At 65.8% G+C, this 55069-nt stretch carries 62 protein-coding genes, 1 tRNA gene and 1 pseudogene (2 of these 64 running past the window's edge); 31 read left to right on the top strand and 33 right to left on the bottom strand.

The annotated features are described in order from the left end of the window. Positions 1–435, bottom strand: partial view of a MutS-related protein gene (locus B1756_RS05360; protein ID WP_086887614.1) — the 5' portion only. Its footprint begins 1626 nt before the window's first position; only the first 435 of its 2061 coding nucleotides appear in the window; it begins with the start codon at positions 433–435; its stop codon lies beyond the left edge, outside the window. Positions 436–625: 190 nt separating this feature from the next. Between B1756_RS05360 and B1756_RS05365 the strand changes: the two genes are divergently transcribed. The 3 genes from B1756_RS05365 to B1756_RS05375 all read left to right on the top strand — a co-directional run bounded on the left by B1756_RS05365 (position 626) and on the right by B1756_RS05375 (position 2203). Beyond that, positions 626–850: a hypothetical protein gene (locus B1756_RS05365; RefSeq protein WP_086887615.1), complete on the top strand. Its 225-nt coding sequence runs from the start codon at positions 626–628 to the stop codon at positions 848–850. A gap of 313 nt (positions 851–1163) precedes the next feature. Then, positions 1164–1358 (top strand): cold-shock protein, encoded by a 195-nt coding sequence (locus B1756_RS05370; protein ID WP_086887616.1) that lies wholly within the window; start codon positions 1164–1166, stop codon positions 1356–1358. 170 nt (positions 1359–1528) lie between these two features. Further along, positions 1529–2203, top strand: coding sequence for a type 1 glutamine amidotransferase (locus B1756_RS05375; RefSeq protein WP_086887617.1), 675 nt, complete (start codon positions 1529–1531; stop codon positions 2201–2203). Positions 2204–2289: 86 nt separating this feature from the next. Here B1756_RS05375 and B1756_RS05380 read toward each other — a convergent pair whose 3' ends face one another. Beyond that, positions 2290–3078, bottom strand: coding sequence for an MOSC domain-containing protein (locus B1756_RS05380; protein ID WP_086887618.1), 789 nt, complete (start codon positions 3076–3078; stop codon positions 2290–2292). A 76-nt stretch (positions 3079–3154) separates the two neighbouring features. Then, positions 3155–3562, bottom strand: a complete 408-nt coding sequence (locus tag B1756_RS05385; RefSeq protein ID WP_086887619.1) for a disulfide bond formation protein B — start codon at positions 3560–3562, stop codon at positions 3155–3157. 133 nt (positions 3563–3695) lie between these two features. On the opposite strand from B1756_RS05385, the gene B1756_RS05390 reads away from it, so the two are divergent. Continuing rightward, positions 3696–4016: a cupin domain-containing protein gene (locus B1756_RS05390; protein ID WP_086887620.1), complete on the top strand. Its 321-nt coding sequence runs from the start codon at positions 3696–3698 to the stop codon at positions 4014–4016. Between the two features lie 21 nt (positions 4017–4037). Here the strand turns inward: B1756_RS05390 and B1756_RS05395 are convergent, their stop codons facing one another. After that, entirely contained in the window at positions 4038–4988 is a 951-nt protein-coding gene (locus tag B1756_RS05395; RefSeq protein ID WP_086890055.1) for a glycosyltransferase, read from the bottom strand. A 321-nt stretch (positions 4989–5309) separates the two neighbouring features. Between B1756_RS05395 and B1756_RS05400 the strand changes: the two genes are divergently transcribed. Then, positions 5310–6395, top strand: a complete 1086-nt coding sequence (locus tag B1756_RS05400; protein ID WP_086887621.1) for a polysaccharide biosynthesis protein — start codon at positions 5310–5312, stop codon at positions 6393–6395. Beyond that, on the top strand, positions 6346–7434 hold the full coding sequence (locus B1756_RS05405; RefSeq protein ID WP_228434482.1) for an NAD-dependent epimerase/dehydratase family protein: 1089 nt from the start codon (positions 6346–6348) through the stop codon (positions 7432–7434). Before B1756_RS05400 ends, B1756_RS05405 begins: the two co-directional genes overlap by 50 nt. Before the next feature lie 269 nt (positions 7435–7703). Here B1756_RS05405 and B1756_RS05410 read toward each other — a convergent pair. Next, positions 7704–7776: transfer RNA gene (locus B1756_RS05410), tRNA-Asn, on the bottom strand. A 138-nt stretch (positions 7777–7914) separates the two neighbouring features. On the opposite strand from B1756_RS05410, the gene cca reads away from it, so the two are divergent. The 3 genes from cca to B1756_RS05425 all read left to right on the top strand — a co-directional run bounded on the left by cca (position 7915) and on the right by B1756_RS05425 (position 10821). Then, on the top strand, positions 7915–9294 hold the full coding sequence (cca, locus tag B1756_RS05415; RefSeq protein WP_086887622.1) for a CCA tRNA nucleotidyltransferase: 1380 nt from the start codon (positions 7915–7917) through the stop codon (positions 9292–9294). 75 nt (positions 9295–9369) lie between these two features. After that, entirely contained in the window at positions 9370–10239 is an 870-nt protein-coding gene (rio1, locus tag B1756_RS05420) for a serine/threonine-protein kinase Rio1 (protein WP_086887623.1), read from the top strand. A 69-nt stretch (positions 10240–10308) separates the two neighbouring features. Further along, a complete protein-coding gene (locus B1756_RS05425) occupies positions 10309–10821 on the top strand; it encodes a metallophosphoesterase family protein (protein ID WP_086887624.1) in 513 nt (170 codons plus the stop codon). Here the strand turns inward: B1756_RS05425 and B1756_RS05430 are convergent, their stop codons facing one another. Together B1756_RS05430 and B1756_RS05435 are read right to left on the bottom strand one after the other, a co-directional pair. Then, entirely contained in the window at positions 10822–11208 is a 387-nt protein-coding gene (locus B1756_RS05430; protein ID WP_086887625.1) for a DUF7971 family protein, read from the bottom strand. 93 nt (positions 11209–11301) lie between these two features. Then, complete coding sequence (locus tag B1756_RS05435; protein WP_086887626.1) at positions 11302–12327, bottom strand: zinc-binding dehydrogenase; 1026 nt, start codon at positions 12325–12327, stop codon at positions 11302–11304. A 139-nt stretch (positions 12328–12466) separates the two neighbouring features. On the opposite strand from B1756_RS05435, the gene B1756_RS05440 reads away from it, so the two are divergent. Then, entirely contained in the window at positions 12467–13213 is a 747-nt protein-coding gene (locus tag B1756_RS05440; protein ID WP_086887627.1) for a 5-formyltetrahydrofolate cyclo-ligase, read from the top strand. Between the two features lie 676 nt (positions 13214–13889). Here B1756_RS05440 and B1756_RS05445 read toward each other — a convergent pair. From B1756_RS05445 to B1756_RS05485, 9 genes are all read right to left on the bottom strand, one after another. Then, positions 13890–14210 carry a DUF7126 family protein gene (locus B1756_RS05445; RefSeq protein WP_086887628.1) on the bottom strand — a complete coding sequence of 107 codons (321 nt, stop codon included), beginning with the start codon at positions 14208–14210 and terminating at the stop codon, positions 13890–13892. Then, a complete protein-coding gene (gene guaA, locus B1756_RS05450) occupies positions 14210–15127 on the bottom strand; it encodes a glutamine-hydrolyzing GMP synthase (protein WP_086887629.1) in 918 nt (305 codons plus the stop codon). Before guaA ends, B1756_RS05445 begins: the two co-directional genes overlap by 1 nt. After that, a complete protein-coding gene (gene pyrG / locus B1756_RS05455) occupies positions 15127–16812 on the bottom strand; it encodes a glutamine hydrolyzing CTP synthase (protein ID WP_086887630.1) in 1686 nt (561 codons plus the stop codon). Before pyrG ends, guaA begins: the two co-directional genes overlap by 1 nt. 146 nt (positions 16813–16958) lie before the next feature. Beyond that, positions 16959–17534 carry a hypothetical protein gene (locus B1756_RS05460; protein ID WP_086887631.1) on the bottom strand — a complete coding sequence of 192 codons (576 nt, stop codon included), beginning with the start codon at positions 17532–17534 and terminating at the stop codon, positions 16959–16961. Then, a complete protein-coding gene (locus B1756_RS05465) occupies positions 17531–17893 on the bottom strand; it encodes a hypothetical protein (protein WP_086887632.1) in 363 nt (120 codons plus the stop codon). The genes B1756_RS05460 and B1756_RS05465 overlap by 4 nt, the downstream gene beginning before the upstream one ends. Positions 17894–17971: 78 nt before the next feature. Continuing rightward, positions 17972–18214, bottom strand: a complete 243-nt coding sequence (locus tag B1756_RS05470; protein ID WP_086887633.1) for a hypothetical protein — start codon at positions 18212–18214, stop codon at positions 17972–17974. A 491-nt stretch (positions 18215–18705) separates the two neighbouring features. After that, a complete protein-coding gene (locus B1756_RS05475; protein WP_086887634.1) occupies positions 18706–18954 on the bottom strand; it encodes a hypothetical protein in 249 nt (82 codons plus the stop codon). Positions 18955–19070: 116 nt separating this feature from the next. Further along, positions 19071–19289, bottom strand: a complete 219-nt coding sequence (locus B1756_RS05480; protein WP_086887635.1) for a hypothetical protein — start codon at positions 19287–19289, stop codon at positions 19071–19073. Positions 19290–19400: 111 nt separating this feature from the next. Next, entirely contained in the window at positions 19401–20102 is a 702-nt protein-coding gene (locus tag B1756_RS05485; protein WP_086887636.1) for a carbonic anhydrase, read from the bottom strand. Between the two features lie 175 nt (positions 20103–20277). Between B1756_RS05485 and B1756_RS05490 the strand changes: the two genes are divergently transcribed. Further along, positions 20278–21294: an NADP-dependent oxidoreductase gene (locus B1756_RS05490; RefSeq protein ID WP_086887637.1), complete on the top strand. Its 1017-nt coding sequence runs from the start codon at positions 20278–20280 to the stop codon at positions 21292–21294. A gap of 32 nt (positions 21295–21326) precedes the next feature. Here B1756_RS05490 and B1756_RS05495 read toward each other — a convergent pair whose 3' ends face one another. The 4 genes from B1756_RS05495 to B1756_RS05510 all read right to left on the bottom strand — a co-directional run bounded on the left by B1756_RS05495 (position 21327) and on the right by B1756_RS05510 (position 25814). Then, positions 21327–22505 carry a sensor histidine kinase gene (locus tag B1756_RS05495; RefSeq protein WP_086890057.1) on the bottom strand — a complete coding sequence of 393 codons (1179 nt, stop codon included), beginning with the start codon at positions 22503–22505 and terminating at the stop codon, positions 21327–21329. Positions 22506–22670: 165 nt separating this feature from the next. Then, on the bottom strand, positions 22671–23480 hold the full coding sequence (locus tag B1756_RS05500) for an ABC transporter permease (RefSeq protein ID WP_086887638.1): 810 nt from the start codon (positions 23478–23480) through the stop codon (positions 22671–22673). Beyond that, entirely contained in the window at positions 23480–24520 is a 1041-nt protein-coding gene (locus B1756_RS05505) for an ABC transporter ATP-binding protein (RefSeq protein WP_086887639.1), read from the bottom strand. Before B1756_RS05505 ends, B1756_RS05500 begins: the two co-directional genes overlap by 1 nt. Before the next feature lie 103 nt (positions 24521–24623). Continuing rightward, a complete protein-coding gene (locus B1756_RS05510; RefSeq protein WP_086887640.1) occupies positions 24624–25814 on the bottom strand; it encodes a M50 family metallopeptidase in 1191 nt (396 codons plus the stop codon). A 236-nt stretch (positions 25815–26050) separates the two neighbouring features. Between B1756_RS05510 and B1756_RS05515 the strand changes: the two genes are divergently transcribed. The 3 genes from B1756_RS05515 (at position 26051) to B1756_RS05525 (ending at position 28163) form a co-directional block, all read left to right on the top strand. Then, positions 26051–26278 (top strand): MarR family transcriptional regulator, encoded by a 228-nt coding sequence (locus B1756_RS05515; protein WP_086887641.1) that lies wholly within the window; start codon positions 26051–26053, stop codon positions 26276–26278. A 162-nt stretch (positions 26279–26440) separates the two neighbouring features. Then, positions 26441–26971, top strand: coding sequence for a 50S ribosomal protein L16 (locus B1756_RS05520; protein ID WP_086887642.1), 531 nt, complete (start codon positions 26441–26443; stop codon positions 26969–26971). Positions 26972–27269: 298 nt separating this feature from the next. Further along, complete coding sequence (locus tag B1756_RS05525; RefSeq protein WP_086887643.1) at positions 27270–28163, top strand: ATP-grasp domain-containing protein; 894 nt, start codon at positions 27270–27272, stop codon at positions 28161–28163. A gap of 84 nt (positions 28164–28247) precedes the next feature. On the opposite strand, the gene B1756_RS05530 is transcribed toward B1756_RS05525, so the two are convergent. Next, positions 28248–28649 (bottom strand): Hsp20/alpha crystallin family protein, encoded by a 402-nt coding sequence (locus B1756_RS05530; protein ID WP_086887644.1) that lies wholly within the window; start codon positions 28647–28649, stop codon positions 28248–28250. 266 nt (positions 28650–28915) lie between these two features. Beyond that, positions 28916–29185 carry a thioredoxin family protein gene (locus B1756_RS05535; protein ID WP_323368204.1) on the bottom strand — a complete coding sequence of 90 codons (270 nt, stop codon included), beginning with the start codon at positions 29183–29185 and terminating at the stop codon, positions 28916–28918. A gap of 180 nt (positions 29186–29365) precedes the next feature. On the opposite strand from B1756_RS05535, the gene B1756_RS05540 reads away from it, so the two are divergent. The 10 genes from B1756_RS05540 to B1756_RS05585 all read left to right on the top strand — a co-directional run bounded on the left by B1756_RS05540 (position 29366) and on the right by B1756_RS05585 (position 40199). Further along, positions 29366–29797, top strand: coding sequence for a universal stress protein (locus B1756_RS05540; protein ID WP_086887646.1), 432 nt, complete (start codon positions 29366–29368; stop codon positions 29795–29797). A gap of 75 nt (positions 29798–29872) precedes the next feature. Then, a complete protein-coding gene (locus B1756_RS05545) occupies positions 29873–30034 on the top strand; it encodes a preprotein translocase subunit Sec61beta (protein WP_086887647.1) in 162 nt (53 codons plus the stop codon). A 158-nt stretch (positions 30035–30192) separates the two neighbouring features. Further along, entirely contained in the window at positions 30193–30816 is a 624-nt protein-coding gene (pdxT, locus tag B1756_RS05550) for a pyridoxal 5'-phosphate synthase glutaminase subunit PdxT (protein ID WP_086887648.1), read from the top strand. A gap of 63 nt (positions 30817–30879) precedes the next feature. After that, on the top strand, positions 30880–31347 hold the full coding sequence (locus B1756_RS05555) for a bifunctional nuclease family protein (protein ID WP_086887649.1): 468 nt from the start codon (positions 30880–30882) through the stop codon (positions 31345–31347). Beyond that, the gene (hisE, locus tag B1756_RS05560) at positions 31348–31632 is read left to right on the top strand and encodes a phosphoribosyl-ATP diphosphatase (protein WP_086887650.1); all 285 of its coding nucleotides are present in this window, start codon (positions 31348–31350) and stop codon (positions 31630–31632) included. It begins immediately after the preceding gene. 539 nt (positions 31633–32171) lie between these two features. After that, positions 32172–34469 carry a DUF4129 domain-containing protein gene (locus B1756_RS05565; protein ID WP_086887651.1) on the top strand — a complete coding sequence of 766 codons (2298 nt, stop codon included), beginning with the start codon at positions 32172–32174 and terminating at the stop codon, positions 34467–34469. Beyond that, a complete protein-coding gene (locus tag B1756_RS05570; protein ID WP_228434484.1) occupies positions 34466–36928 on the top strand; it encodes a DUF58 domain-containing protein in 2463 nt (820 codons plus the stop codon). Before B1756_RS05565 ends, B1756_RS05570 begins: the two co-directional genes overlap by 4 nt. Further along, complete coding sequence (locus B1756_RS05575) at positions 36929–38401, top strand: DUF7519 family protein (protein WP_086887652.1); 1473 nt, start codon at positions 36929–36931, stop codon at positions 38399–38401. A 68-nt stretch (positions 38402–38469) separates the two neighbouring features. After that, entirely contained in the window at positions 38470–39147 is a 678-nt protein-coding gene (gene rnhB / locus B1756_RS05580) for a ribonuclease HII (RefSeq protein WP_086887653.1), read from the top strand. Between the two features lie 41 nt (positions 39148–39188). Then, on the top strand, positions 39189–40199 hold the full coding sequence (locus B1756_RS05585) for a sodium:calcium antiporter (protein ID WP_086890058.1): 1011 nt from the start codon (positions 39189–39191) through the stop codon (positions 40197–40199). 42 nt (positions 40200–40241) lie between these two features. Here the strand turns inward: B1756_RS05585 and B1756_RS05590 are convergent, their stop codons facing one another. The 4 genes from B1756_RS05590 to B1756_RS05605 all read right to left on the bottom strand — a co-directional run bounded on the left by B1756_RS05590 (position 40242) and on the right by B1756_RS05605 (position 43921). Beyond that, on the bottom strand, positions 40242–41876 hold the full coding sequence (locus B1756_RS05590; RefSeq protein ID WP_086887654.1) for a preprotein translocase subunit SecD: 1635 nt from the start codon (positions 41874–41876) through the stop codon (positions 40242–40244). Continuing rightward, a complete protein-coding gene (gene secF / locus B1756_RS05595) occupies positions 41876–42754 on the bottom strand; it encodes a protein translocase subunit SecF (RefSeq protein ID WP_086887655.1) in 879 nt (292 codons plus the stop codon). The genes B1756_RS05590 and secF overlap by 1 nt, the downstream gene beginning before the upstream one ends. Positions 42755–42923: 169 nt before the next feature. After that, the gene (locus B1756_RS05600; RefSeq protein ID WP_086887656.1) at positions 42924–43397 is read right to left on the bottom strand and encodes a DUF5812 family protein; all 474 of its coding nucleotides are present in this window, start codon (positions 43395–43397) and stop codon (positions 42924–42926) included. A gap of 71 nt (positions 43398–43468) precedes the next feature. After that, entirely contained in the window at positions 43469–43921 is a 453-nt protein-coding gene (locus B1756_RS05605) for a response regulator (protein ID WP_086887657.1), read from the bottom strand. 228 nt (positions 43922–44149) lie between these two features. Here B1756_RS05605 and B1756_RS05610 point away from each other — a divergent pair, with 228 nt between their 5' ends. Together B1756_RS05610 and B1756_RS05615 are read left to right on the top strand one after the other, a co-directional pair. Further along, positions 44150–45448 carry a glucose-6-phosphate isomerase gene (locus B1756_RS05610; protein WP_086887658.1) on the top strand — a complete coding sequence of 433 codons (1299 nt, stop codon included), beginning with the start codon at positions 44150–44152 and terminating at the stop codon, positions 45446–45448. A gap of 133 nt (positions 45449–45581) precedes the next feature. After that, positions 45582–46745, top strand: coding sequence for a CPBP family intramembrane glutamic endopeptidase (locus B1756_RS05615; RefSeq protein WP_086887659.1), 1164 nt, complete (start codon positions 45582–45584; stop codon positions 46743–46745). 61 nt (positions 46746–46806) lie between these two features. Here B1756_RS05615 and B1756_RS05620 read toward each other — a convergent pair whose 3' ends face one another. Both B1756_RS05620 and B1756_RS05625 read right to left on the bottom strand, forming a co-directional pair. After that, the gene (locus tag B1756_RS05620; protein ID WP_086887660.1) at positions 46807–47265 is read right to left on the bottom strand and encodes an NOB1 family endonuclease; all 459 of its coding nucleotides are present in this window, start codon (positions 47263–47265) and stop codon (positions 46807–46809) included. Between the two features lie 4 nt (positions 47266–47269). Beyond that, positions 47270–47515, bottom strand: a complete 246-nt coding sequence (locus B1756_RS05625; protein ID WP_086887661.1) for a PRC-barrel domain-containing protein — start codon at positions 47513–47515, stop codon at positions 47270–47272. A 180-nt stretch (positions 47516–47695) separates the two neighbouring features. Here B1756_RS05625 and infB point away from each other — a divergent pair, with 180 nt between their 5' ends. Continuing rightward, positions 47696–49501, top strand: a complete 1806-nt coding sequence (gene infB / locus B1756_RS05630) for a translation initiation factor IF-2 (protein WP_086887662.1) — start codon at positions 47696–47698, stop codon at positions 49499–49501. On the opposite strand, the gene B1756_RS05635 is transcribed toward infB, so the two are convergent. Together B1756_RS05635 and B1756_RS05640 are read right to left on the bottom strand one after the other, a co-directional pair. Beyond that, positions 49502–49708 carry an antitoxin VapB family protein gene (locus tag B1756_RS05635; RefSeq protein ID WP_086887663.1) on the bottom strand — a complete coding sequence of 69 codons (207 nt, stop codon included), beginning with the start codon at positions 49706–49708 and terminating at the stop codon, positions 49502–49504. It abuts the gene before it with no gap. Between the two features lie 47 nt (positions 49709–49755). Next, entirely contained in the window at positions 49756–50136 is a 381-nt protein-coding gene (locus B1756_RS05640; RefSeq protein ID WP_086890059.1) for a cyclophilin-like family protein, read from the bottom strand. Between the two features lie 169 nt (positions 50137–50305). Between B1756_RS05640 and B1756_RS05645 the strand changes: the two genes are divergently transcribed. From B1756_RS05645 to B1756_RS05660, 4 genes are all read left to right on the top strand, one after another. Next, positions 50306–50500 (top strand): cold-shock protein, encoded by a 195-nt coding sequence (locus tag B1756_RS05645; RefSeq protein ID WP_015319510.1) that lies wholly within the window; start codon positions 50306–50308, stop codon positions 50498–50500. Positions 50501–50671: 171 nt separating this feature from the next. Beyond that, positions 50672–51844, top strand: a complete 1173-nt coding sequence (locus B1756_RS05650; protein ID WP_086887664.1) for a PQQ-binding-like beta-propeller repeat protein — start codon at positions 50672–50674, stop codon at positions 51842–51844. Positions 51845–51934: 90 nt separating this feature from the next. Then, a complete protein-coding gene (locus B1756_RS05655) occupies positions 51935–52177 on the top strand; it encodes a DUF8151 family protein (protein WP_086887665.1) in 243 nt (80 codons plus the stop codon). Between the two features lie 199 nt (positions 52178–52376). Continuing rightward, complete coding sequence (locus B1756_RS05660) at positions 52377–52562, top strand: hypothetical protein (RefSeq protein WP_086887666.1); 186 nt, start codon at positions 52377–52379, stop codon at positions 52560–52562. 217 nt (positions 52563–52779) lie between these two features. Here B1756_RS05660 and B1756_RS05665 read toward each other — a convergent pair whose 3' ends face one another. From B1756_RS05665 to B1756_RS05675, 3 genes and pseudogenes are all read right to left on the bottom strand, one after another. After that, a complete protein-coding gene (locus B1756_RS05665; protein ID WP_086890060.1) occupies positions 52780–53262 on the bottom strand; it encodes a GNAT family N-acetyltransferase in 483 nt (160 codons plus the stop codon). A gap of 141 nt (positions 53263–53403) precedes the next feature. After that, positions 53404–53523, bottom strand: a pseudogene (locus B1756_RS20200) (site-specific integrase); the annotation flags it as partial. Positions 53524–54158: 635 nt separating this feature from the next. Further along, positions 54159–55069 carry the 3' portion of a class I SAM-dependent methyltransferase gene (locus B1756_RS05675; RefSeq protein WP_086887668.1) on the bottom strand. 46 nt of this gene lie beyond the right edge of the window, so 911 of the gene's 957 nt are visible here — the last part of the coding sequence; its start codon lies off the right edge, out of view; it ends in the stop codon at positions 54159–54161.

The following is a 55069-nucleotide window of genomic DNA, read 5'->3' on the forward strand; positions in this document are numbered from 1 at the left end:
CTCGCGAACCCGGACGTCGCCGGGCTCGACGAGCGGTTCGACCCCCTCGAGCGCCGCGAGAACGTCTGGGTTCGGGTCGCGCTCGAGTGCGTCGCGGGCGACGGCCCGTGCTTGCTCGATGCGCGAGCGCCGAGAGCTCGGATAGAACGTCTCGAGGCGCTGGGCGGCGTCGCGAGTGACCGTCCGCTCCTGAAGCAGGGTGAGCACGTCACGGTAGATCTCCCGGGCGCGGTCGGTCGCGAGGAAGCCGCCGGGATCGTCGTGTTCGAGCCTGATTGCCCCGCGCGCGATCCGTGCGGCCCGGCCCTGCGAGATGCCGGGCGCGCGAGCGATCGTGGCAACGTCACCCGTCCGAAGTGCGCGTTCCGGGTCGTCGAGTTCCGCAAGCGCCCGGGCAGTCTTCGCACCGACCCCCGGGATCTCCTCGAGGTCCATTCTCGAGCGCCACGACAGACTGAAGCGAGAAAAAGCTCCCGCCCAGAGGCTCTCGATTGTCTGGCGTTGACAAGTAACACGGCCTGCACTCGAGCGCATGACTGGTCGTTCACCCACAGACGAGAGAACAGGGATTTCCTCTTGCGCGATCCGGCGCTGCCGTTATCCGGATGGCCTGCCAAGAAAGGACATGGTGCTGAAACGACTCCTCGGCTCGAGTGCGACCCGCTCATTGACTGTCCTGTCGGTCCTGACCGAGGCGAAACGAGCGTACGGGCACGGAAACCGGCTGCGTGCACTGCTGTTTCTGGGCGTCGCCGCCCTCGCCTGGAAGTGGGCCCTGATCGGACTGGTCGCACACGGGGTCGTCAAGCTGCTTCGTGGCGACCGATCGACCGACTCGAGTCCGACGTAGTGGCTCGAGCGTGCTCGAGGACCGCGATCGACTCCTCACAGTCCGTTCTCGTCGACCACTCATACGGTCTATTGTAGTTCGTTACCGGCGATCGCCGGTAAAACGCTACGATGATCCGTATCAGGGGAGAACTGCCGGGACCACAGAAGCAACGTGCTCGGGTGCTGATTCGGACACAATTCACCAGATCGTTGTCGAACTCGAGGTGTTTTTCACCATATTCCCTGTTTTGCAAACCGATCGTTTAGCAAAATACCGTTCTGACGAACGAATGAAAAGCCTTATCCGTATCGTGGCACTTCGTTTAGTTGCAATGGCAAACGGTAAGGTTGATTTCTTCAACGACACAGGCGGCTACGGTTTCATCGCGACTGACGACTCCGACGACGACGTGTTCTTCCACATGGAAGACGTTGGCGGCGAGGACCTCACGGAAGGAACCGAGATCGAATTCGACATTGACCAGGCTCCCAAGGGCCCCCGCGCGACCAACGTCGTTCGGCAGTAACTCCGCGTTCACAGGGTCGTCGGAAGGCGACGTCTGAAACGCTGATTTTCCAGACAGTTGCTCGTCGAGCACGGCGTATCGACAATAGTCGATACGCCAACTCGGCTGCAACTGGACAATTTCACACCAACCAGCAGCGCTTTTCTCGGTCCGAACGAACGACAGACTCGATGGCTCCGCCGCGACTCGTCGTCGTCCACAACGAGGTCGACTCCGACGCCACGTTCCACTGTGAGGCCCTCGAAGGGGCACTTCCTGCTACCAGTACCATCGCCGTCGACTACCCGGCCGGCGAACGGCCGGCTCTCGGATCGGCCGACGGCGTCGTCCTCTCGGGATCGACGGCGGGCGTCTACGAGGTCGGCGAGAATCCCTGGATCGACGAGCAGCAAGCGCTCGTGCGGGAGCTGATCGAGCGACGGATTCCTACCCTCGGCGTCTGTTTTGGCCACCAGCTGGTCAACGCGGCACTCGGCGGTACCGTCGAAGCCGACGAGCTTCGCTGTCGTCCCGTCGCGGTCGAGTTCGCCGACGACTCCCTCTTCCGCAACGTCTCGTCGGTCGTCCCGGCCGTTCACGGCGACGTCGTCACCCACCCCGGCGACGACCTCGAGGTGATCGCCAGCGCCGAGCACGCCCGCGTCTTCGCGACGCGCCACCGCGAGGCCCCGCTGTGGACCGTCCAGTTCCACCCCGAACTGACCGCCGCCCATCGCGACCGACTCGAGGCCGCGTTCCCGTGGCGCGAAGGCGAGCACGGGCTCGAGGAGGTGACCGCGAGTCGCGTACTCGAGAATTTCGTGAACTTCGTGACCGAGCGCGCTGGTCGGGCCAACGCCGAGTGACCGGCCTGTAGGGTGGCCACATCGACGGTAATCAGTCCCTACAGCTCGATTTCGCAGCGCAACGGCCAGTATCAGAAGACGCAGTCTCACTCGAGCGCCTGAACCTCGTCACCAACCCGGAGCGTCGTCCCGCGGTCGGCCTCGTGGACGCGCGTGATGATCGTCACCGTGTAGTAGTGGTCGAACGCGTCGGGATCGGCCCACTCTGGGAACGCCGTCTCGCGTCGTTCGACGAACCGCGATCGAAAGTCCGGCTCTCGCTCACCCGACTCCGGATCTCGCTCGGGGACCACACACCGGCCGCAGGGGGTCACCCCCTCGAGGGTCACGTCGCCGATCGAGAGCGCGGGGGCGTCCGCGCCGACGAATCGGTCCTCCCAGAACGCCGGCACCCCCGAAACCTCGAGGTTCGTCCGGAGCCGCCGCCGAACGCCCTCGACGGTGAGCTCGTCGAACCAGGAGGCGACCGACTCGAGCGTGGCCGTGCTCACCACCGAGGGGCCCATGTCGCGCCGATCGACGAACCCGAGCGAGCGGTCGCGCTCGAGGGTCGCCTCGACGGCGAAGACGTCGCCGAGCCAGTCTTCCGCCCGCTCGCGATCGGTCGGGTCGGCGAGGTCGAACTGCCGGCGCTCCTGCTCGCCGCTCTCGGGTGCGTCGATCGAGAGTCGGCGTCCCGCGTCGAGATCGACGTCGGTCTCGAGGTCGTGCACCCGGGCGGTCCGCTTGCCGTTGACGACCTCGCCATCGGCGTCGTAGATCGCGAACTCGCGGTCGCCCGCGAGTGTGCCGCCTTCGAGGATCACCGCCTGCTCGCGGTCGACCCCGTCCAGGGCCTTGACGGGGTAGACGCGGATGCGCTCGAGTCGTGCCATGATCGTCCCTGCGGAGTGCAGCGACGTAGGTGGTTCGCTCGCGGCGAACGTGACTCGAGCTACTGCCCGTGGGAGGTCAGTTCAGGTGACGGTCCTGGGAGGCGAGCGCGAGGAGACCGACGGAGATGATGGCGAACGCGACGAACGCCAGTCGGGGGATGGTGAAGAGCCAGCTCTGCCAGAGGATGGCGTCACAGCCGCCACCGAACCCACAGCCGATGGCCGAGGAGTCGGTGACCTGCACCACGGAGTGGTAGGCCGCGAGCAGGGTTCCCAGCCCCGACAGCGGGAGGGCCGTCTTCCAGACGCTCGAGTGGCCGTCGATGGCCGCGACCCCGAGGACGACCACGAGCGGGTACATGAGGATGCGCTGGTACCAGCACAGCTCACAGGGGAGGTAGTTCGCAACCTCGCTGAAGTAGAGGCTTCCGACCGTCGCGGCGGCCGCGACGAGCGTGAGGGCGGCGAGGAGTCGGCGCTGCATGCTCGCCCATCGGTTCGGAAACAGGTTCAATCGTTCGGTGTTCCCGGCGGCACCACGTCACTCGAGCGCTCGCTCACCCTCACTCGACTGCCAGCACCAACGCTTTTCACGCCACCCGTGGCCATCGTACCGTATGGCCGAGTACACGACAGCCAACTACCAGAACGTCGACGACACCAGCGGCCTGCACTTCCTGCGAGACGAACTGAACTGCGAGAACGTGGGCGTCACGGTTCTCGAGTGTGAGCCCGGCTGGGAGGGAATGGAACACGACCACGATGACGACGGGCAAGAGGAGGTCTACCTCCTGCTCGAGGGCGAGGCGACGGTGACCGTCGAGGACGAGGCCGTCGAGATGAGCCCGGGCGATGCGATTCGGATCCCGCCGACGGAGACCCATCAGATCCAGAACGGTGACGTCGAGAGCCGGTTCGTGCTGGTCGGTGCGCCGTAGTCCCGTTTTCGACCGGATCGATCACCGGTCGACCGCCCGCTGATAACACTCGAGCAGTCGGTCGACGATCACGTCCTGACTGACCTCGCGGACGGCCTCGCGGCCGTTCGATCGCTCCTCGCGCTCGAGGACCTCGAGCAGACCGGCGACGAGCTGGTCGTCGTCCGCGGCGACGGTCGACGGCGAGACCCCCGCGAGGCGCTGGCTGACGTCACCGACGTCCGTGGCGACGACGGGGAGGTTGCAGGCGAGGGCTTCCTTGACCGCGGTCGGCGAGCCCTCGTGATCCGACGTCAGGAGGAGGGCGTCGGCGGCGTTCATGTACGTCGGGACCTCGTGGTGGTCCGCGTCGTGGACGACCTGCAACTGCACCGGGTCGTCGAACAGGTTGTCGACGACCGAGACGAGTCGCGTCGCCCGCGGGTAGTTCTTCACGGTGCGTTCGGGCGGGTACGGGAAGAGGACGTGACGCACGTCGGGGTCCCAGCCGACGCGCTCGCGGGCGTCGTCCCGGTCCATCGGCCGGAACACGTCGAGGTCGATCCCGAACGGGAGGACGGTGCAGTCGGTTCCCAGCGAGCGGGCCATCTCGTCGGTCATCACCACGACTTCTTCGCAGAACGGCGCACAGGCTCGCGACACCGGACCACCAGGACCCTCGAGGTCGGTCCCCCAGAGCGAGCAGACGACCGGAAGCTGGCGCTGGGCGAGCGCCATCGGCGCGGTCAGTCCGTAGTGGGCGTGGACCAGATCGTACGCGTTTTCCTCCATCGCGGGATCGGTCCCCCGGCGAATCTCCCGTCGCACCGCCGGGAAGAACGCGAGGTAGTCGCGCACCCCCCGGGATTCCCCCGCGGAGACGTGGCCCGGAACCGTCATGAGCCGGCTCGAGACGCCACGGTCGGCGAGGGCCTCGAGCTGGCTGCGCATGAACGGCGCGTCGGCGTAGGTCGTCAACGTGAGGACGTTCACGTCCAGCGGTGCCGACGACCCTGCCTCGATCGCGTCCGACGTCGGCGACCCTGCCTCGGCGTCCGTCCACGCGTCCCGCTCCATTGCTGGATCCATCTGTTTCCGGTCTCGAGGTGCTGGTACGAGGCCATTGTTAATGCGGGCGGACAGCCCAGGGCACCTGACTACGTCGCCGCACCCTGACGGCCACTTCGCAGTAACGAGACCCAACAGCGGCCGTTTGCTACCCTGGTTCGGCGTCGCCGTGTAATCTCGCCCTACCGGGCGTCGGTTCGCACCTCTCGAGCCTATAACAAAGGTCGACCCGAGCCAGCCGCGACTATGGCGACGACACTCGAGGGTGCAACCGTACTCGTGACCGGCGGCTGCGGATCGATCGGTTCGCGGCTCGTCTCGGAACTGGTCGCACGCTCGCCCGAGCGAATTCGAATCGTCGACAACAGCGAGCAGCGACTCGCGTCGTTCGTGGGAACGTACACGGATCGCGAGCCGGAGATCGATACCGTGCTCGCGAACGTTCGCGACAAGGACCAGCTCGCGATTGCGATGGCCGACGTCGACGTCGTCTTCCACGTCGCGGCGATGAAACACGTGCCGATGGTCGAGGACAACCCGTATGGGGCCGTCCGGACCAACGTCGACGGGACACGGAACGTGGTCGAAGCGGCCGCCGACGCCGGCGTCGATCGCCTGCTCAGCGTCAGCACGGACAAGGCGGCGAACCCGACCTCGACGATGGGCGCGACAAAATTGATCGGCGAGCGCATCGTCTCCTCGTTCGACGCGAACCGCCCGCCAGACGATCTCACGCTCGCATCGGTCCGCTTTGGCAACGTCGTCGGTACAGAGGGATCGGTCGTCCCGCTGTTCTACGACCAGCTCGCAGCCGGCGGGCCGTTGACGGTTACCGATCCGGAGATGACCCGGTTCGTGATGGGGCCGGACGACGCCGCCCAGTTCGCGATCGACGCCTGTCTCGCGGCCGACGGCGGCGAGGTGTTCGTCAAGAAGATGCCCGCCATCCGGGTCGGCGACCTCGCGACCGCGATGCGCGACCACTACGCCCCCCAGTTCGGTTACGATCCAACTGCCGTCGACATCGACCTGATCGGTCCCAACCCGGGCGAACGCTACCACGAGAAACTCGTCGCCGAAGACGAACGCCGCTACGCCGACGAACACGACGACCAGTTCGTCCTCCATCCCCTCGTCGACGACCCCGACGTCGACAACGACCTCGAGGGCGAGTACACCTCCGAGAACGAGCGGCTACTGACCCAGGAAGAGATCGTCGAGTTGATCGAACCGGTGCTCGAGGACGCAGGCCGGGTAGACGAGCCGGAAACCGGTCGCCCCAGTGCGGACGCCCGCGCTGACGGCGGCGACGCTCGAGGGGATCGTGACTGAGTCCACCCCGTTCGCCGGAATCGACGCCGTCGCCACCGACGACATCGAGCGGCTCGAGGGACCCGTCGGCGTCCTCGGTGCCTCGGGCTACGTCGGCGGCGCAGCCGTCGCTGCACTCGAGGCCGCGGGGGTTGACGTCCGCCCGGCTGCGGGCTCGAGCCACGACCGCTACCCCACGGTCGACGTGCGGGATCGGACGGCCGTCCGCGAGTTCGTCGAGGGCTGTGGCTGCGTCGTCGATGCCGCGGGGCTGGTCGGCATCGGAACCTGCGCCGACGATCCCGACGCCGCCTTCGAGATCAACGCCCTCGGTTCGGCGACCGTCGCCTGGGCCTGTCGCCGCCGTTCGGTCCCGCTGGTCCACTGCTCGAGCGCCGCCGCGATCGGCTACCCGGAGACGCTCCCGGTCACCGCGGGCCACCCCCGCGATCCGGCGACGACCTACGGCTACACGAAACTCCTCGGCGAGCGGGCAGTCCGGACGGTCACCGACGGCAGCGTCCCCTCGATCACGTTCGTCCTGACCAATCCCTACGGGACCGTCGAAACCGTGCACGGCTCCGCCGCCGACGGGGCCTCCGTCGTCGACTTCTTCCTCGAGCGCGCCGCGGCCGGTAACTCCCTGCCCGTCCACCGCCCGGGGACGCAGGAACGGGACCTGATCCACGTCCGAGACGCCGCGAGGGCGGTCGTTGCGGCCGTAAACGCCCTCGCTGGTTCGACTCGCACCGACTCCATAGACCCGAGACAGGGCACTGACCCCCGCGAACGCACGTTCGTCCTCGGAAGCGGCGACAGCTACAGCGTGCTCGAGGTCGCCGGCCTCGTCGCCGCTGCCAGCACGGAGCTGACCGGCTCGAGCCCCGACCTCGAACTCCGGACGCGGCCGAGCGATCGGCCGGTGATCGACCGCTTCACCGTCGACCCTGACCCCCTCGAGACCGCCCTCGACGTGACGCCGACGGTCGATCTCGAGTCCTGGATTTGCGGCGAACTCGAGGGGCGACTCGAGCGGGATCGAACCTCCGTCCGCGGCTAGACACTGGAAATACCGACGGTGGGTGCGAACTGGGTGGTGGCCTTCGAGTGAGACGGCGAGAGAAGTAGCAAGTGACGTCTCAACTCGAGACACGCGCCGAAACCAGGACTCGAACAGGTGTGAGACGTTCCGGGGTGCATACCTCACGCCGTTCGGATACGCTTCCGGAGCGGTGACTCGCGTGCTCGAGTCTGTCTTGTCACGTGTTTTCTCGAACCGGGTTCACTCGGAGCTATCGCTCCTCGCGAGATGTGGGTTCGAGGAGAACACGCCGAAGCCAGGACTCGAACCTGGGACAACCTCGTTAACAGCGAGGTGCTCTACCATCTGAGCTACTTCGGCTCACCTCATCGTAGCCGCGTGTATTTGATAGGGCTTTCGTTTTGCCCGCCCCGTGTTTGCTAGCTGGTGACGCCTCTCGAGCCACCGACGACCTGCAGTTCGATACGCTTTCCCGCGGGGCACGAGTAGACCCCTCCAATGAGCGAGGACGACGCCGACGATGCCACCGACGAGTTCGACGCCGTCGTGGCCAGAGCCCGCGAACGCGTCGATCCCGACCCCGACGAACGCAGGCGGTTGCGGGAGGTCGCCGACCGCCTCGTAGAGCGCGCGGAAACGGCCGCAACCGAGCGGTGTCCCGACGCCGACGTCATGCAGGTCGGCTCGAGCGCCCGCAGTACGTGGGTCAGCGGCGACCGGGACGTCGACGTCTTCGTCCGTTTCCCGCCGAACCTCGAACGGGAGACCCTCGAGACGTACGGTCTCGAGGTCGGGCACGACACCGTTCCCGACGGGCACGAGGAGTACGCCGAACACCCCTACGTCAAAGGCGAAGTCGAGGGCTTCGACGTCGACGTCGTGCCCTGTTATCGACTCGCAGACGCTACCGAGATCCAGTCGGCCGTCGACCGCACGCCGTTTCACAACCAGTACCTGCTCGAGCGCCTCGACGACGACCTCGCCGCGGACGTCCGACTCACCAAGGGTTTCATGAAGGGCATCGGGGTCTACGGCAGCGACCTCCGGACCCGCGGGTTCAGCGGCTACCTCACCGAACTGCTCGTCTGTGAGTACGGCGGCTTCCGCCCGCTGCTCGAGGCCGCCGTCGACTGGCAACCACCCGTCGAACTCGATCCCGAAGCGCACGGTCAGGAGACGTTCTCCGATCCGCTCGTCGTCATCGACCCGACCGACCCCGAGCGCAACGTCGCGGCAGTGCTCTCCTCGGAGAACGTCGCCCGCTTCACCCACTACGCCCGGGAGTTCCTCGCCGATCCCGACGTCTCGTTCTTCGAACCACGCGACCCGGACCCGCTCACCGAATCCGAACTCCGGGCACACCTCGAGCGGCGCCAGACCACTCCGATCGCCGTCCGGTTCGACGCGCCTGACCTCGTTCCGGACCAGCTCTACCCGCAGCTCTACAAGTCCCTCTCCGGGATCACGCAGGGACTCGACGACCGCGGCTTCCACGTCTTCCGCGGGACGACCTACGCCAACGAGACGGCCATCGTCTTCGCCGAACTCGCCGTCGACACGCTCCCTGCGATCGAACGTCATCAGGGACCGCCCGTCCACGTCTCGGGTCACGCCGGGGGGTTCTACGCGGCCTACGCCGACGACGACCATACCTACGGCCCCTTCCTCGAGGGGAGCCGCTACGTCGCCGAGCGCGAGCGCAGCTTTACCACCGCTCGTGAGTACCTCGAGAGCGACCGTCTGTTCGACGTCGGCCTCGGTGCCCACGTCGAGTCGGCCCTCGAGGACGACTACGAGGTGCTCGTCGGCGAGGAGGTCCGGGATCTGCTCGGCGAGTTCGGACCGGAACTCCGGCGGTACTTCGAACCGCGTCCCTGACCGGCTCGCCACGCCGACTCGTCCTCGACGGAGCAACCCAGCACTTTACCCCGCTGGGGACCTAGGGGTGTGTAGATGGACGAGGGACCCGAATACGGGCTGGTCGACGACGAGGCCGTCGAAACCCCCGGCGACGAGTGGGAAGAGATCGACGTCTCGGATACCGACGCCGATCGCATCGCGCGCAAACGCGACCGCGAGTTCGAGCAGTTCGAGAAGCGACTCACGGACGCCGATCAGTTCAAGGTCGAACAGTCGGTGTTCGACGACGCCACCTTCGCGGCCCTCTACAAACTCGTCCAGGACGGCCACGTCGAAGCCTTCGGCGGGCCGCTCTCGACCGGCAAGGAGGCCAACGTCTACCACGCACTGGGCGACGACCGCGACGTCGCAGTCAAAATCTACCGGATCAACGCCTCGAACTTCCGACAGATGCGTGACTACCTCGAGGGTGACCCCCGATTCGAGGGCCTCGGTGGGAAGAAAAAAGACGTCGTCCTCGCCTGGACCAAAAAGGAGTTCGCGAACCTGAATCGAGCGAAGAAAGCCGGCGTCCGTGTCCCCGAACCGATCGCATCCGAGCGCAACGTCCTCGTGATGGAGTACATCGGGAACGAAGACGGACGCGCCAAACGGCTGGGCGAGGTCCAGATCGAGAATCCCGAGACCGCCTACGGCGTCCTCAGAGAATACATGCGACGACTCTATTCGGCCGGGCTGATCCACGGCGATCTGAGCGAGTACAACGTCGTCTTCGACGAGGGCCAGCTGGTCGTCATCGACCTCGGACAGGCAGTGACAGTCCACCACCCGAACAGCCGGGACTTCTTAGAGCGCGACTGTGAGAACGTGGCGAGTTTCTTCCGGCGACAGGGCCTCGAGGTCGAGACGGCGGACTTACTCGAGTTCGTCACCGACCCCGAACCAGATCCCTCGCGGGACTGACCCATCTCGGGACGGTCCGCTCTTGGACGGCCCCGAACACATTTGTCGCTCGCAGTCGCGGCATTCGACATGAACATCGGGATCGTCTCGGACACCCACGACAACGTCGAGGCAATCGAGCGCGCGATCGAGATCTTCCGCGAGGAGGGCGTCGAGATCGTGATCCACTGTGGCGACTTCGTCGCACCGCTGATGGTCGATTCCTTCGACGGCTTCGAACTCCACGGTGTCCTCGGGAACAACGACGGCGACGTCGCGAACCTGCAGGCCGCGTTCGACCGGCTGGGCGGCGAAAGCGAACTCCACGGCCGCTTCGCCAGCCTCGAGTTCGACGGCCTCTCCTTCGGGGTCCTCCACGGCGAACACAGAGACGAGGTGGAGGCAATCGCCGCGGGTGAAACCTTCGACGTCGTCTGCTACGGCCACCACCACCACCGCGAACTCCGCGAGGAAGGCCGGACGACGGTGATCAATCCGGGCGCGCACGTGCTGGCGCGCTCGGCGGACGACCGCACCGTCGCCATCTTCGACACGCTCTCGGAATCGGTTCGATTCCGGTCGGTGCTCGAGGACGAAGGGTAATTACAGGTCCTGCAGCCGAATGCCGTCTTCGACCAGCCGGGCGTTTCGCTCCCTGCGGAGGTGCTCGCCGAGATCGTCGTGGTCGTACAGCTGTGCCACCACGTCCGCATAGAGCGTCCGCCAGGTCATCGCGTAGATCGGCGACTGCCCCCACGCGCGAAGTTCGGGGATCAGCTCGTCGTAGGTCTCGTAGCGCTCTTCGAACCGGTCGACCGCCTCGAGCACCTGACTCGCGGCCTCGCGGTCGTCGTCGGCCTCCTCGATCGCCCGGTTGAGTCGCGCCTCCCACCCTGCGACGGCCTGCTGCATGTCCGCCGCAGCCGTCTCGTCGTCGGCTGGCAGTCGCTCGAGGATCGGTTCGGGTACGCCGAGTGAGATCGGGTCCATGGTCTGTGCTCGTTTCGGGCCGGACCCGTAAGAAGGCACCCGCCAACCCGTGCCTCGAGCGACCGCGCACGGAAACCGGAACGACGAGCGCCGCTACAGTTCGCTGTCCGGCCGAACGACGACTTTACCGAAGCCCTCGCGATTCTCGATGATCTCGTGGGCGCGCGGGGTTTCGCTCATCGGCAGTTCCTCACGGATCGCGGGTTCGAACGTGCCGTCCCAGACGAGTTCCATCACGTCGTCGACCTGATCGGGCGTGGCCATCGTCGAGCCGATGATCTCGAGTTGATTCCAGAAGATCCGCGGGATGTCTGTCTCGGGTGCGCCGCCGCCAGTACCGCCACAGGTGACGAGGCGACCGCCCTTGGTGAGGCTCTTGAGCGAGTCGCGCCAGGTCGGTTCGCCGACGTGCTCGACGACGACGTCGACGCCACGGCCGCCGGTCTCCTCGCGAACCCAGTCGGCGAAGTTCTCCTCCTCGTAGTTACAGACGTAGTCTGCGCCGTGCTCTTCGGCGTACTCGAGTTTCTCCTCGCTGCTGCCGGTCGCGTACACCTCCGCGCCCGCGTAGTCGGCGATCTGGAGGGCGGCGTGGCCGACGCCGCCGCTCGCACCCAGCACGAGGACTTTTTCGCCGGCCTCGAGGTCCGCGCGCTCGATCAGCATCCGCCAGGCGGTCTGGAAGACCAGACAGGTCGAACCGGCCACCGACCAGTCGACGTCCTCGGGGACAGGGATCAGGTTGTCCTCCGGGATGGCGGCGTACTCGGCGTGGATGCCGGGAACGTGTTCACCGATGATGTGGAACCGGGGGTCGAGCGTCGGATCGTCCATCCGCAGGTCGCCGACACCAGCCGAGAGTGCGACGTGGTCGCCCTCCTCGAACCGGGTGACGCCCTCGCCGACCGCCGCGACGACCCCCGCACCGTCGCTGCCCGGAATATGGGGCATCTCGAGGTCGAGTCCGGGCATCCCGCGACGGGTCCAGATGTCGAGGTGGTTGAGCGCCGCCGCTTTGACGTCGACCAGGACCTCGTCGCGGCCGACCTCGGGGTCGGGATACTCGTCGTACTCGATGACGTCGATGTCGCCGTGCTCGCTGAACTGAACTGCCTGCATATCCTGATAGACGGAAACCGCAGTCAAAACGGTTGGTGTCCCAGCAGAACGGCAGCCGATCACGTTCTTGCGGCCGGCCCTCGAGCGTCGGCCACCGGGCAGTCACAGCGGCTACGTCGTTCGAGTGCGACGCACGCGTATGGACAAACAGGAGATCCGCGAGCGCGTCTGGGACGACCTCGAGGACAGCGGTGAGGCCCGGTTTCCGTTCCCGCCACACGGCCGAATTCCGAACTTCGCAGGGGCCGACGAGGCCGCAGACCGACTCGCCGACCAGCCGGAGTGGGAGGCAGCGACGACGATCAAGGCCAATCCCGACGCCCCGCAGCTTCCGGTCCGCAGGCGGGCACTGCGCGAGGGAAAGACCGTCTACATGGCCGTTCCCCGGCTGCGCGACAGGAAGTGTTTCCTGAAACTCGACCCCGACGTACTCGAGGACTACGACGCGGCCACCACCGTCTCGGGCTCGTCGAAACACGGCCAGCAGGTCGGCCCCGAAGCGGTCGACGAGATCGACCTGATCGTCTCCGGGAGCGTCGCGGTGAGCGTGGGTCAACCCACGGCCGCGACGGACGGCGGCCGTCGAGAGTCTGCTGGCGGCCGGATCGGAAAAGGCGAAGGGTACAGCGACCTCGAGTACGCCATCCTGCGTGACCTCGCCCTCGTCGACGAGGAGACGCCCGTCGCGACGACCGTCCACGAGCGCCAACTGCTCGAGCAGTCGATCCCGGTCGGCGACCACGACGTTCCGATGGACCTCGTCGTCACTCCCGAACGGACGATCCGGCCGGACGGCGGCGAGAAACCGGACGGCATCGACTGGAACCTGCTCGAGGAAGACCGACTCGAAGAGATTCCGGTGCTCGAACGGCTGCGTGGGCGGTAACCAGCTACTCGAGTCGGCGGCTGATTACCCGGGCCGTGGCTCGGTGCAGTCGTCCACCGTCTGTCCGGACAGTGGTTCCGATTTCCGAACTCGAGACTCGACGACGCAGGTACCAGAGAAATGGTCCGTCCCGGGGGCGCGATATCGCGCCCCCGGGTGCCAGAACCGCTGGGTGTGGCGCGAGCGTGGTGCAGGGCGCCCGCGCCGGAGACGGTGTGGCAATGGTGGGGGAAGGGTGCTGTGGTGGGATTGCTGGAAGTCACGGGAACGCGTTGGATGCCTCGGTGGAGTCTCCCCGGTGACCTCCATCTACACCTCAGGGGAGATGTCCACTTGAACCGCAGTGACGGTATATGACCCTTACGTTGACTTTTGTCGGATTTAACCCGATTTCAATCGGTCCAGATCGGACGGCTGACGGTTCATACACCACGATTCTGAAGTAGGTGGTGCTTTCCACCGCGAGAATGGCCTGCGTTAGCCCATCGTTTTCCGGGCCGGGAAATCACTCGTTACCCGACTCGAACCCGGTCACGGCGTCGGGGTCCGCAGACCACCTCCAGGGGCCAGATCTCGAGGAGAGAATCAGGCCATCCCCACCCTGCGGGAGTCGTCCGGGCGAGAGACGCGAGAAACCGATCGTCGAATCGTGCAGGCGGCGAACCGCGGCCGGACGTCAATCGACCAGTTCGCTCGCGACGACGTCTGCACCGACGAGTTTCGGATCGACCGCCAGATCGAGCTGTCCCTTCACGAAGTCCGGGATGGTCCGTCGGGCGTACACCACCGTGCGAGCCTCGGCGTTCAGGTCGCAGACGATCGGAATCGTCGTCGCCTGGCCCACGTCGGTCAGCACGTAGAGGTCCGTCTCGAGCACGCCGGCGTCCTCGAGTTCCGGGCGGCTGATGACGCCGTCGACGCGGGCGACAGCGATCCCCTCGGCCTCGAGCGCTTCACCGATCCCGTCGTCGTCCGGTCCCGCGACGATTGCCTCCATTATTCGTACTCGATGGTCGCTGGCGGTTTGTGGGTCACGTCGTAGACCACGCGCGCAACGTTTTCGTTCTCGCCGGTAATTCGTGACTGGATGCGCTGGAGGGTCTCCCAGTCGATTTCCTGCGCGCGAGCAGTCATCCCGTCGCGAGAGTCGACCGAGCGCACGGAGACGACCCACCCGTGGACCCGGTTGTCGCCTTTGACGCCCGTGGCCTTGCCGATCACCGCAGCCAGTGCCTGCCACGGCTCGTACTCCTCGAGTTCCTCTTCGACGACGTGGCAGGCCTCGCGAGCGACCTCGAGTTTCTCCTCGGTCACTTCGCCGATGACGCGAACGGCGAGGCCGGGACCGGGGAACGGCATCCGCTCGGCGACGATTTCGTCGAGGCCGAGGTGGCGGGCGACCTCGCGGACCTCGTCCTTGTAGAGGTCGCGGACTGGTTCGACGATCCCCTCGAAGTCGACCACGTCGGGCAGACCGCCGACGTTGTGGTGGGACTTGATCCCGCCTTCGGACTCGATCCGGTCGGGGTAGATCGTCCCCTGAACGAGGAAGTCTGCGTCGGCGTCTCTGGCTTCACGCTCGAACTCCCGGATGAACTGCTCGCCGATCACCTTCCGCTTCTCTTCGGGATCGGTGACGCCGGCGAGGGCCTCGAGGAAGCGGTCTTTCGCGTCGACGACGCGCAGGCTCTCCATGTAGTCGAACGTCTCTTCGATCTGGGCGGTCTCGCCTTTGCGCATCAGGCCGGTGTCGACGTAGACCGGGGTGAGTCGGTCGCCGATGGCCTCGTAGGCCAGTGCGGCGGCGACCGAGGAGTCGACGCCGCCCGAGAGGGCGATGACCGCGTTGGCGTCGCCGATTTCGTCGTCGATCTCTTCGACTGCGTCTGGTACGAACGTCTCTGTGTCTACCATCAGTGGGTTACCTCCGTTTCTGGATCTGCATCAGCTATCGGTCCGTCGCCCGATTCGTCCAGTTCCGATCGCTCGAGGACGGCCTCGACCAGCCCCAGGAACGGCGGGCTGGGCTGGCCCGGTCTCGAGGTGTACTCGGGGTGGAACTGCGTCCCGAGGAAGTAGGGGTGGCCCTCGAGTTCGAGGATTTCCATTCGATTTCCGGCAGTGCCGGAGAACGTCAGCGGCTCGTCTTCGAACTGCTCGAAGTACTCGGGGTTGACCTCGTAGCGGTGGCGGTGGCGCTCCGTACACGAGGTGTTCTCGTAGAGGTCGTACGCGAGCGTCTCCGGTTCGATGACGGTCGTGTGCTCGCCCAGTCGCATCGTCCCGCCCATGTTCTCGACTTCGTACTGCTCGGGCAGGATGTCGATCACCGGGTGGGGGGTCTCCTCGTCCATCTCGGCCGAGTGAGCACCCTCGAGCCCGAGGACGTTTCGGGCGTACTCGACGACGGCCATCTGGAAGCCCAGACAGAGCCCGAGGAAGGGGACGTCGTTCTCGCGAGCGTAGCGGACGGCCTCGATCTTGCCCTCCGTGCCGCGCATGCCGAAGCCGCCGGGGACGATGACGCCGTCGACGCCCTCGAGCTGGCCGTCGTGACCACCTGCGAGGTCGTCGGCGAAGACCCACTCGACGTTGACGTCGACGCCGACCTCGAAGCCGGCGTGCTTGAGCGACTCGTGGATCGACATGTAGGCATCCTCGAGGTCGTACTTCCCGACGAGTGCGACGTCGACGGTGCCCTCTTTCTCGGTGGTGACGATCTCGCGCCACTCGTTGGTCCGTTCTTCGGGGGACAGGGCCTCCTCGGCCAGTCCAAAGTGCTCGAGGACGTACTGGTCGAGTCCCTCCTCTTCGACCATCAGGGGGACGTGGTAGACGTCCGGGACGTCAGGGTTCGAGAAGACCGCCTCGGTCGGAATATCACAGAACAGGGCGATCTTCTCTTTCGTCTCGGGGTCGAGTTTGTCCTCACAGCGACCGACGATGACGTCGGGCTGGAGGCCGATCGATCGAACCTCCTTGACGCTGTGCTGGGTCGGCTTCGTCTTCTGCTCGCCGTTTTTCGAGTACGGAACGAGCGTGACGTGGGTGAACAGGACGTTTTCCTCGGGTTCCTCGTGGGCGAACTGCCGGAGCGCCTCGAGGTAGGGCATCCCCTCGATGTCCCCGACGGTGCCGCCGACTTCGATGATACAGACGTCGGTCCCCTCGGCGGCCTCCCGAATCCGCCGTTTGATGTCGTCCGTAACGTGCGGGATGATCTGGACAGTCTTCCCGAGGTAGTCACCAGCGCGTTCTTTCTCGATGACGTGCTGGTAGGTCTTCCCCGTCGTGATGTTGTGATCGGAGGTCATGTCGATGTCGAGGAACCGTTCGTAGTTCCCCAGGTCGAGGTCGACCTCGCCGCCGTCCTCTAAAACGTAGACCTCCCCGTGCTGGTAGGGATTCATCGTCCCCGCGTCCACGTTGAGATACGGGTCGATCTTCACCGCGGTAACGTCGAACCCGGCATTTTTGAGGAGTCGACCGGTGCTCGCGGCCGTGATCCCCTTCCCGAGTCCCGACATTACGCCGCCGGTGACGAAGATGAACTTGTTCCCCAGATCGGGGTCATAATGGGTGTCCGCTTCCGTCGGCATACCGAGTGTGCGCGCGACCAGTTGAAAACGATTTCGGGAAGCCACCCGCTCCGCGAACGTGTGTCACCCGTGGCTCGGCCAAGTCTGGCTCGAAACTCGAGTCCGTCGTGTCGCTCGAGTATTCGGACCGGCAGGTGCGCCCGCCATTACTCTTCCAACTGGTCCAGCAACTGGGCGACGTACGGACTGTTCTCCCAGCTCCGATGCGGACTAATCACCGCGAGCAATGTTCGCGCCTCCTCATCGGTCAGATAGCCGTTCCGGGCGTACTCACGGAGAAGCCGCGGCGTAGGGACGATTCGCGGTCCGTCCAGGACCGCGTGAACGAGTGGGAAATTCGTCCCCCCGAATTCGTCGGTGAGGAAGCCGTCGACCTCGAGCGCGTTCGCGAGGACGATCCCGTCGGTTTCGCCGTCGTCGAGTCCGAACGTCGGTCGAGACTCGGGTGTCGCTGGTCGGTCGTACGGCTCCTCGACCACGTAGTGAGACCGAGCCGCGAGGACGTTAGTCGCGGCCGCACTGTGAATATCGTCGTACTGTGAGATGTCACGGAGTTCCGTGAGGACTTCCGGCGGGACGGCAACCTCGCAGGACGTGAGGAGATACTGGAGCGGGTCTGGATTCGTCTCGGTGTCGTACCCCTGATCGGCCCGCGGGACGGCGAGGCTCACGAGCGCGCTCGTATCGGCGACGACGGTACGCAGTCGCTGCCTGCCACTCATTTCTCGGCGGCAGGGTCGATGGATACCGCGTCCCCGTCGTAAACGTCCACGTCGTCAGGAGCCGCCAGATCGAGCGGCTCGTCCTCGAGATCGGCCTTGAGCAGTCGAAGCCGCTGGGCAGTCTCGGCACCGACGAGCTGTTTGACCGTCTCGAACTCGAGCTGGTCGTCGTAGTACTTCGTCGCCACCAGCTTCTGGAACGTCTCGCTGTCGGCGGTCTCATCGATGTACTCACGGATCGCTTCGACGAGCAGGTCCGTCCGGTCCGTATCGTAGAGGTCGGCTATCGCATCGAGTCGGTCGACGAGGTACTCCGGTGACTGGAAGTGAACCCGCCGGGGGTCGTCACTCGCGCTCATTCTATGTGCACGTTCTGTGCAAAGGCACAAAACGGTTTCGTCGAATGTGCAGTGTTTGCACACAGATCGGGGTCGGCGTCAGTCGTCAGGGCTGGCCTCGAACCCGTCCGAAGCGAACGTCGACGCCTGCTCGAGGACCCCACCCGGAACGGGACAGCCACAGGGGATAGCCACGTGCTCGAGTGCGTCGGTGGTCGCCACCTCAGAGATGGGCGTGCCACAGTTCGGACACGGCGTGACGTCCGGCCCGTACTCGGGTAGCTCGAACGGGTCGTCGGCCCAGAAGCAACCGCTTCTGGTCGCGGGCGGGTCGTCGGTCATCGCCCGGCCCTCCGACCGGCGTTGCGGGTGTGACGCGCTCGAGGCGCTGTCTGCGTGGTTCGTGGACGATACGCTGATCGTGCGAGACGTTTATATCTCGCGAGGAGGAACTGGAACATGGCTTGCATGCGTGCCGCGTGGAAGCCATGCCTCGGGTGTCCTAGCACCCGGGGCGTTTCAATATACGCCCCTCGCATCCTCGTGGCGGATGGCTTCCATTCTGGCATTGGGCCACTGCAGAGTTAAATCTATTGAACATTTGCTGATGTAAATTGCCGGCTGACCATCGCCAACGCCAGTTCCGGAGTCGGGATCGAGAGCGTCGGAGATGCGCAGCCTGCTCGAGGGGAGACGACGGACGTCCGGTACAGTTTCGAGCGGGGAACCGCCAGCGTTCGGCCACGGGTTGCTATAGTAACAACTGCAACGATTTACACACTGATCGCCGATCCGTCTGGCGATCAGGTGTGCACTGACGTGCAGTGGCTACTCTATCCGACTGCAGCCGGAACGATGACGTTGAAGAATCCGAGGATCAGCCCCAGTAGTCCCAGGAGAGCGATCGCGACACCGGTCGGTTCTGCGTCGTCGCGGTACAGTCGGCCGCCGAAGTACATCGCCACGGGTCCGAACACGATGGGGAGATAGTAGACGGCACACACCGCACAGACCGCTCCACAGACGATGTAGGTCCGCTCTCTGCTCGAGGCCGCACCGCGGTGAGTCGCTGACGAAGCCACGAGTTAGTATACGTTTACGTCACAGTTGAATGTTTCACACCCGCTCGAGACTTACCAGACGGTCTGGCACCACCACGGGCCGCAAGCGGTGTACCGGGACACGGACAGTCTTCACCTCAGACGTCCTCGAGTTCCTCGAGCCGTTTGGCGGCGATAGAGACGAGGTAGACGCCGACGAACAGCAGGAACCCGACGACGAGCCCGCCCAGTTCGCGGGTGCCGATTCCGCCCGGAGTGACGACCGCGAGGGCGACCAGCGAGAGGACGAACACCGCGACCGTGAACGCACCGACGGCGTAGTAGAAGCCGACGTCTGACTCGAGGAGCGTCCGCATAGCCCGTCGTTGGACTGGAACCCGCAAAACAGTACCGACAGCGCCGTGGTGGGAAGTGGCGTCTCGAGTGTCGATGGTGAGGCCTCGAGCCGTCGATCGGGTCGGCGCGACTCAGTACAGCAGGCTGTCGGTCGTCGTCTCGTACTCGTCGGGGAGCAGGTCGGCGATTTCGTCCGGCCGGGTCTCGCCGTCGACGTTCACGAGGTACGTTCGGCCGTGTTCGTTGCCGTAGACGCCCTGGAAGTCGTAGACGAAGCCGTAGACGGCGACGTCCTCGGGCACGTCGTCGGACTCACGCAGGAATCGTGCCTGCGCATCGACGTTGTACTCGACGAGCTGGTTGATCACCGTCTCGTCGTCGGCGTCGGCGTCGATCAGGTCGCTCTCGAGGGCCTCCTCGACGACGGGGACGAGCAGTTCGACCCACTTGTCGACCCCGCGCGGGCCGGGCTGGTCGCCGCCGGTCGCGAGCTGGTAGGCCGCGGTGACAGCGCCACAGCCGGTGTGGCCGACGACGGCGACGGCCTCGGTGTCTGCGTGGTGGATCGGGTAGAGCACGCCCCCGTCGACGATCCGGTCACCTTCGTCGTCGTCCCAGACCTGGTTGCCGATGTTACTCGGCGTGAAGACCGTCCCCGGGGCGTCGACGCCCCACATCCGTTCCTGTGGAACTCGCGAGTCCGAACAGCAAATCGCGACGACGTCGGGGTGCTGGCCATCCTGAACGTCCGCGAAGTAGTCCTCCGGAAGCGATTCGACGTGGCGCTCGTTACCCGCGAGCAGATTCTCGAGCGTATCGTGATCGGCGCACATACGCGTGCGTTCTCGGATCGAGGGCAAAAGCGGTTCCCTTCGACCAGTATTCGCGTTTCGTGATACGGAGCACCACGACCCGACGCCCGCCTCGAGAACCGCCGCAAACGGAACTCGAGTTGGAGCCCCCTTCCGCGAGCCCAATATTGACAACCTGTCACGCAGACGTGGGCGTATGGCAGCTACACGACAGTGGCAACTCGCGAGCCGTCCAGTTGGCGAACCCACCCACGACAACTTCGAACTGGTGACCGTCGACCGTCCCGAGCCCGGACCCGGTGAGGTGCTGGTGAAGACGCTCTACCAGTCGGTCGATCCCTACATGCGCGGTCGAATGCGCGACGCAGAGTCCTACGCCGAGCCGTGGGACGTCGGCGACCCGATGAAGGCCTCGGTCGTCGGCGAGGTCCTCGAGTCAGAAGCCGAGACGTTCGAACCGGGCGACATCGTCACCGGCGACCTCCTCTGGGCCGAGCACGCGGTCGCCGACGCCGACGAACTCCAGCGGGTCGATCCGGATCTCGGCCCCATCTCGACCGCCGTCGGCGTGCTCGGAATGCCCGGTGTGACCGCTTACTGGGGACTGCGAGACATCTGTGACCCCGCCCCGGGCGACACCGTCTTCGTCTCCGCCGCGGCGGGCGCAGTCGGCTCGGTCGTTGGCCAGCTCGCCCAGCTCTCGGGTGCCCGCGTGGTCGGCACCGCCGGCAGCGACGCGAAAGTCGAGTGGCTCACCGAGGACCTCGGGTTCGACGCCGCGATCAACTACAAGACCGAAGACGACCTCTACGGCGCGGTCGCCGAGGCCTGTCCGAACGGCATCGATGCCTACTTCGACAACGTCGGCGGCGAGATCACCGACGCCGTCTGGATGCAACTCAACGAGTTCTCCCGCGTCGCCGTCTGCGGCCAGATCGCCCTCTACAACGAGACGGAGGTGCCGATGGGGCCACGAAAACTCACGACGCTCATCGAGACCCGGGCGACCGTCGAGGGCTTCCTCGTCAGCGACTACCAGAACCGCTGGGGCGACGCACTCCGGCGTCTTTCACAGTTCATCCAGCAGGGCGACCTCGAGTACCGCGAGAACGTCGTCGAGGGCTTCGAGAACGCACCGGACGCGTTCCTCGGGCTGTTCGAGGGTGAGAACATCGGCAAGCAACTCGTCAAGGTCGGCGAGCGCGAGCACTGACGCCGGGAAACGGTTTCGTTCGTGACAGGCGATCACTCGTCGCCAGTCCATCGGCGTAATCGAAGTTGTACCCGAGAGCCCCCCGCTTCACTGCGGTCGAACGTAATCTCACCCCCGAAGGTCTCGACCGTCCACTTCACGAGCCACAGGCCGAGACCGCTGCCGTGGTGCAAGTCGGTGATCTCGCTCTCACCGGTGACCACCTCCCGTTCGACCGGCGGGATGCCAGGTCCGTCGTCGGCGACTGCGATCGTACACCACTCCGCCGATTCGCGCTCCACCTCGAGCCAGACGCGTGGCTCGTCGCAGGGATTGTGGACGATCGCGTTCTCGACGAGGCTCTCGACGGCGATCTCGAGGCGGTCGGTCGCCGCTACCCAGAGTCGGCCGGGGACGTCGAGGTCGATGCTGACGTCGGGATACTCCAGCCCGTATCGTCCGGCGACGGTGCGCGCAAGCGGGACGCTGTCGACCCGGGGGTCCTCGGGAATCGAAGCGTTGGCGATCCGGTAGAGGTCACTCGCCTCGCGAGTCAGCGTTCGGAGTTCGTCGACGCCGGCATCGACGTTGTCGGCGAGCATTCGCGCAGTCGGATCGAGGGCGTCGTCGTCGAGTTCCTCGAGCAGGCTCTCGACGCTGCCGGCGACCAGCGTGACCTTGTTCCGGAGGTTGTGTCTGAGCACGCGGTTGAGGACGTGGACCCGGCTTCGATTGCGCCGGTCTTCGGTAAGATCGGTGTAGACGGCGAAGCCGCGACGGCCGTCGCTGGAGAGAGCCCCGGCGGCGGCGTTGCTGCCGTTCGGTTCCCCACTGTCTGCGTCGATGGCGTCAGCCACCCTTTCACCCGAAGCGATCCGATACGGAATCCCGCGATAGAGAAACTCCCTGACGCCGTCTGCAGTCTCCCGACGAACGCGACGATAGTTGACCTTCCCCGCGGTCGTCCGATCGTCGAGCGTCGTCGCCTCGGTCTCGAGCCAGGGTGGTACGATACACTCGTTGAGCGACTGCTCCAGCACCTCGTCGGGACCGTATCCGAAGACCTCGATGAACGCGGGGTTGATCCCCCGGACGATCGGTTCATCGTCGACGAACTCGAACTCGACGACCGCGTCCTGAATGTGTTCGATCAGGTGTCGGAACCGGTCAGAATCGTACGTCGCTGGAAAACCACCCTCGAGCGCATCACTCGAGCGACCGTCATCGTTCACGGGGATCACCGGCACCTCGACTCATTGTAACCGAATCAGACCACTACGCGAAAATCAATCTTCGTTATCGGGCAGAATTCGTCCGAGGAAGCAGGGGGAGACGAACTATTCTGGACGTTCGATCACTTATCCGGTCTTACGCTCGAGACGAGGGATGGGGTCGACTCAGTCGGTCAACCCGTAGCCGACCTTGAACATGTAGACGTCGATGGCGATCACGATCGCTGTGAGCGCGGTCAGCACCCCCAGCGAGGCGTAGGGTGCCAGTTCGGCGTACGCCGGCGGGGCAATCTGGAGGAAGTCAGAGTAGCCGAGCAGGCCGTACCGGACGCTGTCGACCATGTAGACCATCGGATTCAGCAGGGAGACGGTCTGCCAGACCGGCTCGAGCATCGTCAACGAGTAAAAGACCGCCCCGAAGAAGACCAGCGGCCGGAGGATGAACTGGTTCATCACAGTGAGGTCGTCGAAGTCTCGCGCGAGGAGACCGCCGATGATCCCGAGTCCGGCGAACAGCGAGGAGATGACGACCATCGTCGCGACGAGGAAAAGTCCGTTTTCGACGCTGAGTGGGACGAACAGTGCGCCGATGACGGCGACGATAGCGCCGACGATCAGTCCCCGAACCGCACTGGCAGCCACGTAGGCGACGACCATCTCGACGTACGACAGCGGCGAGGTGAGCGTCTCGTGGATGTACTCGTTCCACCGCCCGTGGAAGATCGAGAACGAGGCGTTCTCGAAGGCGTTCGAGATCGTCCCCAGCACGACGAGTCCCGGGATCAGAAAGAGGATGTAGCCGATCTCCACACCGGGAGCGTCGACTGGACTGTCGATCCGCCCGCCAAGAATCACACCGAAGACCGCGAAGTAGAGCACGTTCGTGATCGCCGGCGGCATGAACGTGTTCTTCGGCCGGCGAACGAAGCGCAGCAGTTCGCGCCGGAAGAGCGCCCGGAAGCCCACCGAGACCATCAGGCGATCCCCTCCTGTTCGCGCTCGGGATCGGCCTCTGACCCGGAGTCGCCGGCCGGCGACGTCTCGGCCGCCGACGAAGCCGCCGAGGACCGCGTCACCGTCCGATCCTCGCTTCTGGTCATATCGACGAAAATCTCCTCGAGGGAGGTCCGGGAAATCTCGAGATCCGCGATCTCGTACCCGCGTGCCTCGAGATCGTTGAGCACCCGTGGCGCGGTCGACCCGCCGTCGTCGACGCGAACCTCGAGTCGGTCGCCAGTCGTCGAAACGCCGTGGACGTACGCACCGAGGTCAGCCTCGAGGGAGGCCGTCCCAACGGCGTCGACGGGCGACTCGAGGCCGACGGAGATCGTATCGGTCCCGCGGGTCTTCAGTTCGTCCGGCGTCGCAACGGTGAGTTTGCGGCCCTCGTTCATGATGGCGACCCGGTCACAGAGCCGTTCGGCCTCCTCGATGTAGTGGGTCGTCAGCAGGACGGTCGTCCCCTCCTCGTTGAGTTCGGTGACGAGGTCCCAGAGGTCGTGGCGCAGTTGCACGTCGACGCCGGCGGTGGGCTCGTCGAGAATCAGGAGGTCCGGATCGGTGACGAGTGCCCGGGCGAGCAGGAGGCGACGTTTCATCCCGCCGGAGAGCCAGTCGAAGCGTTCGTCGCGCTTGTCGTAGATCCCGACGCGCTTGAGCACCTCGTCGGCGCGCTCGGCGGCCTCGTCGTTCGGGATTCCGTGGTAGCCGGCCTTGTGCATCAGCACTTCCTTGATCGGGAAGAAGCGGTCGACGTTGAACTCCTGTGGGGCCAGTCCGATCGCGTTCCTGGCTTGCTGGTAGTCGGCTTCGACGTCGTGGCCGAAGACGCGTGCCTCGCCGCCAGTCTTGCGAACGAGGCCGACGAGCGTGTTGATGAACGTCGTCTTGCCAGCCCCGTTCGGTCCGAGCAGGCCGAAGAACTCGCCCTCCTCGACGGTGAGCGACAGTCCCTGCAACGCACGGAGTTCCCCGTACTCCTTGACGAGATCGACCGTCTCGATAGCCGGTGGCATCGACGGATGGTCAGCCCGGGACGCGGTTAAGGGTGCTGAATCCGGTTGCCGATGCCACGAGCACACCGGGTGGTCGGCGCTCGGCGACTCGAGCGTCGATCGCTCAGAACTGCCGGGTCGGCTCGGCCTGCCCACGGAGGTTGACCGATCCACCGCTCTGCTGGACGACGTTGAACGCCGTCATCAGGTCCGATCGCGAGATGATCCCGACGAGGTCACCGTTCTCGACGACCAGCAACCGACCGATTCCGTTTCGCTGCATCCGCTCGATCGCCGTCATCGCATCCGAATCTGGGCTGATCGTCTCGAGGTCGGTCGTCATCACCTCCTCGACCGTGTAGGCGTCGCGTTCGACCGGATCGATGTCACGCGCATCCGAGAGGGTCACCAGCCCAATCAGCCGTTCGTCATCCCAGGCGTCGGCCTCGATGACGGGGTAGCCGGTGTGGCGCTCGGTGAACATCCGCTGGAAGAGCTGGGCGACCGAGGTCTCGGGGGCGACCGTGTGCAAGTCGCCCGCGGGCGTCATGATGTCCGCGACGGTGACGTCCTGAAACGCCGCCTTCATCGTCACCTGCTGGGCCTCACTCGAGGCGGCGATGTAGATGAAAAAGGCGATGGCGATGAGGATGACGTTGAATCCGATCAGTCCGAACAGGCCGAGCAGGAAAGCGAATCCCTTGCCGATGGTCGCAGCCTGCTGGGTCGCTCGCGCGTACGGTTGACTGCGGGCGAGTAGCGCGCGGAGGATCCGCCCGCCGTCCATCGGGAACGCAGGCAGCATGTTGAACCCGGCGAGGAAGACGTTCAGGATCGCGAGGTACGCGAGGACGAATCGGGCACCATCCATCGCCTCGGGAGTGACGAGAAAGAGGAGGAACGAACCGACGCCGACCAGCACCGAGACGATCGGCCCCGCGATGGCGATGGCGAACTCCTGTTTCCAGTTCTCGGGCATCTCAGAGAGCGCGGCGACGCCGCCGAGCAGCCAGAGCGTGATCGAGTCGATCGGATAGCCGTACCGCTGGGCGGTCACCGAGTGGCCGAGTTCGTGGAGAAAGACGCCGACGAACAGGCCGATCGCGGCACTGAGCCCGAGCGCCCACGGCATCCACCACGGCGTCGTGACGGCGGCGACGTCGATCCCAGCCCCCATCGAGAGGTTCAGTATCTCGGCAGCCATGCCGATTTGCATCCCGATCAGATACGCGAACACCGGGAGAATCAATAGAAAGGTCACGTCGAGCTTGATCGGGATCCCGAAGACGGACCCGATCCGGAAACTCCACATCATGCCCCAAACTATCAGTGGCGAGGCCTTAAACGCGCCGCCAACTCCCGGATTTCCGGGCGTCGCTCGAGCGCACCACGACCTGTCGTCGCAGTCGAGCCCGAACGTGCTCCAACCGAACGTCCACCGATCAGAGTCCGGCAGACCTCATAGAGATATATACACACACCCATGTTCTAGCAAATGGTTATTCTATTCCCCATAGCGTTATGAGGGAGTTCGTGGAGGCTGCTGCTGTCATGATGGATCACCACCCGTCCGACCGAATCGCCGACCTGCCCACGACGGTCACCTCACCGCGTGGGAAACTCGTCTACCTCTACCTCGAGGCCAGCGGCGGCGCGACCGTCGCCGACCTCAACGACACCCTCGCGATGAACAAGCTGGCCGTCCTCAGCGTCCTCGAGTCGCTGACCAGTCAGGGACTGGTCGAGAAGACGGGCACCGAGTACGTCGTCACCGCGTGAGCGCGACAGTGCGACGATTCGGCATCCGCCACGGGGAGTGCAACTCGAGCGGATCCGTGGTCGCACGCGAGACGCTGAGACGACCAGAGCACCCGCGGCTGGCCCCAGCACGTGCTTCGAAGCCTTTATCCGCACGGTAACACTCCGTCTTCGTAAGTAACCATGTCCGACAAACCTGCCTCCATGTACCGGGAGATCAGTAAGCCGGCCTATACGCGCCGCGAGTACATCACTGGCATCCCGGGCTCGAAGATCGCACAGCACAAGATGGGCGACGTCGCCGCCGAACCCGAGGACTACCCCGTCCAGATCAGCCTCGTCACCGAAGAGGAGGTCCAGATCCGCCACGGCAGCCTCGAGTCCTCGCGGCTGTCGGCCAACCGTCACATGCTCAAAAACGCCGGTGAGGGCAACTACAAGATGATCCTCCGGAAGTTCCCCCACCACGTCATCCGCGAGAACAAGCAGGCGACGGGTGCGGGTGCAGACCGTGTTTCCGACGGGATGCGTCAGTCGTTCGGGAAGATCGTCGGTACCGCCGCCCGCATCGACCGCGGCGACCGCATCTTCACCATCTGGTGTGACGTCGACGACGCCGACTTCGCCAAGGACGCGCTCCGCCGTGCCTACAACAAGATCACGCCGCCGTGCCGTGTCGTGGTCGAGCGTGGCGAAGAAGAACTGATCGCGTAACCCGACCTTTTGCGCTGCGGGCCAGCTCCGCTGGCCCTCGGCAAAATGTCGATCAAAAGCACTCCTCCCTCCGTTCTCTCGCTCCGTAGCTCACGGCTTCGCCGTTCGCTGACGCTCGTTCACATCGGTCGTCGGCCCGCTCGTTCGCGGTCGCTCACTCGCGGCGAACGTCGGTGACTGCCTGCCCTCCCCCGGGTCGGGGGCTCTCGCAGCGCTCGAGCCCCACTCCCGGCCAAGGTTTGCATCGTACTTCGGTGGTACGAGCCAGTTTTTTGCCCTCGCCATCCTGACTCGAGGTATGATCGAGTTGGCGGTCGCGAACGATCAGGAGACGTTCCAGCGGATGCGCGAGCCGCTGGCCGACCGGGGAATCCGGGCGAGTCACGTGCCCTCGAGCGAGCGCGTCGTGCCCCTCGGGTCGGACGTCCCGTGGGACGCCGGGGAGTACGACGTGGGCTTCGTCTATCCCGGACGCGTGATGGAGGGTGGGGTGGCCGACGCGCTGCTCTCCGTGCCGTGGCTCAACGACCGGGAGGCGATCCTCACCTCGCGGAACAAAGCGGGCGTGCTGGCGCGACTCGAGCGGGCGGGCCTGCCGGTGCCCGAGTCCGTGTTCGTCTCGAATCCCGTCTCCGAGGCCGAGTTGACCGCGGTCTTCGAGCGGTTCGAACCCCCGGTGGTAGTCAAACCGAACTCGACGACCCGCGGGACCGGCGTTGCGAAGGCCCACGACCTCGATTCCTTTCTCGGGATCTGTGATTATCTCTCGCTGGTACACGACTACCGGGCGACTGGCGACCGCTCCTTCCTCGTTCAGGAGTACCTGCCGGAGGCGACCGACTACCGGCTGATGGTGCTCGAGGGCGAGTACGTCGGCGCGGTCGAACGCCGTCTGCCCGACGACGCCGTCGCGGAGGGCCAGTGGAAGCACAACGTCCACCGCGGCGCGCAAGCGACCGGCGTCTCCGTCCCCGAGGAGTGGCGAGCACTGGCAGAACGGGTTGCCACAGAACTCGAGATTTCGTTTCTCGGGATCGATCTGCTCGCGGTCGAGGCCGAAACCGGGGCCGACGAGCGGGTCGTCGTCAACGAGACGAACGCCCGGCCGACGATCGACAAGGCGACGAAGTACGAACCGGGGTTTTACGATCGGCTGGCTGATGCGATCCGATCGGTCGCGGAGTCGCAGTGACCGCTACGGGATGGGCCGACGGCTCGAACGAGGTGACAGCCGGTGAAAACGGAATCGGTGATCGGGGTGCGACCGCGACGACGGTTACTCGAGGCTGATGTCCGAGGACTGTTCGGCGGGGTCGAAGACGACCTCGAGGACGCCGTTGTTGTAGGTCGCCGAGGCCGTGTGTTCGTTAACGCGCGTCGGGAGGGAGACGCGTTCGTCGTACTGGCGGTGTTCGGTGCCGGCGGAGATGGTCAGCACCTCGCCGTCACACTCGAGGTCGATCTGGTCTTTCTCGACGCCGGGGAGGTCGGCGATGACGCGGATCTCGTCGTCGGTCTCGTGGATGTCGACGTGGGTGTCCGTGCCGAAGCCGTTTTCCGTCCCACCGGGGGAGTCGAAGCCGGGGTTCTGGCCGGGACCGTTCATCATCTCGTTCATCATGCGCTCGATCTCGCGAAACAGGTCGTCGAAGGGCTCGTCGCGGTCGTCTCTTCGCATACGGGACCGTTGGGTTCCCCGTGGCAAAAACTTTCTGACGGCACAGACGACTGGTAGCCGTCGATGGCGATGGCATTCACGGGCGTCGCGGTCGTCACCGTCGACGGCCAGGGCTGTTCGGACAGGGCCTGATACGGATTACTGTAACGGTTTACCGACGCAACCGCCGCACGGGTCGCGGTTGCGTCGGCAACGACTTACAGTAAACCGTATGAGAGAATGTGTGTGAATACTCGAGATCGTGGCAACCTCGAGCCGCGGGCAGATCAGGCGCCGGCGGACTCGAGTGCGTCTTCGATGTCTTCGCGTTGCGTGACGCCGACGAAGCGCTCGACGATGCCGTCGTCGTTTTCGATCACGAGCGTCGGCAGCGAGCGTACCTGGTACTCGTTGGCGAGGTCCTGCTGTTCGTCGACGTTGACTTTCTCGACCTCGAAGCGGCCGTCCCAGTCGTCCTCGAGTTCCTCCAGGATCGGGTCCTGGGTCTTGCAGGGGCCACACCAGTCGGCGTAGAAGTCCTTGAGCGTGACTGTCATCGGTTCGGCTCTAGATTTCCACGCGGCGCGCATAAGGGTTTCCCAGTCGGCATGCCGGGACAGGCGAGCCGTCTGCCATGTCTGCGTAACATCACGTTGGCTGCGTCGGCCGGGGGCGGATCTTCCCACCCCTCGAGTCGTTCCACCTCATCTTTAGGTGTTCCACTCCAACGTGGCGGTATGTACGACGCGATACTGGTGCCAACCGACGGGAGCGACCCCGCCACACGAGCGACCGAACAGGCCGCCGCCATCGCCGACCGGTTCGACGCGACGCTGCACGTCCTGTACTGCGTCGACATCGACGACCGGACGCCACTCGACATCTCGAGCAGCCAGTCCGTCGAGTCGATGCGCGAGTACGGCCGCGAACTGACTGCGGAGGTCGCCGCCGCGGCACCCGAGGGCCTCGAGGTCGTCACCGTAGTCGAAGACGGCGATCCCCGCGAGGTCATCCTCGAGTACGCCGACGAACAGGACGTCGACGTCGTCGTAATGGGGACCCACGGCCGAACGGGGATCGATCGACTCCTGCTCGGCAGCGTCACCGAACACGTGACGCGCAACGCCGAGTGTTCGGTACTGGTGACCCGGGCGGACGACGCCGCGTAGACCACCAGCCACCGTCGGTGGCGACGAGCGAGCAAACGTCGAAAGCTTTAGTTCGCTGCTCACGAAAGAGCGGGTATGGACCGAGGACAGAATACCGGAGGGCTGATGTCCAGTGCCGGACTCGTCCGGTACTTCGATGCAGAGGACTCCAACGCAATTCTCATCAATCCGAAGACGGTCATCGCGACCGGCGTCATGCTGGGTGTACTCATCCAGTTGTTGACGTTCGTCGCCTGATCGGAACCACTTCTCGAGTCGACCATACCACCCAGAGCTGTTGCGTCGCCTCACGAGTGTCGCGTGGCTGTGTTCTACGCTCGCGTATCGTGGAGCTACCTCCAACACCCTCGAGCCGTGGCGCGTCCTTTTTGCCACCGCTATCCCAAGCGACGGGTATGACACTCACAGCGGGCGTCGTCGCGGTCCAGGGTGACGTCGCCGAACACGCCGCGGCCATCGAGCGCGCGGCGCGCGAGCGCGGACTGGCCGTCGACGTCCTCGAGATTCGTGAGTCGGGGCTGGTCCCAGACTGTGACCTGCTCGCGCTGCCGGGTGGGGAGTCGACCACCATCTCACGGCTGATCCACGGCGAGGGGATCGCCCCCGAGATTCGGACCCACGTCGAGGCCGGCAAACCGCTGCTCGCGACCTGTGCCGGGCTGATCGTCGCCTCGAGCGACGCGGACGACGACCGGGTCGACGAACTCGGACTGGTCGACGTCTCCGTCGAGCGGAACGCGTTCGGGCGACAGCGCGACAGTTTCGAAGCGCCGCTCGTAATCGAGGGGCTCGAAGAGCCGTACCCGGCGGTGTTCATCCGCGCACCGGCGATCGACGAGGTGGGCGACGCCGAGGTACTGGCGACGTGGGAGGATCGACCGGTGGCGGTCCGTGACGGACCCGTCGTCGCGACTGCGTTCCACCCCGAACTGACGGCGGACAGCCGGATCCACGGCGTCGCGTTCTTCGAGAACGAGGCGGCGTCGGTACCGGTGAGCCGGACCGCTGGCGATCGGTGACCACCCGGGCGCGCGCATTCGCAGCCGTCTACACTTTTCTTCCCTGCGCTCGTTGGACGGGATATGCAGGCAGCTATCGACGCGGTACGCGTCGCAGGGACGCCACAGGGGCCGGTTCCCGTGGTCGTCCTCTCGGTCGACGGCGAAGACGACGTCGTGCCGATCTTCATCGGCTTCACCGAGGCGACCAGCATCGCACGGGGGCTCGAGGCAGAGGACATCGGCCGGCCGCTGACCCACGACCTCCTGCTCGACGTGATGGAGGAACTGGGCAGTCGGATCGACCACGTCGTGGTCAGCGAGATCGAGCGCCGCGAGGGGGGCCCGGGCGGCACCTACATCGCCGACATCCACGTCCAGACTCCCCGCGGTGAGACCGTGATCGACGCCCGCCCGAGCGATTCGCTTGCGCTTGCGGCCCGGACGAACGCCTCGATCGAGGTCACCGAAGCTGTCTTCGAGGACAGCCGAGACGATAGCGAGAAGTTCGAGCAGTTAGAAGACATCCGCAACGTCTCCGGTGACCTGTAGATGGACGACACGCTCTCTGACCTGTTCGCTGTGATCGAAGACCGCAAGGAAACGCTCCCCGAGGGCTCCTACACCGCCTCGCTCTTTACCCACGAGAAAGGCGAGAACGCCGTCCTGGAGAAACTCGGCGAGGAAACGACCGAACTCGTGCTGGCTGCCAAAGACGACGACCACGAAGAGGTCGCCTACGAGGCCGCAGACATCGTCTACCACCTGCTCGTCTTGCTCTCGATGAAGGACATGTCTCTCGAAGACCTCGAGGCCGAACTCGAGGCCCGGCGGTAAGAGCGGCCACTCGAGTCCGGCCGTGGCAGGCGAACTCGAGGCCCGGCGGTAAGAGCGGCCACTCGAGTCCGGCCGTGGCAGGCGAACTCGAGGCCCGGCGGTAAGAGCGGCCACTCGAGTCCGGCCGTAGCAGGCGAACTCGAGGCCCAGTGTCCGGCACTCGATCGACTCGCCTGCCGTGTGTGCGAGGGAAAGTCTTTCCTTCACGGCCGGTGACGTTTCGCCGATGAACGGGCGGACGGGACTCGTTGCCGGCGTGTTCGCGACGGTGAGCCCCGGCTGTCGCTCCGGGGCAGCCCAGCCGGGTGAGTCGGCCGGATCAGGGGAAAAAGCTGTCCCTCCAGACGAGATGAGGGAGTGAGGAGGTAGCTCTCGAGGGCGCTCCCGCGTTTCTCAGGCCAACTCCACCGGACACCGCGGTGGCGAGGCCTGGCGTCCCGACGTGCTGTCGCTCGCCGGTTCCCAGGCGGTGAGATCCCCTCGAGCCGGTCGATCACGATCGAACACGCCACGAGTCCGCCCGACCTCCAACGAGCACCATGGACGACGACCAGCCGCTCGCGCAGTCCACAGCCGGCGTCGACTACCGACAGGTATCCTTTCTCCTGCTGGCGGCGACCGCGCTCGTCGTCGCGGCGCTGCTCGCACCCGGTCTCGTCGCCGACCCGGGAGACGACCAGTCGCCCGGTGACAGCGGCGACGAGGCCATCGGCGAGGCTGGCGACGCGCCCGAGGACGACTCCGACTCGTTCGACTGGACGGACCTCCTCGAGTGGCTCGGACTCCTCGACGAGGAGGAAACCGGACCGCCCGATGCGCCGGCGTGTACGGTGTACGTCCACGGCGACCCGACGCCGGGCGACGAGCAGACGGTGACGATCGAGTATCAGGGAGAACCGCTCGCCGACGCACAGGTCTGGTTCGAAGACCGTGCGGTCGGCACGACCGACGACCGTGGACAGGTCACCGGCGAGGTCCCCTACGTCGAGGAACTGACGGTCCGGGTCGAGACCGACGACGAGGTCGAGTGTCTGGCCGTCGAATCGGGACCGACGATCACGCTCGAGGAATCGGGTACTGCGGCGGAGACAGCCCACAGCGGGCTGGTGGCGTCGACGAATCCACCGTCAGGCGCGACGACGACCGGGGTCGTCGCGCAGGCCGGCCAGCAGAACGCGACCGTCGAGTACGCAGTCGACGGCGACGTCGAACTGGCTGTCGAGGGCGTCCCCGATCCCGGCACGAACCTCACGCTCGAGGCGACGATCGACGGCGTGCCGATGGCGGCGGCCGACGTCACTGTCGACGGCGAGAAGACCGGCGAGACAGACGACGAGGGCAGAGAGACGGTTCGAGTCCCCGACGACGGCACCGAACGACTCGAGGTCGGCGTCTCCCGTGGGGACTTCACGGGGGAAACGACGCTCGAGGTGCGCCTGCTCGAGGCCCGACTGACCCCCGAGGGATTCGCCCCCATTCCGGGAAGCGACGGTGCCGTCGTCGCCGAGCGAGCGGGAGAACCGGTTCCGACGGCCGACGTGGCGATCGACGGCGAGGACGTCGGGGAGACCGACGCAGCGGGCACGACGCCGGTCACGATCCCACTCGACCCGACAGCGCCGGTGACGGTCAGGACGGGCGACCAGACCGCCCAGACGACGCTACTCGAGGCGTACGGGCTCACGGCACTCCTCGCCATCCTCGTGGTCGGGGGCGTCGCAGGCGGGACGTATCGGACCCACGGCGCACGCGGGCCGGTCGCGACCGTCGCGGTCACCGCCGGGCTCCTCGCGGTGCTCGTCGTGGAGGCGTTTTACGGCCCGCTGGCCGGACTCGTCGCGCTTTCGGCCCTCGTCGCGGGAGGTCTCGCGGTCGCCGTCTCCCGGTCCGATCGCACGCCCGCAGTCGATCCATCCGCACAGGCCGAGCGCGGTCGCAGCCTCGGAGCGCGGCTCCTCGCCTGGACGCTCGCGGCTGCCTCACGGCTCGAGGCGCTGTTCGAGCGGTTCGGACAGACGAGTCGTGCGATTGCAGTCCGCCTCGTTTCGCTGGTCCGATCTGTACGGACGGTTCCACGGAGCGCGGTCGCGTGGCTGGCGTCGCTTCCGGGCCGTCTGGTCGCTGTGGCCTCCCCCCCAGTCAGCGCGAGGACACTGCTGGCTGCCGCCGGTTCGCTCGCGCTCGTCTCGGTAGCCGGGTACGCGGTTGGCGGGGCTCGAGGCGGCCTGATGGCACTGCTCGCGGGGACGGCCGCAGTGGTCGCCGGCATCGTCTTCCACAACCGATCGAGGAGTTCCGGGGGTCTTGGCCGAGACGACTCGAGCGCGAGCGACGGCCGCGACGAAAGTGACGTCGTAGCCGGGGAGAACCGACGCGCCTCGAGCGACGACCCCCGACCGGTCGCGATCGTCTGGCGGGCGTTCGCCCGGCAGGTCGCACCGGCACAGTGGCGCACCCGCGCCCCTACGGAGATCGAACGACGGGCCATCGACAGCGGCTACCCGCCGGGTCCGGTCGGCGACCTGACGTCCCTGTTTCGGGCTGTCGAGTACGGCTCGAAACGGGAGACCGGGGCAGATCGCGAGCGTGCCGAGGAAGCATTCGAGGCGATCGTGGATGGTCGAGAAGTGGAGCGGTCCGACGACAGTGACGGCGTCGGTGACGACGGCGGCGACGGCAGCGACGGTGCCGGCAACGATGGCAGAGACGGCGGTGTCGGTGATACAGACCACCTCGAGCACGCCACGACGGATCGACCGTCCGGCGATGGATCGACTCGAGCGGACGACGAACGGACACGGAGGAGCGACGGATCGACTCGAGGTGACCGCAGATGAGGTGGTGGCGGACCACCCTCGTCACCATCGTCGGCGTCGGGTTCGTCGCCGTCGGGGTTCTCGTCGCACTCACCGGCCCGGGACAGGCTGAGCCACCACGGTCGCCGGGCGTGGTTCTCGCGGCGATCGTCTTCGGGCTCTGTGCACTCGTCCTCGGGCTGTGGAAAGTCTGGGGGCGACTCGAGCCGCCAGCCGTCGAGGACGACGTCGGCGACGCGGTTCCCGCCATTCCGTGGAGCGACGACGACCCGTTCACCACGCCTGCACCGGAGCGAACGGATCGGGAGCCGCCGCTCTCGAGCCGGGACCTCGCGAGCCTGATCGAGACCGGCGGCCGAACCGCCCGCCGCGAGGGGGACGTCGACGCCGGGGTCGCCGTCGTTCGGCCAGTCCTGCGAGATACCCTGATCGACGCCCTCGAGTGCGACGGTCGGTCGCGGGTGAAGATCGACCGACTGCTCGCCTCGGGCGAGTGGACCGACGACCCCGTCGCGGCGAGCGTGCTCGAGGTTGACCTGGCCGAGCCCGACCGGCCGTTTCGCGAGCGGCTGCGTGAGTGGCTGTTCCCCGAGCGAGCCGTGCGCGAGCGGGGCAGGCGGGCGACCGATGCGGTGGCGACGGCAGCCACGGACGCGCTCCCGTCGATCCCCGGCCAGACCGCACCGCGGACCGTCCCCTCCCTCCCGCCGCGACTCGAGTCGCTCACGCGCGGCGTCGACGGGCGGGTGTACCGGTCGACCGACGCGGGACCGGCCACCGGCGATTCGACCTCGAACCGCTCGGCCGACGAGTCGGGACCGAGAGAGGACGCTGGCCCCGAGGGATCGACGACGATCGTGAGCTCGGCGACGGATTCCGGGGGGGCAACGGGAACCCTCGAGCGCGTCGAGACGACCAGCCCGCCTCGGTTCAGGGGTGCCGTCGCGGCCGCGCTGGTGCTGGTCGTGGCGGCGCTGCTCGAGGGAGTCGCCATTCTGTTGCTCGCCGCGCTCGTCCCACTCGCGTACGTCGCCTACGGGACGGTGGCCGCCGGATCGCCGCCGGTCACCGGGAAGCGAGACGACGAAGACGAGCAGGGACTCGCCGTCACTCGAACGATCGCACCCACGACGGTCCCGCCCGGACGACCGGTGACCGTCACGCTCGAGGTGACAAATCGCACGTCCGGCCCGCTCGCGGACGTCAGGGTGATCGACGGCGTCCCCGAAAAGCTGGCCGTCCACGACGGCTCACCCCGCGGCGGCGGGGCGCTCGAGCCCGGCGAGACCCTCCGTCTCGAGTACGTCCTCGGCTCCCGTCGCGGGGCGTACGACTTCGACCGGGTTCGAGTGCGGGTGCGGTCGGCCGGTGCGGGCGCGGTGACGACGGCCTTCGTCTACCCCGGCGGCGATCGGACGCTGCACTGCCGGCTCGACGCCGACGCCCCGCCACTCGCGTCCGTCGGGACTGACCGGGTGGGGCAGGTGACGACAGACCGGGCCGGCGAGGGGATCTCGTTCCACTCGACGCGCGCCTACCGGCCCGAAGACCCCAGCCACCGGATCGACTGGCGCCACTACGCCAAACGCGGCACGCTCGCGACGGTCTCCTACGAGCGAGAGGTGGCCGCGAGCGTCGTCGTCGTGGTCGACGCGCGGGAGCGAAACCGCGTCGTCGCCGCCCCCGGCCACCCCACGGCCGTCGAACTGTCGGCCTACGCCGCAACCCGAACACTCACCGACCTCTGTCGGCGCGGCCACGACGTGGGTCTCGCCGTCCTCGGCGTCGACGGCGACGGCCCCGCGGGGCTTTCGTGGCTCGAGCCCGGGAACGGCCCGGCCCACCGGTCGCGCGCGCTCGAGCTACTTCGATCGGCGGCTGCCGAGACCGGTGGCGATGGTGATGGCAGTAGTGACGATGGCGACGGTGTCAGCAGTGGCGACGAGCGCACCGGCCACGGCGACAGCGCTCCCGAACGCGGACGTGGACGCGACCGCGAGGAGAACGCCGTCGATCGGCTCTTCGAGGACTCGCGCACGCGAACGGAGCTGATCGAGGGAAGCGATGGAGGCGGCGAAGGCGAGGAGGGAGAGGAATTCGAGGAATCCGCTGGTGAACGCCGTCCGAACCGGCAGGTACGACGGCTCCTCGAGTTGACGGCCCCCGAGACGCAACTGGCGGTCGTCTCGCCGATGCTCGACGACTGGCCGGTCGGCGCGCTCGAGCGCCTGCGCGCTGGCGGACGGTCAGTCCGGCTCGTCTCACCCGATGTGATCCCCGAGAATACCGTCAGCGGCCAGTACACGCAGGTCAGACGCAGGACGCGACTCGCCCGGAGTCAGGCCGCCGGCGTTCGCACGGTCGACTGGCGGCGGGGCACCCCGCTGTCGCTCGTCGTCGCGTACGCGTTTCGCGTGGCTGCCCAGCAGTCGGGAGCAGCCGGGCGTGACGTCCCCACCCAAACTGGAGGTACCCAGTAGATGTCCCTCGCCGGTCCCCGACTCGATCGGCCGTCCGCGATCGGCGACGAAGGTCGCGCACGCGGCGTGAGTCTCTGGCTCGCCACGGTCGCCGTCGTCGCCGTTACCGTCGCCGGAGGCGTCGCACTCGGCGATCCGGCACTCGTGACCGGGCTCGCACCCGTCGTCGGCCTCCTCGTCGCCGGCATCGCGCTGCTCGAGCGTTCCCGGTTCGGCCAGCTCGTGGTCGGTCACGCACTCGCGTTCGGCTTCGGCTCGGCGGTCGGATTGCTGGTCGTCGCCAGCCCGTTCCTCGGGCGGGAGGCCGTCGCCGTCGCCGGGTTCGCGCTGGCCCTGCTCGGGATCGCGATGGCCTGGGCCGACGTCGACCCCGCAGCCCTTGAGCGCGCCGGGCTGAGCTGTGGGCTCACCTACGCGACGCTCGTCGTCGGGAGCGTCGTCGCCGTTCTCGTCGGCGTCGTCCTCGTGGTCACCGTGAACCTGCTCGTCGCGATCGTGGCTACCGACTCCGCCGCGGGGTCGCTCGCCGGCCTCCTTACCGTCGTCGTGGCCGTCGCCGTCGCCGGGCTCTTCGCCGTCGCCGTCGCCCCGATCAGACAGCTCACGCGGCGCTCCCGCCGGGACGCCGTCGACCGCCAGCTCGCATCCGTCCGCCGAACTCTCGGCGGCGTCGTGCTCGGCGGCCTCGGCTCGCTGTTCGTCCTCGGCTTCCTCTGGCTCGCTGGCCTCTTCGGCGCGCTCGTCGCACAGGTGCCCCAGCTCGAGCGACCGCTCGTCGCCCTCTCCACGGGCGCGGTCGTCTGGCCGCTCGTGAGCATCGCCGTCGGGCTGGTCGTCGTTCCCCTCCTGATCTGGACCGTCCGGGCGGTCACCCGCCGGGACGCCGGAGACGCGAGGAGCCGAATCTGGACCGCCGCAGTAACCGTCGCAGTCGCCATCCTCCTCGCGGGCGCAGTCGCGGTCGGTCTGGCCGCACTCGGCGTGGCTATCGGCAACCTCGCCTCCGGCGGCGCGATCCTCGCCCTCGCCGGCGGCGGCGCCGTCCTCGTCGGCGTCGGCCCGCTCGCGTACCTCCTGCTCGTCGGAACGATCCTCGTCGCCGTCTGGCTCGCGTTCCTCCCCGACCGCGCTATCGCCCCCGCACTCGCCGGCACCGGCCTCGTCGTCGCCGCCGCTGCCCTCGGCTCACACGCCCCGTTCGTCGCCATCGGCTGTGTCGGCGTCGCGTGTTTCGTCTGGGACACCGGTACGTACGGCCTCGAACTCACCGCCGAACTCGGCCACCAGCCACGAACCCGCCGGCTCGAGCTGGTCCACGGGCTACTCTCACTCGCAGTCGCCGTCGGAGCCGTCGCGCTCGTCGCCGGGCTCGCCGGGCTCGTCTCGGGGCTGGGCGCTGCGATCGCCAGCCCGGTCGCGCTCGTCGTCGCCGCCGTCGGTGCGATCGTTCTCCTGATCCCCATCCGGGGCTGAGTGGACTGAACGATCCTCTCGAGCGGAACAACGCAAGGATTTTGCAGATTGCGCGGGACGGACGAGCCATGTCACTCGGCGTGGACGAGGCCGGAAAAGGGCCGGTGCTGGGATCGATGTTTGCCGCAGCCGTCCACTGTGAGAGGGTCGACGCGCTCCCGGAGGGAATCGCCGACTCGAAACGGCTGTCGCCCGACCGACGGGAGAAACTGGCCGCGAGGATCCGGGCGGACGACCGGATCGCCGTCGGCGTCGCCGAGATCACGACCGCCCGGATCGACGATCCCGAGACGGACATGAACTCGCTGGCCGTCGCCGCTCACGCCGAGGCGATCGCCGAGTCCCTCGTGGACCTCGACGCCGGGCCCGAGTCGGCTCCCGTATCCGGCCTGTGCGACGCCTGCGACGCCGACGCCGACCGGTTCGCACGACGGGTTGCCGAAGCCTGTGCGGGCGAACTCGAGATCCCCCTCGAGATCGACGCTCGCCACGGCGCCGACGACGACGACCCGGTCGTGGGTGCGGCCAGCATCGTCGCGAAGGTCGAACGTGACGCCCACGTCGCGGGTCTCGCCGAAGAGTTCGGCCCCGTCGGCAGCGGCTATCCGAGCGACCCGACGACGCGCGAGTTCCTCGAGTCCTACGTCGACGACCACGGCGAACTCCCGCCGTGTGCCCGGGAGTCGTGGTCGACCTGTAAGGACGTGCTCGCGGCCGCCGAGCAGACAGGGCTCGGCCAGTTCTGAGCGGGATCGTTTTATACGGTCACCCGGTGGACGAACGAGCCGTGTTCGACGTTCTCGCGCTCGTTGCGCTCGCCGGGGGTGCGACGGTCCTCGTCTGGCTGGGGAGCCGGTGGCTCGAGACGTCGGCAGACCAGCTCGCGGTCGGTTACGGCGTGCCGCCGGTCGTCCAGGGGGCGGTCATCGCCGCCGTCGGCTCGAGCACACCGGAACTGATGAGCGTCGTCCTGGCGACGCTGCTCCACGGCGAGTTCGAACTCGGCGTCGGCGCAATCGTCGGCTCGGCGGTGTTCAACCTGCTGGTCATCCCAGCCGTCGCGACGCTCGTGGGAAAGGGAGCGATGACCACGAACCGGGAGCTGGTCTACAAGGAGGCACTGTTCTACATGCTCGCGGTCGCGACGATCCTGCTTACATTCTCACTCGCCGTCATCTACTACCCCCTCGGCGGTGCGGGCCTGCAGGGAGCCGTCACGCGACCGCTCGCGATGGTCCCACTCGTCCTCTATGGCCTCTACGTCTTCACCCAGTTCCTCGACGCGACAGAAGACGTACTCGAGGCCGACGTCGACGTCGACCGTGGCCGCGCCTGGCTGTGGTTCGGACTCGGCCTCGTCGTCATCGTCGTCGGCGTCGAGGGTCTCGTCCGGTCCGCGATCGGTCTCGGTGCCGCGTTCGGGACGCCCGCGTTCCTCTGGGGAATGGTCGTCGTCGCCGCCGGCTCGAGCCTCCCCGACGCGTTCGTCAGCATCGCCGCGGCCCGATCGGGCCGGCCAACGGTCAGTCTCGCGAACGTTCTCGGAAGCAACGTCTTCGACCTGCTCGTGGCCGTCCCCGTGGGTGTCCTGCTTGCCGGGACGCTGGCGATCACGTTCGCCCACATCGTCCCGATGATGGCGTTTCTCGTCTTCGCGACGATCGTCTTCTTCACCGTCGCTCGAACCGATATGCGCCTCTCGGCGCGGGAGGCGTGGCTCTTGCTCGCGATCTACGGGCTGTTCGTCGGGTGGCTCGTCCTCGAGAGCGTCGGCCTCTCGAGTATCGTTCCGACGTGATCGTGGTGCAAAAGTCGAGCCTGGAAACGAGAGGAATTCGGCCTACCTGTCCGTCAACAACCGCTGGAGGATGTCACCGTAGGCCGGTCGGGTGATGAGCACGCCGATCAGCACACCGAGGATGGTGATGATGGCGAACCCGCGCAGGTCGCCCAGACTCAGGACGGCCAGCGGCGAGAGGGCGATGATCGTCGTCGCCGCCGCCGCGCCGATGATCCAGAACGCCTTCCGGAACCGGGACTCGAACACCCGACTCGAACTCACGTCACCGTCGTCCATCACCTCGTCGGCGATGATCACGAGGTCGTCGACCCCGGTACCGACGACAGCGATGAATCCGGCGACGTGTGAGAGGTCCAGTGGCATCTTGATCAGCGCCGCGAAGCCGAGCAGGATCACCACCTCCGTCGAGGCCGTGAGGATCATGGGAACGGCGACCTTCGGGTTGCGATAGCGCAGGAAGACCATCCCGGCGACGGTGAGGATGGAGAGCGCCCCGATGAGCAGCGAGTAGAACTTGAACTGGTCGGCCAGTGCAGGCTGGATCGAGTAGGTCTGTGACTGCGTGAAATCCAGCGGTGCCGGCAGCGCACCGGCGCGCAGACTGACGGCCAGCGAGTTCGCCTGTTCGATGTTCTGTGACCCCATCTGGAACGTCGGGCTCTCGGCCCACGTTCCCTGGGACATGCTGCTGGCAAGATCAGGTCCCATGCTGTGGGCAGCGACAGGCTCGCCGTCGGCAACCGTGATCAGGCAGTACCGATCCTGGTCGTCGGAGTGATCGAAGTCGACGGTTCCGTCTTCATCGTACCCCAGTCCACACTGATGCTGGCCAACACTGGTAAACTGGAGTTCGTTCATCCGGTCCTGATAGTCCCAGGCAGCGTCCTCGCTCACCTGCACGGGGACGACGTAGCCCGGCCCCTGCTGGTCGGGCTGTGGCGGATCGACGTCGGTGATGTCGTCGCCACTCAGGACCGTCTCGTTCGTGTGCGAGCCGTTGCCGTCGGGGTAGTACGCCCAGACCTCGACGACGCCGCGGTCGGAGAGCAGCTCCTCGAGCTGGTCGGGACCCATATCGGGGACCTCGGTGACGACGTAGCTGCCACCGAGTGGGTCTTGCTGTTCGTAGGCGGTGCCGCCGGAGAGGCCCGCCTCGTTGATCATCGTCTGGATCGTCTCGATGATCGCCGCTCGAGTTTCGGCGGTTACGCCGGGTCTGACGTCGTCTTCGTCGACCTCGAGACCCTGATTGTTGAGGGCTTCGGCGAACTCCGCTTCCGTGGTGTCGTCGTCGTAGATTTCGACGGAGATCCAGCCGTCGTCGTGGAGGACGACGCTCAGGTTCGCCGCGCCGGGTTCGAGGTCCTCGTGCAGTCCAGCTTCGATCTCCTGTATGCGATCGTGGTCGACCTCGCCGGTCTCCGCGTCGGCGACGCTCTCGACGTCGTCGGCCGTCATGCCGGCGACGGGCGCACTGATTCTGGACCCGCCCTCGAGTCCGAGGCCGTAGACGAGGTTCGTCGGGGTGTCCTCAGCCTCGGGGTCCTCGCCCTCGACGAGGGTCGTGTCACCGAAGACGCCGCCGGGAACGAACAGCGCGAAGAGCGCAGCGCCCACGAAGAGCACGAGCACGAGGATCCGCCAGTACTCTTTGACGAAGGCTTTCGGTCCCATCAGCGTCTCACCCCCTCGAACTTGTACCAGCGAAGCAGACTCAGGTTCAGCATGTAGGTATTCATCAGGTCGGTCGCAAGTCCCACGAAGAGGATGATCCCGATCGACGCCAGCAGTTCGACGCCGAAGAGGTAGGCGGTGACGCCCATCACGAGCATCGCCATCATCGACGTGACCGTCATCGTGATGCCCGTCCGCATCGCGCGGTGAGTACTCTCGTAGAAGTCACCCTCTCGCCGGAGGATGTGGTTGTTCAACAGGATGTCCGAGTCGACCGAATAGCCGATCAGCATCAACAGCGCGGCGACGGTCCCCAGCGACAGCTGGATTCCGACGATCGACATGAACGCAAGCGGGATCACGAGGTCCGAAAACGCCGACGCTACGATGGCGATCGAGGGGACGAACGTCCGGAACAGGAGGAACGCGATAACGCTCATCCCGAGGAAGGCCACGGCGATCCCGAGCAGTGCCGTCTGCTGGGTTTGCTCGGCGAAACTCGGCGACGCCGTCGACTCCTGCTGGACGATCTCCCCGTCGCCCGCGAGATTCGCCTCGGCCTGATCGGAGAGGCCGTCGATATCATCTACCTCGAGGCCAGCGAACTGGACGAGATACTGGTTTTCCGCCTGCGTCGACTGGATGCTGTCGGGTTCGACGTCGAAGGCTTGCTGAATCTCCGCCTCCGAGGAGGTCGTCTCGATCGTCAGCTCCGCGCCGCCGGCGAAGTCCATCCCGAGTTCGACCGGCGACCCGGTGACCAGGAAGGTCCCGGTCAACACGAGCAACGCGACCGCAAGCACCGCCAGCGGAATCGCCGCGAGCTGGCGGTTGCTGTACCGGGTGTATTCTACCTCCGGTACGTCGAAATAACCCATATGCCGGATCACAGGAAGGCACCCCAAGTAAGCCTTCTCAATTTCTACAGCATTGCGCGAACAGAACGATTCGGTGGCGGCGTCGATTTCGCGGGTCTGGAGAGCAACGAACCGGATACGAGATACGGCGGGCGACCGGCATCGAGTGGGCAGGCACCCGTTCTCGGGTTCAATCGGGCAGATACCGGATACTCAGGATACCGGCGTCGGCCGACCGGCGCACCTCGACGCGAACCGCCTCGAGCCGTGCGGCACGGCAGACCGTCTCTTCGTCCTCGAGGACGTCTCGTGCGGCCGATTCGACCTCGCTCTCGGGCAACGAGAGGACGTGAATCTCGCCCGTGCCGGCCCGCGGTTCGGTGACGAGGTCGCCGACGGCGGCGTCGGCTGCCAGTTCCTTCGCGTGCTGGGTCGGCTCGAGGTCGCTGTCGACGAGGTCCACCCGTCGCCGCCCGCCGACCTCGACGACCTGCCAGGTGACCTCGAGCGGCGGGTCGGGTGCGACGGTCGCCTCGAGAACGTCGTGGATCTCGAGGCCGGGATTCGACGCGAGCGTGTGGACCTGTGCGGTCTCGACGTCGCGGACGACGGCCGACTCGCTCTCGGCGTGCGTGACGACGAACGTGCCCGTCTTCTCGGTCATAGGCGAGCGTAGGACGCGAACGGCTTTCGGGGTTTCGACTCTCGGCGCGCCCGGCGGTACGCCTCCCCGACTCACGCCGGCGTGGGTGGATGCTGAACGGCGTCGATCCAGAACTCCTCGATGGCCTGTGCGAGCGCGTCGAACTCGTCCGGATGGTCGGGCTTGGTCAGGTAAGCGTTGGCCGCCCGATCGTAACTCTCGAGAACGTCCTCGTGGGCCGCCGAACTCGAGAGGACGAGGATCGGCGGCGGCGGGTACTCGAGTTCCGACCGGAGCAACTCGAGGATCGTGAAGCCATCCATGCGCGGGAGGTTCAGGTCGAGCAAGACGAGGTCGGGGCTGGGCGTTTTCGCCTCGCTCTCACAGAGGTCGAAGTACTCCGTAGCCGCCTTCCCGTCCATGACGGTGTGGAACTCGACCTTCGCGTCGATCGACTTGAACGCCTCCTTCGTCAGTCGAACGTCACCCGGGTTGTCCTCGACGAGGAGGATGTCGACGGGTTCGGTGGGTCTATGATCGGACATGGCGTGGTCTCTGACAACTCTAGTCCTTCCGGGGGTGTAAGGGTAGTTCCTACACACGGTGGGGGTGGGGGAAAACCGAGGTTCGGGAATCCACAGCGTGATCGTGCTGTAAGTGTGGAGACAACAACGTTCGCGAGTGATACTGTGGTGGGAGCGAGTCGGGACGACCGGTGGATCACCCCGACCCATCGCGGAACGCCTTTGCCCCCCGCCGTCACCTGCTGTAATATGGACGTCGACATCGGCAACGCGCTCGCGTCGGTCGCCTCACCGGGCGTCTCGAGAGCGAGCCTCGAGCGACTCGACGAGCAGGTTGCCGCGGCTCACGGACGTATCGAACGGGGGATGGCAGACGGCGTACACGGCTACGAGGCGCTGAACCTCCCGGGGCGAACCGATCCCGACGAGATCCGGGCGGCCGTCGCGCCGGTGGCCGACTGTGACGCGCTCGTGACCGTCGGCATCGGCGGCAGCGCGCTGGGCGCGGCGACGCTCGTCGACGCTCTCGAGGGCGACGGCACCGAGACGGTCTTCCTCGACAACGTCGATCCCGACTGGGTAACGGGCCACCTCGAGGCCCTGCCACTCGAGTCGACGGCGATCAACGTCGTCTCGCGCTCGGGGACGACCGCCGAAACGCTGGCGAACTTCCTCGTCGTCCGCGAGGCCTTCGAATCGGCAGGTGTCGACTGGACCGAGCGAACGATCGTCACGACCGGCGAGTCCGGCCCGCTCCGTGATCTGGCCGACCGACACGACCTGCCTTCCCTGCGGGTCCCCGACGGCGTCCCCGGCCGCTACTCCGCGCTGTCGGCCGTTGGACTCGTCGCCGCCGCAGCCTGCAACCTCGACCTCGAGGCGATCCTCGAGGGGGCGGCCGCCGAACGCGAGACGCTGACGGGATCGCTCTTCGAGTGTCCCGCCTACGCCTACGGCGCGACGAGTTACGCGCTCGACCAGCGCGGAGCCGGCGTGAACGCGATGATGCCTTACGCCGAATCGCTCGAGACCTACGCCGAGTGGTTCGCCCAGCTGTGGGCCGAGAGTCTCGGCAAGGACGACCTCGGGCAGACCCCGGTGCGCGCGCTCGGGGCGACCGACCAGCACTCCCAGCTCCAGCTCTACCGCGCAGGACCGAGCGACAAGCTCGTCACGTTCGTCACCCCTCGCGAACGAGAGGATCGCCCGATTCCGTCGACGGAGGTCGAAGACCTCGCCTACCTCGGCGACGCGACCCTCGGCGAGTTGCTCGAGGCCGAGTTCGAGGCCACCGAGGCCAGCCTCGCCGCCGCCGGCCAGCCGAACGTCCGGATCGAACTCGAGCGCGTCGACGCCCACGAACTCGGAGGGCTCCTCTACGGGATGGAAGCCGCCTGCGTGCTCGCGGGAGAACTCTACGGCGTGAACACGTTCGAACAGCCGGCCGTCGAGTGGGCCAAAAAGGCCACCCGCGGCCTGCTGGGCGGAGGTGACTTCGAGGAGGCCGACGCCGTCGCCGAGAAGACCGAACTGCGAATCGAGCGGTAGCAGGTCGGACTCGAGGGGCCGATCCCCCGGCGTCGGCGGCCCAGCGTCGGACGTTTCGGACCGTAAGATCGGGGATCACGCACTGGGGTCCTGGAACGGTGTCCCTTTCACTACCGAGCCGAATCGGTAGACAATGACCGAGACGACCGGCACGGGCGACGACCCCGCTGCCGACCCGGAGACGACGGTCGGCTCGAGTGACGCGGGCGTGGTCCAGTTGCTCGGGCTCGTCGTCGCTACGCTGACGCTCGTCACCGCTGCGGTCCCGCTCGGACAGGGAATGGAGCCGGGAGCGGACATCGACGCACTCGCGGTGGTCGCCACCACGCTGGCGGCTCTCTTCGCGACGGTGGCATTCCTCGGTCGCCGGTTCGCCCTGCTTCGGGGTCGCACCAGCGGTCCGCTTGCTGCCGGCTCGGGGCTGGTGACGCTCCTGCTCTCGGGATACGCGATCAACCGGGGCGCCACCGGCGCAGTCGACCTCCCGGTGCCCGGGCTCGAGCCGATCCCGTCGATGGCCGCTACGTTCGTTCTCGGGGCGGCAGTCGTCGGCCTCGGCGTCGCCGACGCCGCCTCCCTCTCTGCTCACGAAGTGAAACGCCGGACGCTCCGGCTGGTCGAAGCGATCGCTGTCGGCGTACTCGGCCTGCTCGCGATCGCTATCGCGATGAACCTGCTCGCGGTTCCCGCGTTCGCCCTTCTCGGTGACCTCTCCGAACTGCAACTACAGCTGCTGTCGTACCTCGCCTTCGCGGTCGGCCTCGGAAGCGTCGCCGCCGGCTATCTCGCCTGGTACGACCGCGACCGATCGTTTCTGGATCTGGCGGTGCCGACGCTCCGTGACGCCGGGTGGACCATCGCCGGGCTGATCGTCCTCTTCGTCGTCTTGCTGGCCGGGTCGTGGGTCATGTCCGCGACCGGGATGGAGGCGGCCGACCACGGAACCATCCTCGCAGTCGAGGAAAATCCCGAGTTGCTGTGGGTGATCCTGCCAGCGATGTTCCTCGTGGTCGGGCCGTTCGAGGAACTGCTGTACCGGAACGTCGTCCAGAAATCCCTCTACGAGACGTTCTCGCGGTACGGTGCGGTCGTCGTCACGAGCGTCGCCTTCGCACTCGTCCACGCCCAGGCGTACGCGACGGCGGGTGCTGGACTCCTGCTGGCGAGCCTCGCGATGGTGTTCGGCCTGTCGCTCGTGCTCGGGACGATCTACGAACGGACGGAAAACCTGCTCGTGCCCGCGATCGCTCACGGGGCGTTCAACGCCGTCCAGTTTACCATGGTCGTCCTCTGGTGAGCCCTGTCACGGGTGCCGTTCCCTGCCGTGAGACACCCGGCAGCAACAGACGAGTGGCGCACTACTGTGGATTCTTCCGTGCCAGATCGCTCCCACAGATCGGGCAGCGATCCTTCTGCTCGTCGAACTCCCGGCCACAGCCCTGACACTGGTAGTGCCAGTGGCGCTGTTCGTCGATGCCTTCGCGGGCGATCACCTCCACCTCGACGTTCAGCTTCTCCGCGACGTTCTGCATCGCGTAGTCGTCCGTGACGAGCGTCGCGTCGAGTTCGAAACTGGCCGCGACGAGCCGAACGTCGGTGTCGGAGAGGACCTCGAGGTCGCCGGATTCCCGCGCCGCGCGGCGAACCTTCTCGGTGGTGTCCTCGTTGGGAATGTGGATGTGCATCCCGGAGCCTTCCATCGCGTCGAAGCGATAGGCGCTCTCGTCCTCGAGTTCCTCGCGGACGAGCGGGATGGTCGCTGTCTGTTCGGTCGTGTGAAAATCGTGAATAAAAGCCGACGAGTCGAGAACGTACATACCGTTAGCGTTTGACGACGATGTAGTCTTTCACCGCCTGAACGCGGTTGACGGGGACGCGAAAGCGACCCTCCTCGTCGACCTCGAAGTCGATCGAGTGGGCCGGCACGTCTTCGTCCGGGTCGACGATCAGGTCGTGGAGTCGCCCCGTGGTGAGGTCCATCGTGATGTTGTGGAGGCCGCCGAGCTCGGTGCCGTCCGAACCCATGACCGCCTTGTCCGAGAGGTTCTCCGCGAGTACGTTGCTCATGCTACCCCGTACTGACTAGTCGGTATTAAAAACCACGGGGCAGGCTCGAGCGAGACCCGGGAGCGACGCTGGAGTCGAAACGCGAGTGCGTTCGTCGACACTGCCGAAAGAGCCCGCATGACGATGGGTTTAACTACCGCCCGAGGGACGCACTAGGTAAGACCTTTTGGGTGGTTCATCATGTCGGACACTGATACGGATACGCGCGACCCCACGTCTCTCAGGACCCCGATCGTCGCCGTCCTCGGACACGTCGATCACGGTAAGACGAGTCTCCTCGACAAGATCCGCGGCTCCGCGGTCATCGAGGGTGAAGCAGGTGCGATTACCCAGCACATCGGCGCGACAGCCGTGCCGCTCGACGTCGTCTCCTCGATTGCCGGTGACCTCGTCAATCCGGACGACTTCGACCTCCCCGGCCTGCTGTTTATCGACACGCCGGGTCACCACTCCTTTACGACACTTCGCTCACGCGGGGGCGCGCTCGCCGACATCGCCATCCTCGTCGTCGACGTCAACGACGGCTTCCAGCCACAGACGCTCGAGGCCCTGGACATCCTCAAGCGCTCCCAGACGCCGTTTATCGTCGCGGCGAACAAGATCGACACCGTCCCCGGCTGGAACGCGAACGAGGATACGCCGATCAACGCGACCTACGAGTCCCAGACCGACCGCGTGACCTCCCGGCTCGACGAAAGTCTCTACAAGATCATCGGTAATCTCTCCGACGAGGGCTTCTCCGCCGACCTCTACTGGCGGGTGCAGAACTTCCAGCGCAACGTCGGCGTCGTGCCCGTTTCCGCGATGACCGGTGAGGGCGTCCCGGACCTCCTCGCCGTCATGATGGGACTCTCCCAGCGATACATGAAAGAGGAGATGGAGATCGACGTTCAGGGACCGGGCGTCGGCACCGTCCTCGAGGTCAAAGAGGAGAAAGGCTTCGGGACGACGGTCGACATCGTCCTCTACGACGGCACGATCCGCGCGGACGACACGATCGTCGTCGGCGGGCAGAACGACCCGATCGTCACCGACGTTCGCGCGTTGCTCCAGCCCCGCCCGCTCGCGGAAATCCGCACCGAAAGCCGGTTCGAACAGGTCGACGAGGTCGGTGCCGCCGCCGGGATCAAGGTCGCCGCACCCGACCTCGGAGACGCGATGGCCGGCGCGCCCGTCCGCGTCGTCCGGAACCGGGACGTAGAGACCGTCGAGACGGAGGTGCAGGCCGAACTCGCAGACATCGCCGTCGACACCGAAGAACAGGGCGTCGTCGTCAAGGCCGACACGCTCGGCAGTCTCGAGGCGATGGCCGACGCACTCGAGGAAGCGGAGGTACCGATCGTCCGCGCGGAAGTCGGCGACGTCGCCCCGCGTGACGTCTCGGTCGCCTCGACCGCCGAGGACCCGAAACAGCAGGTGATCCTCGGGTTCAACGTCGACGTACTCGACGACGCCGCCCACCGCGCGGAGGTCGACGACGTGACGATCTTCACCGACGCCGTCATCTACCAGGTGATCGAGGAGTACGAGGAGTTCGTCGAGGAGATCGAACGCGCCCAGCAGGACACCATCCTCGAGAACATCACCCGACCCGCCCGGTTCCGGATCCTCCCCGACCATACCTTCCGGCAGAACGACCCCGCGGTCGTCGGCGTCGAAGTCTACAGCGGCACCCTCCAGAACAACACGAACGTCGTCAAGTTCGAGGGCAACGAGCCAGACCGCGTCGGGCAGGTCAAGGGGATTCAGGACCAGGGCGAAGACGTCGACGAAGCGCGGGCCGGCGACCGCGTCTCCGTCGCCATCGACGGCCCGACAGTCGGTCGCCAGATCGAAGAAGACGACGTCCTCTGGACCGAACTCCCTGAAAAGCACGCCAAAATCTTAGAGCAGGAACTGACCGACGAGATCCCCGGCGACGAACTCGAGGCGCTGAACATGTATCTCGAGAAGTTGCGCAAGCGCGACCCGTTCTGGGGGAAGTAATCAGTTCTCGGGACGACCGTCCCGAAGCCCCGTGACGATCCGTTCGAGTTCTGCAGCGTCCGACTCCGAGAGCGTCCCGAACCCGTCACGCCAGTCCCGAGATGATTCGTCGCACAGTCTGTCGACGACGTCACTGACGGTCTCGTCGTTCCGTTTGCTGCGTCGCAGCCGTTCGTACACGTCGTCCTCGAGGTCGATCGACTCCATCGTCGAGCCAGTATGCAGGTCGATTTTACAACGATTTCGGTGCTCACCTAGTCGGACTCGAGGACCTCGAGTCGAACCCGCGCCCCACCCTCGAGATCCGCGAGCGGATCGGTGTCCACGAGTTCGGCCACTACGGTGACCGGTGCCGCAGCCCGTGGTTCGTCCCCGACGCTGGCCGGTGTGGGCCCCCAGAACAGGCAGAGTTTCTCACCGGCTGGCCAGTAGGCGATCGTCCCGTCGGGGACGACCTCGCGGGCGTTCTCCGGCGGTGCCTCGAGTGAGAGGTCGACGTAGAGTTCGTCGCCCCAGCGGATCGCCTCCTCGGCGACCGGGAGCGCGTCTGCGAGCGCAGCGCGGGTTTCCGGCGCGCCGTCTGTCCAGATGGCCTCGAGTTCGCGACCGTCGACGGTGACGCGAATAGCAGTCATACGAGGAAGCGCGGACTCGAGGTACTTCGCGCCGTCGACTCGGCACCCACTGATCACGGTTCTGACAGTCGATCAGTCGAGTGATAGCACCGACTCCGGCAGGGAACGAGTCACGAAGTGGACTCGAGCCGGAGCGTTTATACGTATCCGGAGGTTCTATTCAGAGGCAATGGCGAAAGGAACCGTTGATTTCTTCAACGACACTGGCGGCTACGGATTCATCGAGACTGAGGACGCGGACGAGGACGTCTTCTTCCACATGGAAGACATCGGCGGCCCGGACTTAGAAGAAGGACAGGAACTCGAGTTCGAGATCGAGCAGGCCCCCAAGGGCCCGCGCGCGACGAACGTCGAGCGCCTGTAACAGGAATTCGACACAGCGGTATCGGCTCTTGAGTGCAGTATTTTACATCCCCGAGCGACTGCGCTGGTCGGCGTCGTACAACCTGCTCGAGCGAAGGCAGCGGTGAGAGCCAGCGGAAGAGCTACGCCGAATCCACCCCCATTATACGGATTCACTGATTACGACCGAGCAGTGAGCGAGTTTACTCCGCACGCGGACCCGAGGTGGACCCAGTACGGCGGTGACGCCAGTCACTCCCACGTCCGGGTCGAACGCGAAGGGCCCCGCGAGATCGAGGCGTCGTGGACGGTCGACCTCGCCGGCCCCGTCGGGACCCCTGTCTGTGGCCGGAACACGGTCTACGTGGGGACGAGCCACGGGAATCTCTACGCGCTCGAGGCGGAGACGGGCCGAAGGCGGTTCACGATCGACACGACGCTCTCGACCGAGTGGGCACCGGTCTGGACCGACGAACGGCTGTACTTCGGGACCGCGGACGGGACGATTCACGCGGTCGATCCCGAGACGGGCGACTATCTGTGGGAGACGAAGCTTCCGGGCGAGCTGGCGGCCGCGCCGGCGTTCGCCGACGGTCTGCTGGTCGCCGGCCACGACGCCGGCATGTCGGCGCTCGAGCCCGCGACTGGCGAGGTCCTGTGGACCCACGAGACCGAAGGAGCAGTTGCGGGTGCGCCGGCCATCGCGGACCACCGCGAGTGGCCAGCCAGTCAGGTCTTCGTCGGTACGGACGAGGAGACGGTCCTCGCGCTCGAGGCCGAGACTGGCGAAGAGGCGTGGACGGTGCCGACCGGCGGCGTGATCGCGGGCGGGCCGACGGTGGTCGACGACCGGGTGTACGTCGCCGACGACGGCGGCACGCTGCTGGCGCTCGACGGCGAGACGGGCCAGTCGTGGTTCACGTACAGGAATCGGGAGGGCTTGACCTCGTCGGCGGCCGTCCTCGCAGGCGAGACGCTGTCGGTCGAGGAGGTGCCGACGGCCGACGCCGGCGACCTCGAGGAGGGGACCACCTTCGTCGGCGGTTCGGACGGCTACGTCCACGTCACGGATACGACGTTCGGTCGGCGGAAGGTCCGGGGGTGGCTGTTCTCGAAGAAGGGACTGGCCCTCGACGGAGAGGTCCACGCCACGCCGGTCGTCGTGGGCGGCGTCGTCTGCGTCGCGGACACGACGGGAGCGGTATACGGCATCGACGCCCACCGATACGATCACTGGTGGTACTACGCGACCGACGGCCCCGTCACGAACACGCCCGCAGTCGGCGATTCCCAGCTGTTCGTCCCCAGCGAGGACGACCGACTCCACTGTCTCGAGTGGACGCCCGGTGACCAGCCCGGGGTCTGAGACTCGAGGGAGAACGGTCGCGTCCGGAGGTGCACAGAACGCGATCCCTGGGGGACAGGTTTACAACGACGGACTGTCTCCGGATAGCTAATGCCGTCGGCGAACCCAGAACTCATCGCGGAATCGCTCGTCCTCGTCCTCTACACCCTCGTCGCAGCCGCGCTCACCATCGGCGGCGTCCTCGTGGAGTACACGAGTCTCCAGCACGTCGGCGCTGGCGACCTCACGGTGGGTCTCTGGCTCGCGGCCATCGGCGCGGTGATGCTCTATGCGGGCGTTTACGCCATCGGCTACCAGAAGCTGGTGAGCCGACTCGTCGCTTCCGGGCAGTAGTCGCCGGCCGACTGTCTCCGCGGCTCTGTTGAAATCCTCAAGTGATGATAGGTTTTGCGCGTCGTGCTGCATACAGAGCATGGATACAGCATCACAACCCTATTTATTTCACACCGAAAGAAGTGAACTACCCACTCACTATATGTGCGACTGACGGATTCCCGCAAGACATTTACTTCAATCTTATATCATTCGCTCTATGGCCTCTGACAAAATTCTTGTCGGTATTCTTGGTCTACAAATAGCCGTTATTGCCGGAACAGTGGCAATTATTCAGGAATTAGCCCCTGCAGCAGATGGTGAGATGGTTATGTTGATGTGGGGAAGTATTCTAATTACGCTTTCAGGGTTTTTGATAGGCCGAGTTGATAACTTCTTTGAGTAGGAAGGTAGTTTGCCTGCCTGACCGTTCACCACGTTCGTAGATCGGGCTGAACTGGTGCAACATTCGCGCCATCTATTCAGCACGCGTCGCTCGATCTATCTTGCAGTTGGCAGAAGAAGCGTGCAACATCCAGAGCGTGTATGCAGCACAGGTGGTTCGTTGCTTCTGACCTATCAGTGGTGAATCAACTGGTCGCTGAAGAGTGCGAATCGAGCAGTTAGGACAGTTGTTTCGTCAGTTCGATACTCGGTATCTCCGGTGTTTCGGGGCCACCTGCATCGATTTCACGCTGTTTTTCGTATCCGAGTGTTTCGTAGAAGCCAACAGCGTTTAGCGACGCAGGAACGATCAGCTCCTCTACGCCTTCCTGTCGAGCGAGTGTTTCGAGTTCTTCGACGATTGTGCGCCCGATTCCTTGTCCCGTGTAGTCGGGATCAACAAATGTTGCAGCCAGCACGTTCTCTTTGAGATGGATGCTTCCCCAGCCAACGGTCTCTCCATCCAACTCAGCAATAATTGGACGACACGAATCGTCGGTAAACTCATCCTCAGGAATTGCCTCAGCATCTGGCTCAGCGGGTGCCAGAAGCGCAAGCTGTTCGTCCGTATAGTACTCTTCTCCGTTCTCTCGGAGCGACGCTGATTGAATACGCGCCATTACTGCTGCGTCTTCAGGAGACGCCTCTCGAAGAGAGACCATTATGTGAATGAGAAAATAGCTAGAATAATAATTTTCCTTCGATTGAGCAATCCTTCGTCTGTACTGACCGTTCACCAAGTTCGTAAATCAAGCCGAAGACCGTGCGACACTCGCGCTCTCTATTCAGCACGTCTCTTTGAAACTATCGGCATACACGCACGGACGCGTGTACTGGTAGACGATCGTCCGGCCACGAGTTAGACTCAACCGATCGAGTTTCGTCGCAAACAGCAGCTTTCGGTCGTACTGATCAACGACGCCTCTAGGCCAGACCAATCTTACTCGAGCGTCGGTCATCGGTCTGAATCTGGTCGTGGTCGGCAATCTGTTCGAAGATCACGTCGGCACCCTCGAGCACCCAAAAAATAACTCAATCTGCCCTCAGGGTCCCCGAATCGAGCGGATCCCGGGGAAGGGACTCGAGCCGTCGTGATCTCGCGGCAGTTCGACGATTCTCGCGGCGAACACGACGTCACAGTCGGGGCAGGTGACCGTGCCGTCGGCTGGTGCTGTCGGAATATCGGTGCCACAGTCGCAGTGGATAGTCGCTGGTGCTGGCATGCGTCGTGATGATGGTCATCTCCGACGCAGCGAGTGCAAATCGAACTCGAGGCCCGGACGGTGGTGATCGGGCTCGAGGTGACGTCGGCAGGTCTTTATTTCGCCGGTGTCAATCGTGATTTGCTCCCGCCACGCGGGAGTCGTGTTGAGCTGGGGTGCCCGCCTCCAAGCAAAGCACCCCGGCTCTGCGCACTTTCGTGCGCGTTTACTCGTTCGAAACCAACTGTAAAATACGTTAGGATACTAATCAGTCGAACCTCGCGTTCCTGCCAGAGGTCATACGACACGTACCGCGTTACCCACTCGTACCACCTTCCTGGTCTGACACCGCACGATCACTCGCCACTCGAGTCTCGTCTCGCGAGGACGTCCACGTGCCGGACGAACGCCGTCAGTTCACCGGCCTCGAGTTCGCGCTCCCGCCGGTCGCGCCACCGCTGGCGGGTCCGTTGTTCGACCGTCGACACAGGAACGTCAGCGAGCGCGTCGTCGATCGTCTCGAGCAGGTGGCCGAGGACGACCCGTTCGGCCGATGCGACCGTAGACGAGCGCTCGTGGGGCCGCAGGACCCAGTCCGACCCACCGACTGCGAGCACGCAGAACGGCTGGTCGTCGCGCTCGAGAGACCCCACGAGTCGCCTGCCGGCGCGGCTGCCCCCCGGCTCGTCGCGAATCTCGTCCATGTGGCGGTGGTAGAGCCGCTCGAGGCGGTCGTCGAGCGGGTCCACCGGTGCGAAGCCGGTCGCGCCGTCGTAGGTCAGCGGCGCGTAGCAGAGGCCACCCGGTTGCAGGGCCGACGCGAGCCACGGGAGCGCCCGCTCGAGGTCCACGAGGTCGAAAACTGCCGAGACGATGACGGCGTCGGCCCCGGTCCCGTCGGTCGAGACGGTGAAGGCGTCGCCGACCTCGAGGATCACCTCGAGTTCCAGTCCGGGGGCCGAACCCGACGCCACAGATTGGGGGCGCGAGCGCGCCACCAGTCCGGTCGGCGTTCGCTCGACGGTACAGCCAGCCGCCTCGAGCCAGTCGGGGAGCACCTCTCGCGCCCGGTCGACGAGGGCCGCCTCGCGGTCGATCAGTCGGTACCGGACCGAACCAGCGAGGACGTTCCGCTCGACGAGGCGGGCGATCATCGTTCCGATTCCACCACCGACCTCGACGATCCGAAGGGGCTCGTCGTCCCCCGCCGAGTGCGCTGCCAGCGCCGCCGCGAACTGCTCGAAGACGCGGTCGTCGAGGGCACGGT

It is taken from the genome of Natrarchaeobaculum aegyptiacum, assembly GCF_002156705.1.
GTDB classification, from domain to species: Archaea; Halobacteriota; Halobacteria; order Halobacteriales; family Natrialbaceae; genus Natrarchaeobaculum; species Natrarchaeobaculum aegyptiacum.

Coding starts and splice junctions, on each gene's coding strand:
- B1756_RS05365 (WP_086887615.1), top strand. CDS start 626: ATGGTGCTGAAACGACTCCTCGGCTCGAGTGCGACCCGCTCATTGACT.
- B1756_RS05370 (WP_086887616.1), top strand. CDS start 1,164: ATGGCAAACGGTAAGGTTGATTTCTTCAACGACACAGGCGGCTACGGT.
- B1756_RS05375 (WP_086887617.1), top strand. CDS start 1,529: ATGGCTCCGCCGCGACTCGTCGTCGTCCACAACGAGGTCGACTCCGAC.
- B1756_RS05380 (WP_086887618.1), bottom strand. CDS start 3,078: ATGGCACGACTCGAGCGCATCCGCGTCTACCCCGTCAAGGCCCTGGAC.
- B1756_RS05385 (WP_086887619.1), bottom strand. CDS start 3,562: ATGCAGCGCCGACTCCTCGCCGCCCTCACGCTCGTCGCGGCCGCCGCG.
- B1756_RS05390 (WP_086887620.1), top strand. CDS start 3,696: ATGGCCGAGTACACGACAGCCAACTACCAGAACGTCGACGACACCAGC.
- B1756_RS05400 (WP_086887621.1), top strand. CDS start 5,310: ATGGCGACGACACTCGAGGGTGCAACCGTACTCGTGACCGGCGGCTGC.
- cca (WP_086887622.1), top strand. CDS start 7,915: ATGAGCGAGGACGACGCCGACGATGCCACCGACGAGTTCGACGCCGTC.
- rio1 (WP_086887623.1), top strand. CDS start 9,370: ATGGACGAGGGACCCGAATACGGGCTGGTCGACGACGAGGCCGTCGAA.
- B1756_RS05425 (WP_086887624.1), top strand. CDS start 10,309: ATGAACATCGGGATCGTCTCGGACACCCACGACAACGTCGAGGCAATC.
- B1756_RS05430 (WP_086887625.1), bottom strand. CDS start 11,208: ATGGACCCGATCTCACTCGGCGTACCCGAACCGATCCTCGAGCGACTG.
- B1756_RS05435 (WP_086887626.1), bottom strand. CDS start 12,327: ATGCAGGCAGTTCAGTTCAGCGAGCACGGCGACATCGACGTCATCGAG.
- B1756_RS05440 (WP_086887627.1), top strand. CDS start 12,467: ATGGACAAACAGGAGATCCGCGAGCGCGTCTGGGACGACCTCGAGGAC.
- B1756_RS05445 (WP_086887628.1), bottom strand. CDS start 14,210: ATGGAGGCAATCGTCGCGGGACCGGACGACGACGGGATCGGTGAAGCG.
- guaA (WP_086887629.1), bottom strand. CDS start 15,127: ATGGTAGACACAGAGACGTTCGTACCAGACGCAGTCGAAGAGATCGAC.
- pyrG (WP_086887630.1), bottom strand. CDS start 16,812: ATGCCGACGGAAGCGGACACCCATTATGACCCCGATCTGGGGAACAAG.
- B1756_RS05460 (WP_086887631.1), bottom strand. CDS start 17,534: ATGAGTGGCAGGCAGCGACTGCGTACCGTCGTCGCCGATACGAGCGCG.
- B1756_RS05465 (WP_086887632.1), bottom strand. CDS start 17,893: ATGAGCGCGAGTGACGACCCCCGGCGGGTTCACTTCCAGTCACCGGAG.
- B1756_RS05470 (WP_086887633.1), bottom strand. CDS start 18,214: ATGACCGACGACCCGCCCGCGACCAGAAGCGGTTGCTTCTGGGCCGAC.
- B1756_RS05480 (WP_086887635.1), bottom strand. CDS start 19,289: ATGCGGACGCTCCTCGAGTCAGACGTCGGCTTCTACTACGCCGTCGGT.
- B1756_RS05485 (WP_086887636.1), bottom strand. CDS start 20,102: ATGTGCGCCGATCACGATACGCTCGAGAATCTGCTCGCGGGTAACGAG.
- B1756_RS05490 (WP_086887637.1), top strand. CDS start 20,278: ATGGCAGCTACACGACAGTGGCAACTCGCGAGCCGTCCAGTTGGCGAA.
- B1756_RS05500 (WP_086887638.1), bottom strand. CDS start 23,480: ATGGTCTCGGTGGGCTTCCGGGCGCTCTTCCGGCGCGAACTGCTGCGC.
- B1756_RS05505 (WP_086887639.1), bottom strand. CDS start 24,520: ATGCCACCGGCTATCGAGACGGTCGATCTCGTCAAGGAGTACGGGGAA.
- B1756_RS05510 (WP_086887640.1), bottom strand. CDS start 25,814: ATGATGTGGAGTTTCCGGATCGGGTCCGTCTTCGGGATCCCGATCAAG.
- B1756_RS05515 (WP_086887641.1), top strand. CDS start 26,051: ATGATGGATCACCACCCGTCCGACCGAATCGCCGACCTGCCCACGACG.
- B1756_RS05520 (WP_086887642.1), top strand. CDS start 26,441: ATGTCCGACAAACCTGCCTCCATGTACCGGGAGATCAGTAAGCCGGCC.
- B1756_RS05525 (WP_086887643.1), top strand. CDS start 27,270: ATGATCGAGTTGGCGGTCGCGAACGATCAGGAGACGTTCCAGCGGATG.
- B1756_RS05530 (WP_086887644.1), bottom strand. CDS start 28,649: ATGCGAAGAGACGACCGCGACGAGCCCTTCGACGACCTGTTTCGCGAG.
- B1756_RS05535 (WP_323368204.1), bottom strand. CDS start 29,185: ATGACAGTCACGCTCAAGGACTTCTACGCCGACTGGTGTGGCCCCTGC.
- B1756_RS05540 (WP_086887646.1), top strand. CDS start 29,366: ATGTACGACGCGATACTGGTGCCAACCGACGGGAGCGACCCCGCCACA.
- B1756_RS05545 (WP_086887647.1), top strand. CDS start 29,873: ATGGACCGAGGACAGAATACCGGAGGGCTGATGTCCAGTGCCGGACTC.
- pdxT (WP_086887648.1), top strand. CDS start 30,193: ATGACACTCACAGCGGGCGTCGTCGCGGTCCAGGGTGACGTCGCCGAA.
- B1756_RS05555 (WP_086887649.1), top strand. CDS start 30,880: ATGCAGGCAGCTATCGACGCGGTACGCGTCGCAGGGACGCCACAGGGG.
- hisE (WP_086887650.1), top strand. CDS start 31,348: ATGGACGACACGCTCTCTGACCTGTTCGCTGTGATCGAAGACCGCAAG.
- B1756_RS05565 (WP_086887651.1), top strand. CDS start 32,172: ATGGACGACGACCAGCCGCTCGCGCAGTCCACAGCCGGCGTCGACTAC.
- B1756_RS05570 (WP_228434484.1), top strand. CDS start 34,466: ATGAGGTGGTGGCGGACCACCCTCGTCACCATCGTCGGCGTCGGGTTC.
- B1756_RS05575 (WP_086887652.1), top strand. CDS start 36,929: ATGTCCCTCGCCGGTCCCCGACTCGATCGGCCGTCCGCGATCGGCGAC.
- rnhB (WP_086887653.1), top strand. CDS start 38,470: ATGTCACTCGGCGTGGACGAGGCCGGAAAAGGGCCGGTGCTGGGATCG.
- B1756_RS05590 (WP_086887654.1), bottom strand. CDS start 41,876: ATGGGACCGAAAGCCTTCGTCAAAGAGTACTGGCGGATCCTCGTGCTC.
- secF (WP_086887655.1), bottom strand. CDS start 42,754: ATGGGTTATTTCGACGTACCGGAGGTAGAATACACCCGGTACAGCAAC.
- B1756_RS05600 (WP_086887656.1), bottom strand. CDS start 43,397: ATGACCGAGAAGACGGGCACGTTCGTCGTCACGCACGCCGAGAGCGAG.
- B1756_RS05605 (WP_086887657.1), bottom strand. CDS start 43,921: ATGTCCGATCATAGACCCACCGAACCCGTCGACATCCTCCTCGTCGAG.
- B1756_RS05610 (WP_086887658.1), top strand. CDS start 44,150: ATGGACGTCGACATCGGCAACGCGCTCGCGTCGGTCGCCTCACCGGGC.
- B1756_RS05615 (WP_086887659.1), top strand. CDS start 45,582: ATGACCGAGACGACCGGCACGGGCGACGACCCCGCTGCCGACCCGGAG.
- B1756_RS05620 (WP_086887660.1), bottom strand. CDS start 47,265: ATGTACGTTCTCGACTCGTCGGCTTTTATTCACGATTTTCACACGACC.
- B1756_RS05625 (WP_086887661.1), bottom strand. CDS start 47,515: ATGAGCAACGTACTCGCGGAGAACCTCTCGGACAAGGCGGTCATGGGT.
- infB (WP_086887662.1), top strand. CDS start 47,696: ATGTCGGACACTGATACGGATACGCGCGACCCCACGTCTCTCAGGACC.
- B1756_RS05635 (WP_086887663.1), bottom strand. CDS start 49,708: ATGGAGTCGATCGACCTCGAGGACGACGTGTACGAACGGCTGCGACGC.
- B1756_RS05640 (WP_086890059.1), bottom strand. CDS start 50,136: ATGACTGCTATTCGCGTCACCGTCGACGGTCGCGAACTCGAGGCCATC.
- B1756_RS05645 (WP_015319510.1), top strand. CDS start 50,306: ATGGCGAAAGGAACCGTTGATTTCTTCAACGACACTGGCGGCTACGGA.
- B1756_RS05655 (WP_086887665.1), top strand. CDS start 51,935: ATGCCGTCGGCGAACCCAGAACTCATCGCGGAATCGCTCGTCCTCGTC.
- B1756_RS05660 (WP_086887666.1), top strand. CDS start 52,377: ATGGCCTCTGACAAAATTCTTGTCGGTATTCTTGGTCTACAAATAGCC.
- B1756_RS05665 (WP_086890060.1), bottom strand. CDS start 53,262: ATGGTCTCTCTTCGAGAGGCGTCTCCTGAAGACGCAGCAGTAATGGCG.